Consider the following 57671-nt stretch of genomic DNA (forward strand, 5'->3'; position numbering starts at 1 on the left):
GGCGGCGGCGCGGCGGCTTTCGCTGGTGCTTCCCGCGGTGGGGGGCCTCATCGTGACGGTGCTCGTCGTGGCGTTCGGGCGGCTCCGGCCCGCCCTCATCATCTTCACCCACGTGCCCTTCGCGTGCGTGGGCGGCGTGCTCGCGCTGTCGCTGCGCGGCATGCCGGTGTCCATCTCCGCGGCCATCGGCTTCATCGCCCTGTCCGGCATCGCCGTGCTCAACGGCGTGGTGTGGGTGTCGCGGCTCCTGCAGCATGAGGCGGCGGGGATGTGGGTGCCGGAGGCGGTGCGGCTCACCGCCCGCGAGCGGCTCCGCCCGGTGCTGATGACGGCGCTGGTGGCGGCCCTGGGCTTCGTGCCCATGATGCTGGCGCGGGGCGTGGGGGCGGAGGTGCAGCGGCCCCTCGCCACGGTGGTGGTGGGCGGGTTGGTGACGTCCACGCTGCTCACCCTGGGCGTGCTGCCCTCGCTCTACCCCTGGCTGTCGCGGCGCCGGGTCCGGAGCGCGCTGCGGCTCGCCGCGCCGGAGGTCTCGACGTGAAGCTGCTGCTGGTGGAGGACGAGGAGCGCATGGCCCGGCTGCTGAGCCGCGGGCTGTCCGAGGCCGGCCACCACGTGGACGTGTGCGAGCGGGGCGAGGACGCGCTCCAGCAAGCGATGGACGTGGCGTACGACATCGTGCTGCTGGACTGGAACCTGCCGGACCTGGACGGGCTTGCGGTGTTGCGACGGTGGCGCGAGCGCGGGCTGCGCACGCCGGTGATGCTGCTCACCGCGCGCGGCACAGTGGGCGAGAAGGTGACGGGCCTGCGCGCTGGAGCGGACGACTACCTGGCCAAGCCCTTCGCCTTCGAGGAGCTGCTGGCCCGGCTGGAGGCGTTGCACCGCCGGGGGGACGCGGGCACGCCGCTGTGGCAGGTGGGGCCGCTGGTGCTGGACTCGCGCCGGCGGGTGCTGCGGCACGGCGACCAGGAGCAGCCGCTCACCGGGCGTGAGTTCGCGCTCTTCCTGGAGCTGGGTGGGCACGTGGGCGAGGTGCGGGCCCGCTCGGAGTTGCTGGCGAGCGTGTGGGGCGACACCTTCGACGGGCCGCCCAACATCGTGGACGTGTACGTGGGCTACCTGCGCGGAAAGCTGGAGCGGCTGGGGGCCTCGGGGGCGGTGTCCATCCAGGTGGTGCGCGGGGTGGGCTTCCGGCTGGTGGTGGGAGGCGGGAAGTGAAGCTGGCCACGCGGCTGTGGCTGCTGGGCGCGGCCGTGCCCGTGGTGGGCGTGGTGCTGGCGCTGGTGCTGGCGGGACAGCTCTACGAAATCTGGCTGGCGCGGGTGGTGGACCAGGCGCTGCTGTCACAGGCGGCGACGGAGGCCGTGAGCCTCTTCGACGGGCCCGGTGGTGAGCCGCACCTGCACCTGGAGCACTCGCCGCTGACGGACGTGGTGCGCGCCTTCGCCCCCGTGGCGGAGGTGTACGGCCCGGATGGGCGGCGCGTGCTGTCCTTTCCGTCTACGGAGTCCGCGGCCTTGGAGCGGCTCGTCCCACCGGCTGAAGACGCTCCGCCGCGCCTGGAGACGGTGCGCGAGGGGGATGTGCCGATGCGGCGGTTGACGGTGCGCGTGGTGTCGCCCGCGGGCGTGCCACACCTCCTGCGGCTGTCCACGTCGCTGGCCTGGCACGAGGCCGCGGTCCGCGCCTTCCAGGGCACCACCCTGGGGATGGCCGCGCTGCTGGGGCTCGTCTTCTTCGGACTGCAGACGTGGCAGGCGCGGTGGCTGGAGCGGCGGCTGAAGGAGCTGCGGGGCCTCATTGCCCGGCTGCGCGAGGGCGTGCTGTCCGGCGCGCCGTCGGAAGGCGCCACGCGGGACGAGGTGGCGGAGGTGGAGTCCGCGCTGCGCGAGGCCGCGGGCCGGCTGGGCGCCGCGCGCGAGGCCCAGGAGCAGCTCATCGCCAGGGCCGCGCACGAGCTGCGCACGCCGCTGGCCCTCATGCGCACGCACCTGGACCTGGCGCTGTGGAAGGAGCGCGACGCGGCCGAGCTGCGCGCGTCGCTGGAGGAGACGCGCCGCGAAGTGGAGCGCCTGTCCACGCTGGCGGGCAACCTGCTGGACCTGGCCTCCTTCGGCCGGGGGACGTGGGAAGTCGCGCGGGGAGACCTGGGCGTGGTGCTGGAGGACGCCTCGGCGGCGGCGCGCGCGCAGGCGGAGGAGCAGGGCGTCTGGGTGACGGTGGCGGCCCCGCGGCCCGCCATGTGCGCGTTCCATGTCAGCTCGGTGCGACAGGCGCTGGACAACCTGCTGGCCAACGCGCTGCGCTTCGCCCCGCGCGGCACCGAAATCACCCTGCGCGCCGAGCGGCGGGAGTCCCTCTGGCGCGTGTCCGTCAGGGACGTGGGGCCCGGCATCCCCGCCGCTCACCGCGAGAAGGTCTTCACCCCCTTCTATCGCCTCGAGTCCTCGGGCCCGGGCACTGGCCTGGGCCTGGCCGTGGTGGAGGAGGTGGCCCGACGCCACGGGGGCCGCGCCTACGTGGCGGAGACGCAGGGCCCCGGCGCCGAGCTGGTGATGGAGCTGCCCGACGCGGGGCCGGCGGCTGTCTCCCTCCACCATCCCTGAGCGCTGAAGCACCTCCGGGAGTTCGTCCCGCGCCGCCCCGGGTTCGTCCCTCGCCCGGGCACCTTCGTCACATTCCGCGCAGGCGGCTGACCCCTGTTGGTACTGAACACGCGTCATTCGCGTTTCAGAGGGGGTTCACCAAATGAAAGCCGTTACATCCATCCGGGGTGCCTTCGTTTCCGGCACCCTGCTCCTGGCCTCCTTGTCCGGATGCCAGGGAGAAGAAGTGTCTGTCCCCGAGTCGCGGCCGGAGAGTTCCCTGGCCACCACCACCCAAGCGCTCAACTGCGGTGCCAGCCTGGTGCCACTGATGACCAGCCCGTCACTGCCTTCCGGCAGCGTGACGCGCTCGGGAGTCCTGGGCTCGAGCTACGAGGCCTGGCTGGCCTTCGACAGCAACGACGCGGCGCCGTCCATGTGGCTCTCGCAGGTGGGGGTGACGCCCGCCTGGATTGGCTACGAGTGGGCGGATGGCGCGAAGCGCGTCACCCACTACGCCATCCGGTTCGTGAACGGCTCGCTCACCTCGCGCGCGCCCAGGACCTGGACGTTCCAGGGCTGGAATGGCTCTGCCTGGGTCGTCCTGGATACGCGCGGCAACGAGGCCGGCTGGGCCGCTGTCGAGCGACGTGAGTACACCGTGGCCACGCCGGGCACCTACTCCAAGTACCGCCTCCATGTGACGGACGACAACGACAGCCGCAGCACCGGCATCGAGACGGTCTCCATCGGCAAGCTCGAGCTCTTCCGGTGCCCCGAGGACACCCAGCCGCCCGCCCCCCCGGTGCTGACGGGCTTCGCGCCGGCCTCGCCGTCCAACAACACGCAGCCCGTACTGTCCGGCACCGCCGAGGCGGGCGCCACCGTGCACATCTTCGCGGGGGTGTCCTGCGGGGGCCCCCAGGTGGCCTCCTTGACGGCGAACGCGAGCGGGGCCTTTTCGTCGACCCGCTCCGTGACGCCCAACGCGACGACCACCTTCACGGCCATGGCGATCGACGCGGCGGGCAACGTGTCTGGCTGCTCGGCGGCGCTCAGCTACCTGCATGATGGGCTGGCGCCCTCCGCGCCGTCGCTGACGGGCTTCACTCCGGCCTCGCCCTCCAACAACACCCAGCCGGTGCTGGCCGGCACGGCGGAGGCGAACTCCACCGTGCGCATCTTCTCCGGCGGCGCCTGCGCGGGCACGGCGGTGGCGACGGTGACAGTCGCGGCCAACGGCAGCTTCTCGTCCACGCGCTCGGTGGCCCTGAACACCACGTCCACCTTCACCGCCACGTCCACGGATGCCGCGGGCAACGTGTCCGTGTGCTCGGCGGCGCTCGGCTACCTGCATGACAACGTCGCGCCCGCGGTGCCCTCGCTGACGGGCTTCACCCCGGCCTCGCCGTCCACCAGCACCCAGCCCGTTCTCGCGGGCACCGCCGAGGCGGGCGCCCGGGTGCGCATCTTCTCGGGCACGGCCTGTGGGGGCACGGCGCTGGTCACCGTGACGGCCTCGTCGGACGGCTCCTTCTCGACGACGCGCACGGTGACGGCCAACACCACGTCCACCTTCACCGCCAACGCGCTGGATGCCGCCGGCAATGCGTCCGCGTGCTCGGCGAGCATCAGCTACCGGCATGACTCCATTGCGCCCCCGGCACCGACGCTGACGGGCTTCACTCCGGCCTCGCCCGGGGTGTCCCTGACGCCGCAGTTGCGCGGCACCGCCGAGAAGAGCGCGTCCATCCAGGTCTTCCGTGGCAGCGGGTGCCCGGCGCCCGTGGTGACCACCACCACGGCGGACGCCTCGACGGGCGCTTTCACCGCCTCGCTGACCGTGACGGCCAACACGTCGACGGGCTTCTCCGCCCGTGCGGTGGACGCGGTGGGCAATGTCTCCAGCTGCTCCATCGTCGCCACCTACGTGCACGACACGGTGGCGCCGCTGCCGCCGACCTTCCTCTCGGGCTACATCCCGCTCGACGCGCCTCCCGTCGCCGGGCAGGTGCGTGCCCAGACGGAGCCGCGAGGGCAGGTGGCCGTGTTCACCGATGCGGCCTGCACCCTGGCGGCGTCTCCAGCCGGCGTGGCACCGGCGGACGGGAGTGGCTTCGCGCTGCTGTCCCTGTCGCAGCCGCAGCTCACGACGCCGATGTTCGCGGTGGCCGTCGACGGCGCGGGCAACCGCTCCACGTGCGTGTCCTTCCAGGCGGGCTGCCCCGTGGGCTTCGCGGACTGTGACGGCAACCCGGCCAACGGCTGCGAGGCCGACCTGATGACCGACGAGCTGAACTGCGGCGTGTGTGGAACGACGTGCGGCGGGGCGCCTTCCGCCAGCGCCGTGTGCGGCGCGGGCACCTGCGGCCTGGGCTGCGTGGTGGGCACTTTCGACTGCGACGGCCTGGAGGCCAATGGCTGCGAGTCCACCACCGCCTGCGGCCCGGCGGTCTGCCAGGTGGACCCGTTCGAGGAACTGCTCATCACCGACCTGTCCGTGGTGGAGGACCCGGTGCGCACCACCGGCTCCGGCGCGTGGACGTTTGGCGCGCTGATGCGGGCGATGAACGGCGGGAGGGACCCGTCCGAGCTGGTGCGCAACTGGCTGAAGACCTGGCAGCAGGACCAGTTCATCGGCGCCACCTTCGTGCCGGCCCGCCCCCAAATCGGGCCCGTGGTGCTGAACTCGTGGGAGGCGCTCAGTGGTGGCCCCACCGCGCCGCTGAACTTCAACTTCGCGCCGTTCCGGCTGCTGGCCATCGTCAACCGCATGGACCTGCGGCGCGAGGGTGAGCACGCGGGCGAGGGGCGCTTCGTGTTCGGCGTGACGGACCCGAGCGGCAACCCGATGCCCTTCACGGTCATCCTCGAATACACGCTGCCCGGTGGAAACCCCGAGGAGTTCCAGCGCTGGGCTCGTGACTGGCACGAGCTGGGCCGGCTCGGGCTGACCCATCCGAACTACAACGCGAAGCTCCAGGCGCTGACGGACCGCTTCACGAAGTCCTTCGTGGCGTCAGGACGCTTCATGGGCAGCGCCATCAGCCAGGTGCGCACCAACGAGAACACGCTGGACCCGGAGTGGGAGCTGCGCGAGTTCCACTTCGGGCCCGAGGGACTGGCCCCGGCGCACGTGGCACTCACGCCTCTCTTCTTCATGAACGGCTCGTCGCTGGTGGCGGACTACATCAACCAGAACCAGTCCTCCATCCTCACGGAGACGCACGTGGTGCCCGAGTTCTTCCAGGGGCAGCCCTTCCTCTGGGGCTCGGCGCTCACCCCGTTCAACTTCTTCTGGAACGCTCCCGGGGTGGACCCAGAGGCGCGACACAAGTTCTCGCTCAACACCTGCAATGGGTGCCACGCGGGAGAGACGCAGACCTTCTTCCTCCACGTCGGCTTCCGCCCCCAGGGCTCGCCCGCCTTCCTCTCGCCGTTCCTGGTTGCCAATGCACCCACGCCGGACCCCGTCACCGGGCAACCTCGCGTGTTCAACGACCTGGGCCGGCGTGGGCAGGACCTGAACGCCCTGGTGTGTGGCGTGCCCGCGTCCCTGACGGCGTCGAAGGACCAGGTCGGCGAGTCGCTCCTCGCACCCGCACGGTGGAACAGCGCCGCCGTTCCCGGCTTCCCGGTCCGCTCCAACCTGCCGGCCGGCCGCGTCCACTGACGGGGGACTGAGCGTGCGGCACGCCTGGAGCTTCGGGCGTGCCGCACCGGGCGTTCATGCGCATCCGTCCGGACGTGGACTGCGGCGTCATCCCGTCGGGCAGCCGATGCCCGGAGGAGGCTCCATCCGATATCCTCCAGCCGGTTGGACGTTGCAGTCGCACCCACCGAACGGAAGAGAGAGGCACCGCGGATGCGCCGAGCCCTGGTAGGTCTCATTTTTCTCCTGGCCGGCTGTGCGAGGAGTGCCCGTCCCTCCGAGGGTGTGGCCGCCGCACCCGTCGAGGAGCCCGAGCTGGAGGCGCCCCGCTTCGAGCACATCTTCATGATGCCCGTGGAGCGGGCCCTGGCCGAGGCCACGAAGCTGCTGGCCGAGAATGGCTGGGTGCTCAAGCCCATGGATGACCCGAAGTACCTGCTGACCGAGTGGAAGGCCGCGCAGCTTGCGACAACAGAGTCGTGGGGCTACCAGAGCGACGGCGACCACACCCGGTACCTGGTGGTTGGCGAGCCGCTCGCGGTGCGGCAGTCCGTCGTGCGCATCTTCCGCATGAAGCGGGTGGCCTTCGCCAACGACGCGGAGATTCGCTACGACGGCCACACGGGAGAGCTGGTCCCCAAGCACCTGGTGATGGAGCAGTTCGAGCAGAGCTTCCGGGCCAGGGGGGCTCCGGTGACGCTCGCCCAGCAGGAGCGCGACACCGCGCCGTGGGTGGAGCTGGACGGTGCCGTGAAGGGCACCCGGGACTTGAAGCTGGAGCGGGACCTCACCCTGCGGCTGGAGTCGCGCCCCTCGCTGGAGACGCTCACGGGCACGCTCCGCCTCACGCGGGATGACTCCTTCGCGAGAGACCCGTCCTTCTACCTCAAGCGCTGGCGACAGGAGACGCAGGAGCCCTGTGCGCGGAAGGTCGGCGGCTTCCAGTCGATGCTGCGCCCGGGGCTGATGGTGCTCATCGGCGAGCAGCTCGGCACGCGCGAGGTGCCCGCCACCGTGGGAGACCTGGCGTGCGAGGCCGCCCAGGCGGGGCTCGGCGTCACCGTGGGGCTCGCCATTCCGTCAAAGGAGCAGGAGCGCATCGACACGTACCTGGCGAGCCCGGGAGGCCCCTCGGACCAGGATGCGCTGCTGAGTGGGAACTTCTGGCGCAAGCTTCAGCAGGACGGCCGCGGCAGCCGCGCGGTGATGGACCTCATCGACCGGGCCCGGGCCCTGCGCGCCGCCGGGCGCTCCGTCTCCGTGGTGGCCTTCGACACGGACACGGAACATGGAAGCGCGCGTGATGCGCGCATGGCGCGGGCGGTGCTCAACGCGCACAGCGCGCGTTCCAAGAACGTCTTCCTGGTGCTCGCCGGCAATGCGCACACGCGACTGGTGGCGGACGCGGCCTGGAACGAGGACTTCGTTCCCATGTCGAAGCACGTGGCCGAGGTCGTCCGGGACTTGAAGATTCTCGAGGTGGGCTACGCCCAGGGCCGGCGGTGGGGCTGCGACCTGGAGCCGGATGGGGAGATGGAGTGCAACGTCATGGGCATCACCCCGGGGCCTCGCGTGGAGATTCGCCCGGAGACGCCCGTGGGCATCCGGATGCTCCCGGAACTGGATGACGACGGGTTCCACGGCTTCCTGGACGTGGGGGCGCTGTCCGCCTCGCTTCCCGCGATTGCGCTGCGTGGGCACGAGCCGCCTGTGCCAGCCACGGAGCCCGCTCCTGCTCCCGCACCCGCGTCGGCACCCGCTCCCGCTCCCGCTCCATAGCCGCCGGGAGCCCCGGAACGGGCCGTGGTGGGGGCCCCACGTCCGGCGCCGGCCCCGGCCCGAGGACGCCGGCTCAGGTTCCGACGGCTCCCGCCGGAGCGCGAGGCTCGCCCTGCTGCGAGGGCACGTGGCTCTCGGCCGCGTCCGCCTGGGCGATGCGCTCGTCCAGCTCCGCGGTGAGCCGCTCGAAGGCCTCCTTGCCAATGGTGGCCGACTGGTAGGCCTTGAGGAGCGACTCCTTCTCCACGATGAGCATGCGGCGGACCGCCTCCTGGTGCTCCTCCTCGTGGAAGCGCATCGACTGTTGCTTCAGCGCCACCAGCTCCTTCTCCGCGACGCCCTCCTTCGCCTGATACTCCCGCTCCAACTGCTCCAGCACGTCCGCGGGGACCTCCCGGTTGCGGCGCATGCCCTCCAGCGCGGCCAGGGCGGCATGGACGGCGCCCAGGCGGCCCCGCGCCAGCTCGTACTGCTCCTGGTAGGCGTCCTTCAGGCCGGTGATGCCCAGCCGCCGCAACAGCGGCGCCATCGTGAGGCCCTGGATGATGATGGAGAGCAGCACCACGCCGAAGGTCATGTTCACCAGCAGCTCGCGGTGGAGGAAGTCCGGCGGCAGGCCGAGCACCAGCACCATGGAGATGGCGCCCCGCAGCCCGCTCCAGGTGAGCACCGCGCTCCAGGCCCACGGCATGCGCTCCGACGTGAGGCGCAGCAGCGCGGACACGCCGTACACCACCACCGCGCGGCCGGCGACCACCGCCACATACGCCGCGAGGATGGGCTTCCAGGAGGCCAGCAGCGAGCCGAGCTCCACCTCCAGGCCGATGAGCAGGAACACCACCGAGTTGAGCGCGAAGGCCAGGTACTCCCAGAAGCTCTCCACGGCGACGCGCGTGGTGGGGCTCATGCCCTCATGCGCCGCCCAGTTGCCGCACAGCATGCCGGCCACCACCGTCGCGATGACGCCCGAGTAGTGGAAGTTCTCCGCCACCACGAATGAGCCATAGGCGGCGATGACCGTGAGGGTGATTTCCACCATCGCGTCGTCCACGCGCTTGATGACCTGCGCAACGACGAACCCCACTGCGCTGCCGATGAGCGCGCCCATCCCCGCGACCTTGATGAAGTCGAGGACCGCCCCTCCCACGGTGAAGTGGCCACCGGTGGCCACCGCCACGACGAGGGTGAAGAGCACGACGGCCGTGCCGTCATTCAGCAGGCTCTCTCCCTCCACGAGGATGAGCAGCCGCTTGGGCGCGCCCAGCGACTTGAAGAGGCCCACCACTGCGATGGGGTCCGTGGAGACGATGACCGCGGCGAACACCAGCGCCGGGAGCAGCCCGAAGCCGCTCACGAAGTCCATTCCGGCCATCACCGGAGAGAGGATGAGCGCCGTCAACCCCGCTGACGCGGCCACGCCGGGGATGGCCATTGCGTGGATGGCCAGCTTGTTCTTCCAGAACTTGCGGAACTCCACGTGGAAGGCCGCCTCGAACAGCAGTCCGGGAAGGATGATGGCGAAGAGCAGCTCCTTCGTGAGATGCGGCGGCTCGAAGGCGTGCACCGCGCCCAGCGACAGCCCCGCCACCACCAGCGCCACCGTGTAGGGGAACTTGAAGTGGCGCGCGACGATGGCCACCGCGGTCGCGATGGCGAAGATGAGGACGAAGGCCAGCTCGAAGTGCATGTTCCGCTATCCCGTTTGAGTTCAAACCTTCGTGCAGCATAACTCAAACGGGTGCGGGCCCGGGCATGTCCGCCCGGGCCCTGCGGGGGGCGCGTCTACGGGTAGCAGGCAGCCTGGCGCAGGGCCGTGTCCTCGGGCAGGCCGAGGGCCACGTTGAAGTTCTGCACGGCCTGGCCGGCCATGCCCTTCACCAGGTTGTCCAGCGCGGCCATGACGGCGACGGAGCGGCCCTTGGTGGCCACGGAGATGTCGCAGAAGTTGCTGCCCGTCACCGCGGCCACGCGCGGCGTGCCCTCGACGATGCGGACGAACTTCGAGCCCTCGTAGTAGCGGCGGAACTTGTCCGTCAGCGATTGCGTCACCACCGCGCCGCCGTGCTCCGGCCACTCGAACTGCACGGTGGCGAAGATGCCGCGCACCATGGGCGCCGAGTGCGGCACGAAGGCCAGCCGGTGCCGCTGCGCGCCGTGCGCCACCAGCATGACCTCCACCTCCGCCTCGTGCTGGTGCTCCAGCGGCTTGTACGCGCGGAAGTCATGCGCGCGCGTCGGGTGGTGCGTGCCCTCGCCCGGCAGCGAGCCGGAGCCGGACGAGCCCGTCACGCCCGAGACGGCCAGGAGCCCCAGCCCCGGCGTGGACGCAATCGGCAGCAGCGCGAGCTGCACCGCCGTGGCGAAGCAGCCCGGGTTGGCGATGCGCTTCGCCGTCTTGATTTCGTCGCGCTTCCACTCGGTGAGGCCGTAGGTGAAGGTGCCCAGCAAATCCGGGGAGGGGTGGGGTCGGCCATAGGCGCCCGCGTAGCGGCCCGGGTGGTCCAGCCGGAAGTCGGAGGACAGGTCCACCAGCAGCACGCGCTCGGCGATGCCGGCGTCGGCCCACTGCTTCTCGATGTTGGTGAACTGCTTCGCCAGCTCGCCGTGCCCCAGCGCGCTGAACACCACCGGCTGCTGCGAGTCCGACAGCCAGCGCCAGTCCGGCTCCGCCTCGAAGCGGCCGTCCACCAGCCCGCGCAGGTGCGGGTGCACCTTGTGGATGAGCTCGCCCGCATGGTGCCGCGACACCACGCGGATGCCCGCCACCGCCGGGTGTCCGGAGAGGATTCGCAGCAGCTCGCCCCCGCCGAAACCGGAGGCCCCCAGGATGTAGATGTTCGCCCGCGTCATGACTTCCTCCCCGCGCCCAGCTTGGGCGCGAGCTTCTCCAGGATGAGCCCACCCAGCGCCGCCGCATTCGCCCGGGCGTTGCGGGCGGGAATCCCCACCACCTGCTCCACGAAGCGCACGCCCACCGCGTTGTCCGTGGCGGGTCCGGCCACCATGTCCACGTCGATGCCGTACGTCTCGCGCAGGTGCCGCACGCCGCCGGCCGCGCCCACCGGGTCGTTCGCGCACAGCACCCACGCGCCCGCCAGGCTCCGCAGCTCCGCGTCCGCGAGGATGCCCTGCACGCCGTACTCACCCATGATGCCGTCGCCCGTCTCCGCGACGATGACGTCCACGTTCTCCGCCGCCAGCTCGGAGAAGAGCACCCGCGCCACGCGCGCCCCCGTGCGGGGGCCCGTGCACACGACGCCCGCGTCGGTGAAGTCCATGACCACGTCCGCGCCGGAGTCCTGCATGCTCAGCGTGTCGCGCATCAGCGACACACCCGTCAGCTTCGCCCCGCCCACGCGGTAGCCCGCCTGGGCCAGCGTGCGCACCATGGCGCTGGCCGCGTACGTCTTGCCCGCGTTCATGCAGGTGCCGACGACGAAGACCACCGGGCACTTCACCGGGGTGGACGTGCCCTTGAGCGCGCCCGAGGTGACGTGCGCCGGCTGCCCGGTGCGCGACATCAGCTCCGGGAACTCCAGCACCTGGCCCAGCACTTCCGCCTCGAAGGGCGTGCCCACGCCGGGGTTGTGCGAGGTGCACTTGCCGATGACGCCGCCCATGTTGAGCACGTGCAGGCGCTGGCCCACGGTGACGGACTCGGGCACCACGCCCTCGTAGCCGTGCAGCGCGTTGCGGTGCCCCAGGGCGCCCACGACGATGTCACCCGCGTGCAGGGTGACGAGGCGCCCGTGCGGGTCCTCGAGCTGGTTGTAGACGCTCTTCTCTCCGTGGATGCGCACGGCGACCACCGCGCCCTCCTCGGCCTTCACTTCCGGAGCCAGGTGCACCGTGCGGCCCAGGCCCAGGTTCCGGGTGACGCTGCCCACCTTGTCGACGAAGACCTTCATTTCAACCTCCCTTGGCCCGGTGAGAGAGCATCTGCGCGACGCCGTACAGCTTGGCGAATCCAGCGGCTTCAGAACCCGTCCACAGCACGTTTGCTTCCCCGTACGTCGCCACCTTCGCGTCCATCAGCGAGTGCGGCGACTTCACGCCCTCCACCACCAGCGTCCTGGGGTGCAGCACCAGCCGCACCTCGCCCGTCACCCGGTCCTGCGAGGAGGTGAGGAACGCCTCCAGGTCCTTCACCAGCGGGTCGAAGAAGTGCCCCTCGTGCAGCAGCGAGCCGTAGAGGTTGCCCATCGACTCCTTCCAGAAGAGCTGCTTGCCGGAGAGCACCAGCTTCTCCAGCTCGCGGTGCGCGGTGATGAGCATGTGCGCCGCCGGGGCCTCGAAGCCCACGCGGCCCTTGATGCCCAGAATGGTGTCACCCAGGTGCACGCCGCGGCCGATGCCGTACGTGCGCCCCAGCGCGTTGAGCGCCTCCACCAGCTTCACGGGCGACAGCTTCTCGCCGTCGAGCGCGGAAGGGACGCCCTGCTCGAAGGAGAGGGTGAGCGTGCGGGGCTTCAAGTCCGTGGGAATCACCCCGCCGGGGAAGGCCGCCTCGGGCAGCGCGCTCCACGAGTCGAGCGTCTCGCGGCCGCCCACGGACGTGCCCCACATGCCCTCGTTGACGGAGTAGGAGCCCAGCTTCGGCGGCATGTGGATGCCGCGCTCGGCGAGGAAGGACAGCTCCTGCTGCCGGCTCAGGCCCAGCGTGCGGATGGGCGTGAGCAGCTCCAGCTCCGGCGCCAGCGAGCGGAAGGCCACGTCGAAGCGCACCTGGTCGTTGCCGGCGCCGGTGCTGCCGTGCGCAATCGACTGCGCGCCCAGCTCGCGCGCCATGCGCACGGCTTCCACTGCCTGGCAGGCGCGCTCCGCGGAGACGCTCAGCGGGTAGACCTGGCCGCGCAGCACGTTGCCGGCGATGAGGTAGCGCAGGTAGCCCTGGAAGAGGGTGTCGCGCGCGTCCACCGTGTGGTGCGCCACCGCGCCGAGCTTCGCGGACAGCGCCGCGATGCTGGCGAGCTGCTCGGGCGGGAAGCCGCCCGTGTCCACGGTGACGGTCGTCACGGAGTAGCCCTGCTCGCGCAGGTAGACGGTGCAGAAAGCGGTATCGAGTCCGCCGGAGAAGGCCAGCACCACGTTCTTCTTGCTCATGTCGTCACTCCTCACGGGGAAGGGGTTCACAGCGCCCACACGCGCGCGGTGGCGGAGGCCACGGCGCGGTGGGTGTCGTCGAGCCAGGCGCGCGCGGCGGCCAGCTCCTCACGGGCCTGCGGCAGGCCCAGGTTTCCAGCACCGCCCAGGTGGGTCGCCGTCAGCGCCCCGCGGTCCGGATGGAACGTTCCGTCCGCGATTTCTCGTCCCACCTGGCGGTAGGCGTCGCGGAAGGGCAGGCCCCGGGCCACCAGCGCGTAGGCATGGTGCGCCGCGTACAGCGAGTCATCACTGGCGCGAGCGGCCGCCTCGGCCTTCACCTGGAGCACGGGCACCAGCCGGGCGAGCACGTCCAGCAGGTCCTTCATGGACGTCAGCGCCGCCAGGGTGGGCGACTTCAGCAACTGGAAGTCGCGGTGGTAGCTGGACGGCAGGCCGCCGGCCACCGCCTCCACCTGGTGCGCGATTCCACGCAGCTCGCGGCAGCGGGCGCGCGCCAGCTCCACCACGTCCGGGTTCTTCTTCTGCGGCATGATGGACGAGCCCGTGGTGAACGCGTCCGGCAGCGCCAGGAAGCCGAACTCGTCCATGCTGTAGAGCTGCACGTCCCACAGCCACTTCTCCAGCGTGCCAGCCACCGAGCAGGCCCACCCCAGCACCGCCGCCTCGTGCCGGCCCCGGCCGTTCTGCACGTCGATGGGGCTGCGCTGCACGCGGCTGAAGCCGAGCAGCGAGGCCACGTACTCCCGGTCGATGGGCAGCGGCACGCCGAAGCCCGCCGCCGCGCCCAGCGGGCAGCGGTCCAGCCGGGCCCACACTCCGCGCAGCGCCTCCAGCTCCTCCAGCAGCCCTTCGGCGAAGGCCATGCCCCACAGCCCGAAGGTGGACGGCATGGCGCGGCGCAGGTGCGTGTAGCCGGGCAGGGCCACGGCCGCGTGCGCCTGGGCGAAGTCCAGGAACGTCCCGGCCAGCTCCACGGCGCGCGCGCCCAGGGCGAGCACCTCCTCGCGCAGCAGCAGGCGCATGGCGAGCTGCACCTGGTCGTTGCGCGAGCGCCCCAGGTGGATGCGCTTGCCGGGCTCGCCCGCGCGCTCCACGAGCGCCGCCTCCAGCGCGGTGTGGCCATCCTCCTGCTCCGGGCGGATGACGAACGCACCGGCGCGCGCCTCGTCGTGCAGCACCTTCAGCGCCGCCACCAGCGTCTTCGCCTCGTCGTCGCGCAGCAGGCCCACGTGCGCCAGCATCCGCGCATGCGCGGCGCTGCCGAGCGCGTCGTGAGGCGCCAGCGCCAGGTCCGTCACCGGGTCATTGCCCACGGTGAAGCGGTGGATGGCCGCGTCCAGCGGCGTGCCCTTTCCCCACAGCGTGTCAGCCACGGGCCACCTCCTCGAAGTAGCCGCGCACCAGGCGCGTGTAGAAGGCGGCGCCCGCTTCGAGCTCCGCCCGGGTGAGGTACTCGTCCGCCTGGTGGCTGCGCAGGGTGTCGCCCGGGCCCACCTTCACCGCCGGAAGGTCGCCCAGGAAGGCCCAGTCGGACGTGGTGCTGGAGCCCACCGGCTCCGCGCCCGACGCCGCCACCGCGGCACGGACGATGGGCTGCTGCGCCCCCGTCGCCTTCGGCAGGTAGCGCGCCGAGTGCACCTGCACCTCGCTCTTCAGCGCGCCGGCCACCTGCTGCGCCACCGCCGCGTGGTCCATGGCCGGCGTGGTGCGCAGGTCCACGAAGAACTCGCACTTGTCCGGCACCTGGTTGCGCGCCAGTCCGCCACTGATTTGCGTCACCTGCGCGCGGGCCTCGCCCAGCAGCGGGTGCGAGGGGAAGCGCAGCTCCGACAGGACGGAGATGTCCCCCGCCGCCAGGTGGATGGCGTTGAGGGCCGGAGTGCTGTGCGCGTGCGCCACGTGGCCGCTCCGGCCGTGCGCCGTGCAGCGCAACAGGAGCATCCCGCGCTGCGCGGTGCAGGGCTTCAGCCCCGTGGGCTCGCCGACAATCGCCGCGTCCAGCGGCCCCAGCTCGGACAGCATCGTTCCCAGTCCCTGGCCTCCTGTCTCTTCCTCGGCGGTGAAGGCGAAGACGACTTCGCCTCCGGTGGGTGCTCCTTCGGTCAACAGGGCGCGGGCGGTGAGGAGCATCCCCGCCACGCAGCCCTTGGCGTCATTGCTGCCCAGGCCGTACAGCCGGTCCTCGCGCCACTCGGGCGCGTGCGGCGCGTACGTCCACCCGGCGCACGGCTTCACCGTGTCCAGGTGCGAGTTGACGAGCAGCCGGCGCGGCCCGCTCCCGACGGAGAACCACACGTTGTGGCCCTTCCGCTGGACGCGCGCGCCCCAGCCCTCGGCCCACGCGGACACGGTGTCCGCGATGCGGCCCTCGTCACCCGACACGCTGGGGATGGCCACCAGCGCCTGGAGCAGCTCCGCCGCCTTCATCCCACGGCCCCGGCCGGCTTCGGCGCGGACTCGCGCACCACCATGGTGCCGCTGCCCTCGTTGGTGAAGACCTCCTCCAGGAGCGCGTTGGGCAGCACCCCGCTGACGAGGTGCACGCTGCCCACGCCGCCGACGAGCGCGTGCCGGATGGCGTGCGCCTTGGGCCGCATGCCGCCGGAGATGGCGCCCGTGTTCTCCATGGTGGCCAGGTCCGTGAGGTTGGCCAGCGTGACGAGCGACGTCGGGTCGTTCAGGTCCTTGAGCAGGCCCGGCACCTGGACGAGGAAGAAGAGCTTCTCCGCCGACAGCGCCACCGAGAGCGCCGCGGCCACCGTGTCCGCGTTGGTGTTGTAGACGGCGCCGTCGGAGCCGCCCGACAGGGGCGCCACCACCGGGACGTAGTCCGCCGAGCGCAGGTGCTCCACCACGCGCGTGTCCACAGACTCGATGTCACCGACGAGGCCGTAGTCGACGAGCCGCCCCTCGGTGGCGCCGGGCTCGGTCACCATGACGGGAGGACGCTTGCGCGCCTTGATGAGGCCCGCGTCCACGCCGCTCAGGCCCACCGCGGGCACGCCCGCCGCCTGGAGGTCCGCCAGCAGGTCCGTGTGCAGCTTGCCCGCGAGCACCATCTTCGCCGCGTCCAGCACGGGCGCGGAGGTGACGCGGCGGCCCGCCACCTTCTCGATGGGCAGGTGGAGGGCGTCACACAGCGTGTCCAGCTCCGGACCGCCGCCGTGCACGACGACGGGGCGGATGGAGAAGGTCCACAGCAGGGCAATCTGCTCGCACGCGGAGCGGCGCAGCTTCGGGTCGCTCAGCATGGCGCCGCCGAGCTTCACGACGAACGTCTTGCGGCGGAATTGCTGCACGTAGCGCGCGGCGTGACGGAGCGCGGAGTACGGGTCGGGCGACAGGGGCACGGGGCACCTCTAGAAAAAATGGAAGGAAGGAGAGGGGGGCGAGGGCGCGCTAGCGCGACTGCGTGCGCATCCAGTGAAGGAGGGCGCGCTGGACGTGGTAGCGGTTGCCCGCCTCGTCCACGACGCGGCTGCTCGGGTGGTCCAGCACCTCGTCGGCCACCTCCACGTTGCGGCGCACCGGCAGGCAGTGGAGGAAGGCCGCGTCCTTCGCGGCGCGGGACATGGTGCCCAGCGTGGGCATCCACCCGGAGTAGGACGCGAGCAGCGCGGTGACGTCGTTGGGCGAGTACGCCGCCGCCGCCGACGGGCCCCACGACTTGGCGTACACCGCGCGGCTGCCGGCGAGCGCCTCGTCCTGGTCATGGGTGTAGGTGATGCTGCCGCCGGTGGCCTTCGCGTACGCCTCCGCCTCCGCGCGCACGGCGGGGTGCAATTCGAAGCCGGGAGGATGCGCCACGCGCACCTCGCAGCCCGCGGCCGCGGCGCTCAGGAGGAAGGAGTTGGGGACGGCCTTGGGCAGCGGCTTGATGTGCGGCGCCCAGGTGAGCGTCACCGGCAGCTTCTTCGTGCTGCCGAACTTCTCGCGCAGGGTGAGCACGTCCGCCAGGCCCTGACAGGGGTGCTCGCGCGCGGACTCCATGCTCACCACCGGCACGGTGGCCCACTTGCGGAAGGCGCCGATGATGGGGTCCACCTCGTCCTCCTCGTCGCCGCCACCCTGCGAGAAGGTCCGCACGCCGAGCATGTCCACGAAGCGCGACAGGACGGGAGCGGCCTCCTTGAGGTGCTCGGCCCGGTCCGCGTTCATCACCGCGCCCTCGCGGTGCTCGAGCTTCCACACGCCCGAGCCCACGTCGAGGATGATGGCGTTGCCACCCCCGCGCAGCATGACGGCCTCGAACGAGGTGCGCGTGCGCAGCGACGGGTTGAAGAACACCATGCCGAGGATGGCGCCGGGGAACAGGGGCTGCTCCGGTCCCTTCAGCTTCCAAGCGGCGGCCTGCGCGAGCACCGCCTCGACGCCCGCGGGCCCGAGGTCCTGGATGTGGGTGACGTGCTTCATGGGCCTGTGCTCCAACCGGCTGCTGGCCGGATGCATGGGTGGGTGGATATGCACGAAAATGCGTGCATCCTCTTTGGGAGGCGCGGATATTATGCAAGAAGACGCAGCGCGCAAGCCTCTTGTTCCCAAATTTTTCATGCAGGCCCTTGCATGAATATTCACGCAAATGCATGGTGGGTGAATGAACCTGGACGAGACCATCCTGCGGCTCATCTCCGAGCGGGAGATCAGCGATCAGGCGGTACTGCAGGAACTGCTGGAGGCGGAGGGTGAGGCGCCGAGCCAGTCCACGCTGTCGAGGCGGTTGAAGAAGCTGGGCGTGCAGAAGGTGGCGGGGCGCTACCAGCGCGTGGAGGCCCCGCCGGTGCCAGCGCCGGTGCGGCCGTGGCTGAGGATCATCGAGGCGCCGCCGAGCCTGCTGGTGCTGAAGACGGCGCCTGGCTACGCGCAGGTGTTCGCGCTGGCGTTGGACCGGGAGCCGGACGTGCCGGGGCTCGCCGGCACGGTGGCGGGGGACGACACCATCTTCGTCGCGGTGACGGAGCCCTCAAGGCTCCGTGAAGTGCGCGAGGTGGTGGAGGAGTTGATGACGCGGGGGACGTGAGGGCCGAGGCCTTGCGCTCGGCGCTTTTCGGGGACAACCTGTAGGGGAGGGTGCAGAGGTGCCGCCCTCACACGTCAGACCCTGGTGCTATCTCCGCACGCATGGAACTGGAGACGGGCGTTGGGGAACATGGGCGGGGTATGGAATCGAAACGGGCGACCTACGCGGACCTGGAGGCGCTTCCCGACACTGTGATCGGGGAGATTGTCGGCGGAGTGCTGTACGCCAGCCCGCGGCCGGCGGGGGCGCATTCCGTGGCGGGCGCCCGATTGGTGGGCGCGTTGAGCGGCCCATTCGATTGGGGAATAGGCGGACCGGGAGGACGGGTCGTGCTCTACGAGCCCGAGCTTCACCTGGGAGAAGATGTTCTGGTGCCGGATCTAGCTGCATGGCGCAGCGAGCGGATGCCACGACCCACGAGTCATGTGGCCTATTCGGTCGCGCCGGACTGGGTCTGCGAGTTGCTCTCTCCTTCCACGAAGAGCCTGGACCGGAAGGAGAAGCTCCCCATCTACGCGCGTGAGGGCGTGCGGAACGTGTGGCTGGTGGACGCCAAGGCCCGAACGGTGGAGGTGTTCCGGCTGGAGGACTCAGGCTACAGGCTGCTTGCGATGCACGAAGGGAGTGCCCCCATCCGGGCCGAGCCTTTCGATGCCATCGAGCTGCGGGTGGCCTACCTCTGGGACGAGCGGTAGTCGCTGATTCAGGGCGCCCGATTCGGGGAGGCCTTGCGCTCCGCTCTTTTCGGGGACAACCTGTGGAGGTGGGCTCGGCGTTGACGCCCTCACACGTCAGACCCCGATGTTACCTCCGCACGTATGGAACTGGAGACGGGCGGCGGGGAACATGGGCGGAGCATGGAACGGAAACCAGCCACCTACGCGGACCTGGAGGCACTCCCCGACAATGTGATTGGGGAGCTCATCGGCGGGGTGCTGTACGCCAGCCCCCGTCCGGCAGGGCCGCACATGACGGCGTTCTCCCACCTGGGGGCCGAGCTGGTGGGGCCATTCACGCGGGGCAGGGGCGGACCTGGAGGATGGTTCATCTTCGATGAGCCAGAGCTGCACCTCTCGGATGACGTGCTGATTCCGGATATCGCGGGCTGGCGCCGCGAGCGGATGCCTGAGCCACCTCGCGGTGTGGCGACCACGCTGGCGCCCGACTGGGCCTGCGAAATCCTGTCGCCTTCCACGAGGGGCCTCGACCGCAAGGAGAAGCTTCCGGTGTATGCGCGAGAGGGCGTCCGGCACGTGTGGCTGGTGGACCCCAAGACGCGCACGCTGGAGGTGTTCCGGTGGGAGACGACGGGCTACGCACTGCTCGCCACGTATGAAGGCAAGGGCCCGGTTCGGGCGGAGCCCTTCGAGGCCATCGAGCTGGAGCTGGCCTTCCTCTGGGACGACCGGTAGCCACAGGCCCCCGGTTACAAGCCGGTTACACCCCTTTGGGTCGTCCATTCGTACTGTCCTCAGCGTGCCCGGACAGGCACCGCCGTACGAAAGGACGCACGATGAAACCGGCCCTCAAGCTCCCCATCATCCTTGGCTCCGCCGCGGTGCTCGCGGTCTCCGCCCTCCTGCTGGGCACGCCGGCGCCCGGCACGCCTTCCCCGCGCCCGGTGCCGCCGTCCGCCGTGCCGGTGCCGCCGTCCACCGTGCTCGCGCCGCTGCCGAAGCCGGATGTGGCTCCCATCACGTCGGCGCCGCAGAACCAGCCCGTCATCCAGATTGCCGTGCTCCTCGACACCAGCGGCAGCATGGACGGCCTGCTCGACCAGGCGCGCACGCAGCTGTGGAACATCGTCAACCGCTTCTCCCACGCGAAGCGCAACGGCGTGGCCCCGCAGCTCCAGCTGGCCCTGTACGCCTACGGCAACACGGACCCGGGGGCCAACCGGGACGAAATCCGCCAGGTGGTGCCCTTCACCACCGACCTGGACCTCATCTCCGAGCACCTCTTCTCGCTGCGCACCTCCGGCGGCTCCGAGCACTGCGGCGAGGTCATCCGCGACGCCACCACACAGCTCGCCTGGAGCAAGGACCCGGACGCCATGCGCCTCATCTTCGTCGCCGGCAACGAGCCCTTCACCCAGGGCCCCGTGGACTTCCATGACGCCGTGAAGTCGGCCAAGGAGCGGGGCATCACCGTGAATACCCTCCACTGCGGCGGTTACGAGGAGGGCATCTCCGGTGGCTGGAAGGACGCCGCGGTGCTCGCGGACGGCAGCTACCTCAACATCGACCAGAACCAGCGGGTGGTGGAAATCGCCGCGCCGCAGGACTCGGAGATTGCCCGGCTGGGCGGGGAGCTGAACAAGACGTACGTGGCCTACGGCGCGGGCGGCGAGCAGGCCCAGGCGCGTCAGGCGGCGCAGGACAGCAACTCGCGCGGCGTGTCCATCTCCAACATGGTGTCGCGCTCCCTCGCCAAGTCCTCGAGCAACTACTCCAACGAGAGCTGGGACCTGGTGGACGCGGTGAAGAAGAACCAGGTGGACGTGGCCAGCGTCCGCGCCGAGGACCTGCCGGAGCCCATGCGCGGGCTCGACGGCGAGGGCCGCAAGGCGTGGCTCGCGGCCCGCGAGAAGGAGCGCGCGGACATCCAGCAGCGCATCCAGACGCTCAACGCCGAGCGCCAGAAGTTCCTCGCCGAGGCGCGCAAGCAGCAGGCCACCAAGGGCGACGACACGCTGGAGGGCGCCATCGGCCAGGTCGTCCAGCGCGAGGCGCAGAAGCGCCAGCTCACCCTGGAGTAGAGTGCCGCCATGGCCGCGCGCCGAGTGCTCGTCGTGGAGGATGACCCCGCCATCCGGCGCGGAATCGTGGATGCCCTGCGCTTCGAGGGCTACGAAGTCCTCGAAGCCGGGGCGCGCGAGGAGGGACAGCGGCTGGCCGAGCGCACCCCGGTGGACCTCGTGCTGCTGGACCTGGTCCTCCCCGACGGTGACGGGCTGGACCTCCTGAGGGCGGTGCGCAGGAGCCGCCCCACGCTGCCCGTCATCATCCTCACCGCCCGGGGCCAGGAGGAGGACCGCGTCAACGGCCTGAAGCTCGGCGCGGATGACTACGTGGTGAAGCCCTTCTCCGTCCGGGAGTTGCTGGCCCGGGCGGGGGCGGTGCTGCGCCGCTCGGCGGAGCGGCCCGCGGGCGTGGTGCGCATCGACTTCCCGGGCGGCCACTTCGAGGTGGAGCGACGCGAGCTGAGCTTCACGGACGGCTCGCGGGTGGACCTCTCCGAGCGCGAGGCGGACGCGCTGCGCTACCTCGGCGACAACGCCGGGCGCGCCATCTCCCGCGAGGAATTGCTCGAGCGCGTGTGGCACCTGCCCGCGCGCGGCGTGCAGACCCGCACGGTGGATATGACGATGGCGCGCCTGCGGGAGAAGCTGCGCGACGACTCGGAGGAGCCGCGCGTCATCCTCACGGTGCGGGGCAAGGGCTACATGTTCGCCGCGCGGGAGGCCTCGCCGTGATTCGCTCCTGGCGCATCTGGATTGCGGTGAGCGCGTGCCTGTGCCTGGCGCTGGCGGGCGTGGTGTGGCTCTCCGCCTTCGCGCTCCGCCTGGACCGCGCGGACCGGCAGGCCCGCGAGAGCGCGGCGCGAGAGGAGAACGCGCGGCTGGCGCTGTGGCGGCTGGACTCGGACCTGCTGCCGCTGGTGGCGCGCGAGAGCGCGGTGGCGGCGGAGGCGTACGGGCCCGTCTCCCCCGCGCGAGGCGTGCTCGACGAGCAGCGGCGGCCCATGCCCGCGGGCACCGCCTTCCTCTCTTCGCCGCTGTTGGCCCCGTTGCCGGAGCACGTGCTGCTCCACTTCCAGCTCGCCCCGGACGGCACGGTGTCCTCGCCCCAGGTGGTGGAGCCCGGGCTGCGCGAAGCGCTGGGCGCGCCGCTGCCCGCGTCCGAGGTTACGGTGCTGGAGGGCCGTCTGCGTGACTTGACAGCGCTGCTGCGGGAGACGGACCTGCGGCGGGCCCTGGCGGAGCCGCCCCTCCAGGCCCGCCGCGCGCAGGTCCGCGTCGAGCCCACCAGCACCCTGGCCGACATCTCCCAGGTGGCGAAGAACGCGAGCGAGTACAGCGCCCGCTCCCGGAGCGCGAACCAGGCCGTGCGCCAGAGCCAGAACCTCTCCAATGCCTTCCTGGAGGAGCCTCCGCAGGCCGAGGCGGACGTGGCGATGCGCGCCGTCTGGGTGGGGGACTCGCTGCTGCTGGGGCGGCGCGTGCGCCTGGAGGGCCGCGACTACGTGCAGGGCTGCTGGTTGGACTGGCCCGGGCTGCGCACGTGGTTGCTCGGGCAGGTGGGAGATTTGCTGCCCTCCGCGGTGCTGGAGCCGGTGAGAAGCCGCGAGTCGCAGGGGGATGGCCGGATGCTGGCGGCGCTGCCGGTGCGGCTGGTGCCGGGGCCGGCGGCGGCGGACGGGTATGCGTCGGGGACGCTCTCCACGCTGCCCGTGGTGCTGATGGTGGCGTGGAGCGGCGTGCTGCTGGCTGTCGTGGCGGTGGTGGCGCTGCTGGTGGGCGTGGTGGCGCTCAGCGAGCGGCGGGGCGCCTTCGTCTCCGCGGTGACGCACGAGCTGCGCACGCCGCTGACCACCTTCCGCATGTACACGGAGATGCTGGCCGCGGGCATGGTGCCGGACGAGGGCCGGCGGCGGGAGTACTTCGACATCCTCCACCGCGAGGCGGAGCGGCTCAGCCACCTGGTTGAGAACGTGCTGGCCTACGCCCGGATTGAACGGGGCCGCGCCCCGGCACGCCTGGAGCGGGTGGCCGTGGACGCCATGCTGGAGCGCATGACGGAGCGGCTGGCGCAGCGGGCGGCGCAGGCGGGCATGGAAGTGTGCGTGGCCGTGCCCGGGGACGTGGCCGTGCTGACGGACCCGTCCGCCGTGGAGCAGGTGCTCTTCAACCTGGTGGACAACGCGTCCAAGTACGCGGCCTCGGCGGTGGACCGGCGCATCCACGTGGAATGCGAGACGCGGCGGGGGCGGGTGGGGCTTTCGGTGAGGGACCACGGGCCCGGGGTGGATGCCGCGACGGCGAGGCGGCTCTTCGAGCCCTTCTCCAAGTCCGTTCAGACGGCGGCGAAGACGGCCCCCGGTGTCGGGCTGGGGCTGGCGCTGTGCCGGCGGCTCGCGCGGAGCATGCGCGCGGACCTTCGCCATGAGCGCGTGCCCGGAGGCGGGGCGCGCTTCGTGCTGTGGCTGCCGTCCGCCTGATGCCCCGGGCTGGCGGAGGTCCGCAACGGCTGCGCGCGGGCCCCGTGTACCCGCGGGCCGGGGGTCGTTACCTGTCCGACACCCACACCCCCGAGGGCCCCCGCCCAACCGCCTGGGATGTGCGTGACTGTGGGAACCCAGACCGTGGGGCGAGGAGATGTTTTCCCGATGAGGGAGAATTGCTCCTCCTATCTCAAGAATTTCCGGCGAAGCCGTAGGTCAGGGGAGGGCGCTGGATTTTCCGGGTCGGCGGCGCCCGCATGCCCTGGAGGGCACCATGAGTACGTCGGAGCTGACGGTGCTGCTGGACGGCGCGCGCAAGGGAGACACGGACGCGCGCGATGCGCTGATGGCGGTGGCCTACCAGGAGCTTCGTCAGCTGGCGCACGCGGCCCCGCGCGTCTCGCCCACGGCGCTGGTGAACGAGGCGTGGACGCGCCTGTCCAGCGGCGGCGTGGCCTTCGAGAACCGGCGTCACTTCTTCGGCGCGGCGGCCCGGGCGATGCGGCGGGTGCTGGTGGACCGGGCGCGCGTGCGCAGGGCGCAGATGCGCGACGCGGCCCAGGAGCGGCTGTGCCTCCGCGACGCGGAGGTGGAGGGCCCCGCCGGCATGGACATCGAGGTGCTGGAGTTGGAGCGGGCGCTGGCGGAGCTGGAGACCTTCCAGCCGCGCCTGGCCCGCATGCTGGAGCTGCGCTACTTCGCGGGGCTGGGGCTGATGGAGACGGCCGCGTCGCTGGCCGTGTCGCCCGCCACCGTCCGGCGCGACTGGGCCTACGCGCGCGTCTGGCTGGTGGAGCGTCTGAGCAACTGACGCGGGGCGGGCGGGGCGGCGCCGCGGAGGGTCAGCGCATCAGCAGCCGGCGCACGAGCGGCAGGGGCAGGCTGCCCTGGGCCACGAAGGCGTCGTGGAACTGCTTGAGGCTGGCGCCCTTCGCCGCCATGTACTCGCGGGCGAGCTGCTGAATCTCCAGCTTGCCGTACGTGTAATAGAGGTACGTGGGGTTGTACGCGCCGCGGCGGGCCTCCTCGTAGGCGTTGGCCGGCTGCTGGAAGCAGCGCTCGCGGAACAGCTTCGCGCCCTCCTCCACCGTCCAGCCCGCGGTGTGGAGCTTGATGCCGGTGACGTAGCGGCAGTCGCGCAGCAGGGCCTCGGAGAGCTGGGCCAGGCGCAGCTTCGGGTCGCCGTTGCCGTAGCCCTGGTCGAGCATCATCTGCTCCGCGTAGTGGGCCCAGCCCTCCGCGTTGCTGCTCACGCTCACCAGCTTGCGCACCTTGGTGGGGAAGCGCGGCGCGTAGAGGAACTGGAGGTAGTGGCCGGGCCAGACCTCGTGGATGTTGATGAGGTCCACCACGGGCTTGTTGTACAGGCGCAGGTGCTCCTCCTTGTGCTGCGCCGTCCACTCCGGCTCCACCGGCGTGACGTAGTAGAAGGCCTCGGTGGCCTTCGTCTCGTACGGCCCGGGCGTGTCCATGGACGCGAAGCTTCCCGAGCGCGCATAGGGCGGCGTCTCCTCCACGTGCGGGCGCACCTCGGAAGGAATGGTGACCAGGTCCTTCTCCACCAGGAACCTACGCACGCCCTCCACCGAGCGGCGCACCGAGGGAATCAGGTCCTCCGCGGTGGGGTGGTCCTTCTCCAGCGAGGCCATCACCTGCGCGGGCGTGAGCTTCGGGTTGATGCGCTTCGCGGTGGCGACGAACTCCGCGTAATCCTTCTCCAGATTGGCCTCGCCGCGCGCGAGCAGTTGCGGCAGCGGCACGTCAATCATCTCCTCCAGGCGCAGCTTGGTGAGGAAGCGCTCCTCGCCCAGCGCGTAGCTGCCAGTGGAGCGGGGCAGCAAATCGGTCTCCAGCCACCGCGCGAAGTCCTTCACCGCCGCCACGGCCTGGGCGTTGGCTTGCTGGAACTCGGCCAGCAGCGCGGCGTCGCCGCCGGCGGCGTCCGTCGCCCACTGCGTCACCGAGCCCTCGAAGAAGCCCACCGAGCCCTTCGTCATGCGAATGGCCAGGTCGGTGAATTCGCGGGGCGGGGACTGCACGTTGGCCTTGCCCGCGGCAAACACGGCGGGCACCTGCTTCAGGCGGGCAATCACCGAGCGCAGCCGCTCCGCCTTCGGCGCGAAGTCGCGCTTCATCAGCCCGTCCACCGCGCCGCCCGGCAGCCCGGCGTAGGTCATGGGGTTCTTCTCCCAGCCGCGCACCACGCTCAAGTCGTAGTGCTCGGCGCGGAGGGCCTGCAGGAGCGCATCCGCGTCGATGGCCTCGTCGAAGGAGAGCGCGCCACGGTCCAGTGCGTGCACGCGGGAAATCAGCGACTCCAGCTCGCGGATGCGGGCCTCGATGCGCGGCCGGCTCAGGTCCTCCAGCCGGGCGTCGTACTCATGCATCCCGTACGAGGTGGCGTTCGAGGGCGCATAGGCGAAGGACGCGGCGAAGACGGCGTCCACCAACTCGGGGAACCGGTCCCCCTTCGCGGCGGTGGCCGGGGGCGCCTCGGTGGGCGGAGCGGCGGTGGGGCCCGGCCCCTGACGGGCACAGGCAGCGAGCAGGCCACAGCAGGCGACGAGCAGCAGACGGCGGAGGCAGGGGAGGGCGGGGGAGGCTCCGGGCATGCCCATGTTCTAGCAATGAAGGGAGGCGGAGGTCGGCGCGGAAGGAGGGAGGCGTTCACCAGCAGCAGGAGACGCTGGCCTCCCATCATCGTCCTCCTCCGCGCGCCGGCATGAGGCGCGGGAAAAACGAAGGCGCCCCGTCACCCTCGGGAGGGTGGCGGGGCGCCCGCGTCACGACGTGTGGGCTACTTCTTCCGGCGAACGCGCCGCATCAGCGCGAGCGCGGCGAGCCCCAGCGCATTGAAGCCCGCGGCGCCCGAGCCGCTGCAGCCGCAGCTGTCCGACGCGTCGTCGGGCATCGGCGCGGGAGTGGCCGCCGCATCGACGTGCACCGACACGGCCAGCTCCGCGCTCTGGCCCGCGGAGTCCGTCACCTTCATCGTCACGGCGAAGTCGCCCGTGGCGGCGGGCGTGCCGGAGAAGACGTAGGCGTCTCCCCGCTGCGCGCCCGTCACGCCCTCGGGCAGTGAGCCGGTGTGGCTCCATGCGAAGGGCGCGCGTCCTCCCTGGGCGACGAAGGCCGCCTCGTAGGCGCTGCCCTGCGTCGCGTTCGGCGGCTCGGCGGCCGCGATGCCCAGCGGCGGGACGACCTCCAGGTTGTAGGCGTGCGACGTCTGGGTGCCACGCACGTCCCGGGCCTTCACGGTGAGGTCCGCGGTGCCGGCCGCGGTCGGCGTGCCGGAGATGGCGCCGGCCGTGAAGCCCAGCCCCGCCGGCAGCGTGCCTTCCAGCGAGAGCACCGTGCCTCCGCCACCGCCGCTCGTCTCCACGGACGCGCTGTAGGCCTTGCCCACCACCGCGTAGGGCAGCGACTCGGTGGTGAACGCGGGGCCTGCCCAGGCCCGGCGGGTGGCCATCATCGAGAGGCTCGTGCTCACCGCCACCACCGTGCGCTCGCCGGTGGCGAAGGAGGTGGACGAGAAGCCGCCCGCGGCCCCCGTGACGTACGACGTCCAGGCCCGGCCATCCGCCGACGCGCGCAGCTCCAGTTGCGGCAGCGTGGTCAGCGTCGCCAGCTCGAGCTTCGACGTGGTGACCACGAACGTGTCATCCACGAAGGCCACCACGGGCTCCTGCGGCAGCTCGGTGCCCGACGGCAGCACGCCCTGGACCTGCTGCCACGTCGTCCCGCGGTCCTCGGACATGAAGAGGATTCCGGCCGGCTCCGTCGGAGGCGGCACGCCACCGTCCGAGGTCTCCGTCTCGGGCGGGGTCTTCCACGTGAAGGCAATGAAGCGGCCGTTGCCGTAGACGACGTCGCGCACCTCACGGCCCGCCAGCGCCTCCACCTGCAGCGTGTCCCAGCCGGAGCCGTCCGCCCGGGAGCGCAGCACGAGGCTGCCGGCGGAGAGGTCCCCATTCTCCGGCTGACCCGTCGCGAAGAAGGTGTCCTGCCCGGCGACCACCTTCACCAGGACGTTCTCCGTGTTGGCGCTCTGGTCCGTCCACGTGGTGCCGTCGCTGGAGACGGCGATGAGCCCCTTCGCGCCCGTGGCCACCAGGCGGGTGCCATTCGAGGCCAGGGCCACGAAGTTGCGGCCGACCTCCGCGCCCTCGGGCACGGGGTCGCTGTACGCCACGGCCCAGGTCTTCGCATCATCGGAGGACACGACGACCTTTCCGCCCGACAGCGCGAACCACCTGCCCTGGACGAAGACCGGCCCCCGCACGACGATGGCCGTCTCCACGTCGCCCTGCATCGTCGGAGAGAAGGCCGTCCACTCGGCGCCGTCCGTGGAGCTGAGCAGGCCCGTCTCGGAGGTCGCGGCCAGGAAGTGGCCGTTGCCGTAGGTCGCGCTCGACGCCTGGGCCGCGGGGCCCGTGGGACCGAAGGACGTGGCCTTCCAGTGGTCGAACGTGGTGGCCGGCGCCACATTCACGTGGAGCAGGCGCTCCAGCCGCCCCGAGAAGTCGGTGGCCTGGTAGGTGGCGGGTGTCTCGCCCGCGTCCGCGTCCGCGGCGAGGGCGAGCTCGGGCGTGGGCTCACCGCCATCGGTCTCCGGCGGCTTCACGCGGCGGAAGCCCGTGAGGTACGCCACGCGGTAGGCCCCCTGGGCGACCTGCGGCACCGGCAACTGGAGGTGCGCGAAGGCGCGCGTCTCGTTCGCTCCGTCGACGGTGACACGCTCGGAGGTGAGGCAGTGCCAGGTGGAGCCCGCGATGGCGAAGGCCGTCTGGGCCTCGGCCGTCACTTCCGCGTCCGCCACGCCGCGGACTCCGTCCTGCGCCTGGTACGTATAGGTCCCTTCCGGCGCGGCCCAGCCCTCGGGCAGGCCAACGCAAGCCACCAGCTTCCCGTCGGCCGTCGAGCCTCCGCCCGCGGCGAAGGCCACCTGCAGGTCCAGCGGGACGGACGTCCCACTGCTGACCTTCTCTTCATGACCGACAAAGGAATACGACTGACAGCCACCCACCAGCCACAGCGTCGCCCCCACCAGGGCACGCCGGGCACCGATACGCTTGAACACTTGAAGAAAGTCCTCTCGGAGAGCTGCCGGGAGAACTGTCTAGATCTTGAGGATCCCAGTCAAATCCAGTGCGGTTGGAGCCGCTTCCCTGCCTGCCGCTTCACGCCTGCGCGGCGGGGCGCGCCTCGGAGAAGGCCAGGGGCGGGAGCGCATCCGGCCGGTCCCACAGGGGAAAGTGGCTGCAGCCCTCCAGCGGCACCACCTGCAGTCGGGGCCCGGCGCGCTGGGCGCTCTCCTTCATGGAGTGGGTGTCGAGGACGCGGTCCTTCCCGGGGACGAGCACCGTGCCGCGCTGCACGTACTGGTAGAGCGAGGCGTCGCGCTCGTGCATCCAGTCATCAATCCCTTGCAGGTTGGAGACCATGGTGGCGACGCGCTTGGGATTGAAGGGGAAGGCCATGATGAGCTCGCGCTTGCGAGCATTCTCCAGCGGGCCCCACGCGCCGCGGTTGCGCTGGGAGATGGGCTCCCGGCGCCACAGCGGTACGAAGAAGGACAAAAGCCAGAGCTGCACGGCCGTGCTGCTCGTGTAGGGGCGGGCCTGGGGAAGGACAGGGGCCTCCAGCACCACCTCCACGCGAGCGAACAATTCCGGTCGCATCCGGGCAGCCTCCAGGACGACGGCGCCACCGCGCGAGTGCCCATGGACGCGGATGCTGTCCGTGCGGGGCAGGTGCTCCAGGGCCTGCACCAGGACGGCGGCGTCGTAGGGGATGGAGCCCTCGGGCTCCGTGGGCACCTTCACCCACGGGGCGGACCGGAAGCGCGGGCCGGTAATCGGCACGTGGTAGTCGCAGCTCGTCAGCAGGATGAGCTGGAGGCTCGGGTCGCTGTAGTAGTCCGTGAAGTAGCGCATGTCGGCGACGAAGCCGTGCATGCAGATGACGGTGGCGCGCGGGCTGTCGCTCCGGCGCTCGGCGATGGCCGCCTTGCCCACCCGGTAGACGTCCCCGTCGAAGGGCTCGCTCTTGCTCGGGGCGCACTCGCGGTGCAGCAGCCACTGCCGCGTCACGAGCACGAGCGCGACGAAGACAGCGAAGAGTCCAAGGGCCAGGTACATGGTTTCTCCCGGGGAGGCTCAGGCCACCTCGCGCATCATGTTGCGCGCGATGACGAGCTGCTGAATCTGACTGGTGCCTTCGTAGAGGCGGAACAGGCGCACGTCGCGGTAGAAGCGCTCGATGCCGTAGTCGGCGATGTAGCCGGCCCCGCCGAAAATCTGCACCGCGCGGTCCGCCACGCGTCCCACCATCTCACTGGAGAACAGCTTGCAGCAGGAGGCCTCGGTGCTGACGTTCTGCCCGTCGTCGCGCCTGCGGGCCGCGTCCAGCACCATGCAGCGGGCGGCATAGGCCTCGGTGCGGCTGTCGGCCAGCATGGCCTGGATGAGCTGGAACTCGGCAATCGGCTTGCCGAACTGCTGCCGCTCCATGGCGTAGCGCAGGCTCTCGCGGATGAGGCGCTCGGCGACGCCGACGCAGACGGCCGCGATGTGGAGCCGGCCGCGGTCCAGCACCTTCATCGCCGTCTTGAAGCCCTGGCCCTCGCGGCCGCCCAGCAACTGGGTGGCGGGCACGCGGCAGTCCTCGAACAGGACGTCCGCGGTGTGCGTGCCCTTCTGGCCCATCTTCCTGTCGTGCGGGCCGATGTGCAGGCCCGGCGTGCCCCCCTCCACGAGGAAGGCGGAGATGCCGCCCGCGCCCTTGTCCTCGGCGTTGGTGCGCGCCATCACCGTGAACAACCCGGCCTCGGGCGCGTTGGTGATGAAGCGCTTGGTGCCGTTGAGCACGTAGACATCGCCGTCGAGGCGCGCGCTGGTGCTCAGCGCGGACGCATCCGAGCCGGCGTTGGGCTCGGTGAGCGCGAAGGCGCCGACAATCTCTCCCGAGGCCAGTCGGGGCAGGTACTTCTTCTTCTGCTCCTCGGTGCCGTCCAGGACGATGCCCTGCGAGCCGATGCCATTGTTGGTGCCGATGAGCGAGCGGAACGCGGGCGACGTCTGGCCAAGCACGAAGGCCACCTGCACCTCCTGGCTCATGTTCAGTCCGATGCCGCCGTACTCCACCGGCGTGGAGAGGCCGAACAGGCCCAGCCCGCGCATCTCCTCCACCAATTCCGGGGGGATGGCGTCCTCGTCCGCGACGCGGTGCTCGTTGGGCACCAGTCGCTCCTTGACGAAGCGGTCCAGCGTGGAGAGGAGCTGGGCCAGGGTGTCTTCATCACAGGCCATGAAGGGAGTACCTCTTCAGCGGCGCAGCATGGCCGCTTCGACGTTGCGAACCAGGTTGACGAGGCGAGGCCCCAAATCCAGCAGCAGCCGTTGGCGCGGCATCAGGAACGAAGGGCCTCCACAGTTGAAGGCGAGGATTCCGCCGCCGTCCGGGACGATGAAGGGCACGCCCACCGCGTTGACGTCGCGGTCCCAGTCTCCGGTGGAGAGCGTGAAGCCGTGCGTCTGGTAGTCCGCGAGGGCCTGCTCGATGCCCTCGCGCATGCGGGGCCACCTGTCACCCTCGCGCTTGGACATGTGGTCCATGAAGTAGTTGCGCTCCGGCGCGGGCAGCGCGGCGAGCAGCGCCCGCCCCATGGCCGTGGTGGCCAATGGCAGCCGTGAGCCGATGTCCAGCCGCAGCGTCACCGCGGCCGTGGAGCGGCAGTGCTCGACATAGACGACGTTGAGCCTGTCGCGGCTGCCCAGCGACACCGGGACGTTGGCGTAGTCCGCCAGCTCCTGCATCAGTGGCCGCGCCACGTCGCGCACGCCCATGTTGGACAGCGCCGCGAAGCCGAGCGCCAGCACTCGTGTGCCGAGCTGGTACTTCCCCATCCGCTCCGAATACGTGAGGTAGCCCAGCCGCGTCAGCGTGTGCGTCAGCCGGGAGATGGTCGGCTTGGGCAGGCCCGTGCTCGCCGCCAGCTCCTGGTTGCCCAGCATCGGCCGCTGCGGCGTGAAGGCGCGCAGGATTTCCAGCCCGCGCGCCAGCGCCGTCACGAACTGCCTGTCTTTGGCCTCCTCCTCGCCGCTGTCGCCGAGCAGCTCCAGCGACTCCATGGAGGTGATGCCGGTGTCATTCGTGGGCGCGGAATGGCCAGGGGAACGAGACATGGCGGTCCTGGAAAGAGTGGGATTGCAAGGACGATAAACAGTCTGTAGATAGGGGTCAAGGTTTTGCGAAACTCAATTTCGCTGTGCGAAATTAGGGAAAACGCGACAGAGCTTGGGTCGCGAAAGCCCACGGGGAGGGACGCTGACAATGCTGGACGTCAATCAGCCCGGGCTCGTGCTCGGAGTCGTGGGCACGGGCACCATGGGTCGGGGCATTGCCCAGCTCGCGGCGCAGGCGGGCGTCACCGTGCGCCTGTTTGACACCCGTCCCCAGGCCGCGGAAGAGGCGCGCGCCAACGTCGGGGCAATGCTGGACTCGCTGGCGGCGAAGGAGCGCATCTCCGTGGAAGAGGCCCGCGCCGCGACGCTGCGACTCCAGCCCCTTCGCGCCGAGGCAGAGCTGGCCGGCTGCCACGTGGTGGTGGAAGCCATTGTCGAGGAGCTCCAGGCGAAGCAGGGCCTCTTCACGCGCCTGGAGAAGATTGTCGGGCCGGACTGCCTGCTGGCCACCAACACCTCGTCGCTGTCGGTGACAGCGATTGCCGCCGCATGTGAGCGCCCCGGCCGCGTCGGCGGGTTCCACTTCTTCAACCCCGTGCCGCTGATGAAGGTGGTGGAGGTCATCGACGGCGCGCGCACGGAGCCGTGGGTGTCTGCCGCGCTCGTCGCGCTCGCGAAGCGCATGGGCCACCGCCCGGTGCGCGCGGCGGACACCCCGGGCTTCATCGTCAACCACGCGGGCCGGGGCTTCGGCACGGAGGCGCTGCGCATCCTCCAGGAGGGCATCGCCTCCTTCGACGAGGTGGACCGCATCCTCCGCGAGGCCGCGGGCTTCCGCATGGGCCCCTTCGAGCTGCTCGACCTCACCGGGCTGGACGTGTCGCATCCGGTGATGGAGTCCGTCTACGAGCAGTTCTACCAGGAGCCCCGCTTCCGCCCGTCGTACCTGCTGCGGCAGCGGCTGGCCGCGGGACTGCTCGGGCGCAAGTCGGGGCAGGGCTTCTACTCGCACGAGGGCGGCAGGCAGCACCCCGTGCAGACCCCCGTGGTGCCTGCGGGAGCGCGCCGCCCGGTGTGGATTGACGCCGACGAGCCGGCCTGGCGAGACGCGCTGCGGAACGTGGTGACGGCCGCGGGCTGGATATGGGACGAGGGGCAGCGCCCGGCCCCCGAGTCGCTCTGCCTCGTGGCGCCACTGGGCCGCGACGCCACCACCACGGCGCTGGCGCTGGGCGTGGACCCGGAGCGCACGGTGGCGGTGGACCTGCTCTTCGGCCCGGAGCGCCGCCGCACGGCGATGACGACGCCGGTGACACGGCCCGCGTTCCTGGACTCGGCGCTGGCGCTGCTCGCGGCGGACGGCACGGCGGTGTCGCGCATCCACGACAGCCCGGGGTTCGTCGCCCAGCGGGTGCTGGCCACCATCGTCAACATCGCCTGTGACATCGCGCAGCAGCGCATCGCCAGTCCGGAGGACATCGACGCCGCCGTCACGCTCGGGCTCGGCTACCCACGAGGGCCGCTGGCCTGGGGCGACGCGCTGGGCCCGGGCCGTGTGCTGAAGGCGCTGGAGGCCCTGCACTCCGCCACGGGAGACCCGCGCTACCGCGCCAGTCCATGGCTCTCCCGCCGGGCGCGCCTCGGCGTGTCGCTGCTCACTCCGGAGGGATGAATCGCATGAGCGCCTATCTCTACGACGGACTGCGCACCCCGTTCGGCCGGCACGCCGGCACGCTGGCCCCGGTGCGTCCCGATGACCTGCTCGCCGGCGTCATCCGGGCATTGCTCGCCCGTGGCCCCTTCGAGGCGCACGAGGTGGAGGACGTCATCGCCGGCTGCACCAATCAGGCGGGCGAGGACAGCCGCAACGTGGCCCGGCACGCCGCGCTGCTCGCGGGACTTCCCATGGAAGTGGCGGGCCTCACCGTCAACCGCCTGTGCGGCAGCGGCCTGGCCGCGGTGCTCGACGCGGCGCGCGCCGCCACGGCGGGGCAGGGAGAATTGTTCGTCGCGGGCGGCGTGGAGAGCATGAGCCGAGCGCCCTTCGCCCTGGCCAAGGCAGAGTCCGCCTACAGCCGCGACGCGCGCATCTACGACACGACGATGGGCGCGCGCTTCCCCAACCCGCGCCTCGTGGCGGGCTTCGGCGACGACACCATGCCGGAGACGGCGGACAACATCGCGAGCGAGCTGGGCCTGGGCCGCGAGTCGAGTGACCGCTTCGCGCTGGCCTCCCAGCAGAAGTACGCCGCCGCGCTGAAGGCGGGCTTCTTCTCCGGGGAGCTGATGCCCGTGGAGCTTCCGGGCCGCAAGGGCGCCGTCACCACGGTGGCGGTGGATGAGCACCCGCGTCCGGACACCACGCTCGACAAGCTGGCCGTGCTGAAGCCGCTCGCGCCGGAGGGCGTCGTCACCGCGGGCAATGCCTCGGGCATCAACGACGGGGCCGCTGCGCTGCTGGTGGGCACGTTGGGCGTGGGCGAGCGGGCCGGGTGCAAGCCGTTGGCACGTATTGTCTCGGCGGCCGTGGCCGGGGTGCCGCCGCGCACCATGGGCCTGGGGCCGGTGCCCGCCTCGCGCAAGGCGCTGGAGCGGGCTGGGCTGTCGCTCGCGGACCTGGACGTCATCGAAATCAACGAAGCCTTCGCCGTGCAGGTGCTGGGCTGCCTCAAGCTGCTGGAATTGGCTGAGGATGACAGCCGCGTGAATCCGAACGGCGGCGCCATCGCTGTCGGCCATCCGCTGGGGGCCTCGGGCGCGCGCCTGGCGCTGACGGCGGCGCGGCAGCTTCAGCTCGGTGGAGGGCGCTACGCGCTCGTCAGCATGTGCATCGGCGTGGGGCAGGGCATCGCCGCCATCCTGGAGAGGGTTTGATACTCATGAGTCAGCGCACGCCGTTCCGGTGGGAAGACCCGTTCCTCCTCGAAGAGGAGCTGAAGGAAGAGGAGCGGCTGCTGCGCGACACCGCGCACAACTACTGCCAGCGGCAGCTCATGCCGCGCGTCCTCGAGGCCAACCGCCACGAGGTGTTCCACCGCGAAATCATGAACGAGCTGGGCGGCCTTGGCCTGCTGGGCTCAACGCTCCCGCCTGAGTACGGCGGGGCCGGAGTCTCCTATGTGGCCTACGGCCTGCTCGCGCGCGAGGTGGAGCGCGTGGACTCCGGCTACCGCTCCGCGATGAGCGTGCAGTCGTCACTGGTGATGTATCCGATTCATGCCTACGGATCGGAAGACCAGCGTCGCAAGTACCTGCCGGGGCTGGCGAAGGGCGAGCTCGTCGGCTGCTTCGGGTTGACGGAGCCGGACGCTGGCTCCGACCCGGGCTCCATGCGCAGCCGGGCCCGTCGGGCACCGGGGGGCTACCTCCTCTCCGGCACCAAGCAGTGGATTACCAACTCACCCATCGCGGACGTCTTCGTCGTCTGGGCGAAGGACGAGCAGGACGAGATTCGCGGCTTCGTGCTGGAGAAGGGCATGAAGGGGCTCACCGCGCCGAAGATCGAGGGCAAGTTCTCATTGCGGGCCTCGGTGACGGGCGGCATCGCCATGGACGACGTCTTCGTCCCCGAGGAGAACCTGCTGGCTGGAGTGAAGGGCTTGAAGGGCCCGTTCGGCTGCCTCAACAACGCGCGCTACGGCATCTCCTGGGGGGCCATGGGTGCGGCGGAGTTCTGCTGGCACACGGCGCGCGCGTACACGCTGGAGCGGCAGATGTTCGGCCGGCCCCTGGCCGCCACGCAGCTCATCCAGAAGAAGCTGGCGGACATGCAGACGGAAATCACGCTGGGGCTGACGGCGGCGCTCCGTCTGGGGCGGCTGAAGGACGCGGAGAAGGCCGCGCCGGAGGCCATCTCGCTGCTCAAGCGGAACAACTGCGGCAAGGCGCTGGATATCGCGCGCGTTGCCCGCGACATGCTCGGCGGCAACGGAATCGCGGACGAGTACCACGTCATCCGGCACGTGATGAACCTGGAAGCGGTGAACACCTACGAGGGCACCCACGATGTCCACGCGCTCATCCTCGGGCGTGCGCAGACGGGCATCCAGGCCTTCAGCTGACCTGTGGGAGACAGCCATGCACGGCTTCGAAAAGCTGTACATCAATGGTGAGTGGTCGCCCTCGCGGGGCAGGGGCCACATCGACGTGCTCAGCGCCTCCACCGAGGAGGTGATGGGCCGCATCCCCGAGGGCACCGCGGAGGACGTGGACCTCGCGGTGCGCGCCGCACGCGCCGCCTTCGAGGCGTGGTCCACCCGCCCCGCCGCCGAGCGTGCCCAGGTGCTTCAGCGGATTCACGACGGCCTGACGGCGCGGCAGGACGACCTGGCGAAGACGATTACCGGCGAGGTGGGCATGCCCCTGGGGCTGGCGAAGCCCATCCAGGTGGGCACGCCCATCACCGTGACGGGCAGCTACGTGAAGCTGCTCCAGGAGTTCGCCTTCGAGGAGCAGGTGGGCAACTCGCTGGTGGTGCGCGAGCCGGTGGGCGTGGTGGCCTGCATCACCCCCTGGAACTATCCGCTCCATCAAATCATCGCCAAGGTCGCCCCGGCGCTGGCCGCGGGCTGCACGGTGGTGCTCAAGCCCAGCGAGGTGGCGCCCCTCAACGCCTTCCTCCTCGCGGAAGTCATCCACGAGGCGGGCGTCCCGGCCGGCGTCTTCAACCTCGTGTCGGGCACGGGCACCGTTGTTGGCGAGGCGCTCGTCCGGCATCCCGACGTGGACATGGTGTCCTTCACGGGCTCCACGCGCGCGGGGCGGCGCATCTCCGAAGTGGCCTCCGCCACCATCAAGCGCGTGGCCCTGGAGCTGGGCGGCAAGTCGGCGGCCCTCGTCCTCGATGACGCCAACCTCAAGAATGTCGTGAAGCGGGTGGTGGGCAACTGCTTCCTCAACTCCGGGCAGACGTGCTCGGCGCACACGCGCCTGCTCGTGCCGCGCGCCCTGCATGAAGAAGCGGCGCGCCTCGCGGCCGAGGTGGCCGCGAGCTTCACCGTCGGAGACCCGTTCAAGGGCGAGGCGAAGCTGGGCCCGCTCATCTCCAACGCGCAGCGCACGCGCGTCCGCGAGTACATCCAGCAGGGCGTCCGCGAGGGCGCCCAGCTCGTCGCGGGTGGCGCCGAGCCGCCCGAGGGGCTTGCGAAGGGCTACTACGTGAAGCCCACCGTCTTCGCGGGCGTCACGCCGGAGATGACCATCGCCCAGGAGGAAATCTTCGGGCCCGTCCTCGTCATCATGCCGTACGAGGACGAGGACGATGCCCTCCGCATCGCCAACGGCACCATCTACGGCCTGTCCGGCGCCGTCTGGTCCAACGACGTCGAGCGGGCGAAGCGCGTCGCCCGGCGGATGCGCACCGGACAGGTGGATATCAACGGCGGGCGCTTCAATCCGCTGGCACCCTTCGGTGGCTACAAGCAGTCCGGGCATGGCCGCGAGTTCGGCCGGTACGGGCTGGAGGAGTTCCTGGAGCACAAGGCCGTGCAGCTCTGAGCGCCCACCCGCTGTTCCTCCCTACACCCGGAGTCGCCACCATGAAGGCTGCTGTGTGTTTCGAGAAGGACAAGCTGACCATCGACGACGTCCGCCTCGACGCGCCGAGGGCCCAGGAAGTCCTCGTCCGCATGGTCGCGTGTGGCGTCTGTCACACGGACCTGTCGGTGCTGAACGGCACCGTGAAGATGAAGCTGCCATGCGTGCTGGGCCACGAGGGCGCGGGCATCGTCGAGGAAGTGGGCGAGGGCGTCACCCACGTGAAGAAGGGCGACAAGGTCGTCCTCTCGTGGGTGGCCCAGTGCGGTGAGTGCTACTACTGCCGCATCCAGCGCCCCAACCTGTGCGTGCTCGGGGAGAAGATCAACGCGAGCAACCGGATGCCGGACGGCAGCACCCGGCTGCGCAAGGGGGAGCAGGACCTGAACGTCTTCTCCGCGTTGGGGGCCCTGGCCGAGTACGCCGTCGTCCACGCGCGCGCGGCGGTACGGCTCCCCGCCGACGCTCCGCTGGACAAGGCGGCGCTGATTGGCTGCGCGGTGGCGACGGGCGTGGGGGCGGTGTTCAACACCGCCGAGATGCCGCCGGGCCAGACGGTGGCGGTGTTCGGCGCCGGTGGCGTGGGGCTGAACATCATCCAGGGCGCGGTGATTGCCGGGGCGGAGCGCATCATCGCGGTGGACGTCCACCCGAAGAAGCTCGAGCTGGCGAAGGTCTTCGGCGCGACGGACGTGGTCGACGCGAAGGCCGGGGACCCGGTCGCCGCCATCCGCGAGCTGACGCACGGCCGTGGCGCGGACTATGCCTACGAGGCCGTCGGCCGCAAGGAGACCATCGAGCAGGCCTATATGTGCACGCGCAAGGCGGGCACCTGTGTCGTCGTCGGCGTGGGCAGCGTGAAGGAGCAGATCAGCCTCAACGTCTTCGTGCTGCCCCTCTTCGAGAAGCGGCTGCTCGGCTCCTGGTTCGGCACGGCGGACGTGCACCGGGACATGCCGAAGCTGCTCGGCCTCTACACGCAGGGGAAGCTCAAGCTCGATGAGCTGGTGACGACCACCTACAAGCTCGACCAGCTCGACGCGGCCTTCGCTGACATGCAGAGCGGGGCGAATGCCCGCGGCGTCGTCCTCTTCTGAGCGGCGCGCCACGGGCGCCCTGAAGCCCGTGGCGTCCGGCTCCCGCTTCAGGGTTTGCCGAGCAGCTCCAGCGCGGCGGTGGTCAGCGTGGTGACACCGGTGCGCAGCGAGCGCTCGCGGTCCGGCGCATAGAGGGGCGAGTGCGCGGAGGGCAGCGCTTCTCCCGCGGCCTGGGCCTGGGCGAGGCGCTTGGGCTCGGTGATGCCGAGCCAGAGCATGACGGCGGGAATGCCCGTGCGGCCGTACTCGGCGAAGTCCTCGCCGCCCATGACGGGCTGCGTTTCACTCAGGTTCTGCGGGCCGAGTACGCGGCCCACCGCGCCCACCAGCCGCTTCGTCAACTCCGGGTCGTTGAAGTTCGCGGGCGTGCCCTCGGTGACGGCGATGTCGGGCGTGCGGGGCGCGTTGGCGGCCAGGGCCTCCGCCTTCGTCACGCGCTCGATGCCGGCCAGCAGGACCTTTCGCACCTCGGGCTTGTACGTGCGCAGCGTGAGCTGGAGCTTCACGTCGTCCGGGATGATGTTGTGCTTGGTGCCGCCGTGGATGGAGCCCACCGTCAGCACCGCGGGCTCCAGCGGGTGTTTCTCGCGGCTGATGAGCGTCTGCAGCGAGAGGATGGTGCGCGCCGCCATCACCACCGGGTCCACCGTGGTGTGCGGATACGCGCCGTGCCCGCCCTTGCCGTAGAGCGTGATGTCGATGGAGTCCACGCTCGCCATCGAATAGCCGGGGGTGAACTGCACCGTCCCCGACGCCGCGGTGCCCACGGTGTGCATGGCGACGGCGAAGTCCGGCTTGGGGAAGCGCTTGAAGAGGCCGTCCGCCAGCATGGCCCGGGCGCCCGCGCCAAGCTCCTCGGCTGGCTGCCCCACCAGCATCACCGTGCCGCGCCACTTGTCCTTCGACTTCGCGAGCAGCGTGGCCGTCCCCAGCCACGACGTCATGTGCACGTCATGTCCGCACGCGTGCATCACCGACACCGTGCTTCCCGACGCGTCCTTCACCTTCACCTGGCTGGCGTAGGGCAGCCCCGTCTTCTCCTCCACCGGCAGCGCATCCAGGTCCGTGCGCAGCATCACGGTGGGGCCCTTGCCGTTGCGGAGCAGCGCGACGATGCCGTGGCCGCCCACCTTCGGCGTCACCTCGTAGCCCAGCTTGCGCAGGCGCTCCGCGAGCTTCGCCGCCGTCTTCTCTTCCTGTTGCGACAGCTCGGGCGACTGGTGCAGGTCGCGGTAGAGCGCATCCAGGTCGGGATAGATGGCGTCGATGCCGCCGAGGACGGGGGAGGGCGGCTCCGCCGCGAGGGCACCACCGCCGGGCACGGCGGCGCAGGCGAAGAGGGCGGCAAGCAGGGGGAGCGATTTCACCGGGCGGTCTCCTGTCCGAGGGGCTGTAGGGCAGGCAATAGAGCACACCTTGCCGCGGAGCGTTGAGGCGGGCCAACCGGGGCCAACGCTCTACGAGTGGCGCAAGGGACGGCCCCCTGCACAGGAGCGCGCCCCCTCCCCGGAGGAGCGGGGAGGGGGCGCGCACGGGGGGCAGGGCCGAAGCCGGACTGAGGGCGCCGGCCTGCCTGCAGAGCCGGGTCAGAGTGAGAGGAATCGCTGCCACGGCTGCGAGGCGTTGCGGGTCGCGTCGAGAAGCCGCGGGCGAACGCTGCGGGACCAGCCGTAGCGCTCGGTGAAGCCGTTCGGAGCCGGGTCGAAGGTGATGAAGGGAACCGCGCCTGCCGCCGATGACCGAACCGAGCCGCCCCAGCTGGAGCCCGTCGTACCTTTCACACAGTACAAGTCGCTTCGCCCGTCCGCGTCGGCGTCCATGATGGAGAGTTTGTCGCCGGCTTTGCACGCATCAGAGGGAATGCCCGGGCTCTCGCCGACATAGATGTGAGAGTCGATATTGGTGAACGGGAACCCACTCGCGGCCGCGAAATCAACCTGGAGATCTCCGTTGCTTCGAGTCACACAGAGGAGGTCGGTGCGACGGTCACCATTGAAGTCGCCGAGGTAGAGCTTCGCGCCGGCATGTGTGCAGTACACCGTGTACAGATACTCGTCCGAGTACGTGACGAAGTCGAACGTTCCATCCGCCGCTGCGTAGTCGATCCAGATCCGGTCCGGATCCTTGCAGAGCAGGTCGGTGCGCCCATCCCCGTTGAAGTCACCGGTGTAGAGCTGGGCGTTCGCGTGCGTGCAGTAGACGACGTCGTTTCGGATCCAACCGCCGGAGTACGTCCCGTCCGTCTGGCCGAACAGCACCTGGAAGCCCTGCACCGAAGGACGCCGGCACGCGATGTCGGAGCGGTCGTCGTTGTTGAAGTCTCCGACGTAGACCTCGCTGTCCGAGGAAGCGCAGTGCGTACTCGCGACGGTGCCGCTCGCGACGACTCGCCGATTCGTGTTTCGCGCGAAGCGCACCACCCCGGCAGCAGGGTCGGCGCAGATGGCATCGAGATCGCCGTCGCCGTCGGGGTCCGCCCAGTACAACTGGGCCGCGCTCGGGCACCACGTGCTCGAGAACGAGATGTCGCTCGTCGTCGTGCCCCACGTCGCCATGATGTTCTGGATTTGCGTGCGGACCTGCACGACGTTGCCGAAGATGTCACCCACTCCGCTGTTGACACCCCATATCGCTCCGCCCGAGCTCGCGGTGCCGAGCCGCGCAGGTCCGCCCGAATCGCCCCTGCAGAGCGCCTGCGTGCTGCCGAACGCACCCTGGAAGAAGCGCATCGTCCCGCTACCGGCACCGGTGTCCCAGTTGGTGCAGCCCTTGCCCCAGATCGTCACGGTCGCGCCCGTCGCCGGCATCGCGGTCGCGAGCGTCGGGAACGTGCTGATGAAGGTCGACGGGACCGAGGTCGCCAGTCGCGCCAGCACGACGTCCGGAGCTCCGAGGAGCGTATCCGAGCTGAAGTCGAAGATGCGGTCGACGACGAAGACGGCGCCGCCCATCGTGCCCCAGTTGACGCCGTCGGTCGAAGTCCTGACGACGAACCCGGTGTCACGGTTCAACGGGTCGTTGATGGCTTCTTGATGATTCCAACAGTGCGCAGCGGCGAGAACCCAGTTGGGTCCGATGAGCGTGCCAGTGCATCCGCCCAGAAAATCCACCAGCTCAGGCCGGTGGCCCGCCGTCCCTCCAATCAGCGGTTCGCTCGCGCTCCCGACGGATTCGTCGCCGTCGAACGCGTCGTCAGCGAGCTCGGCCTCCTGGCCCGCGCCGAGCATACAGCCCGAGGTCAATGCGGCTGCGAGCGCGAGGCCATGCGTCCACGACAGTCGTGGGCGTGAGGATGCTTGTCCTTCGTAACTTCCGTGCTTGAACATGATGTCTCCAGAGAAGGCGCACTTCGTGCGCCGGGAACGACGCGCGAGTGGATCAGTTGCAGGTCTTGCCGCAGACGCTGGAGACCGCGTTCTTGCAGGTGTTGTCCCAGGCGTTGTTGCAGCAGTACGGGTCGGCCGCGCAGATGCGCGACACGCAGCTCGGTGAGAGCGTCGGGGCGTCGCAGTTGGAGGTCAGCGGGCCGCCGGTCGTGCACAGCGTATGCGAGCAGCTGTTTCTCACACACGCCATGCTGTTGCCCACCGAGAAGACCTTGTTCACGCAGAGGGAGTCCCACGAGTTGTTGCAGCAGAACGGGTCGGCGGCGCAGACCGCCGACACGGCGCTGCCGCAGAGCGGATGCAGCTTCGTGCCCGTGGCGCACTTGTCGTGCGCGCCGCAGATCTCACTGAGGGGCGACGCGTCGACCTGGACGTGGCACGTGCCATTGGCGTAGCCGCCGGAGCGATTGATGCGCACGCGGACACGGCAATCCCTGGCGTCGGGCGAGGCCCAGTCGATGGCAGAGCAGCTGCCATTCCCGACGTTCCACACGTTGAAGAAGTTGCGCACGTAGTCCCCCCCACAGGCCGTGCCCATGAGGATTTCGTACTCCCCGGGGAACAGGTCGCCACCATGGTTGTGGGTGCCGTAGAAGACCGTGAGGGCCTGCTCCGTCGTGGTCACCTCTTCTGGAACGTCGGTCCCCCGGCCAGACTCCTCCAGGTCCGGAGTCGTGGCGTCGTCGACGCCGCCGCACCCCATGGCGAGCGCAAGGGTCAGGGCGAGCATGCTTCCAAGGCCGGAACGACAACTGCGTGTCCTCATGTGTTCTCCTCGTGGGTGGACGGCCCCGCTCAGGGGGGGCCGTCGAGTCGATCCGCGGTGGATCTCCCTCGGGAAGAGCAACCCTCGTGCCGTGGTTGGAGGGCGCGAGCCGCGGTCCATGGGCCGCTCCGCAGCCGGTGCTCGTGCCAGCCTTGCATTGCTTTGCAACACTTGCCGTCCCGCTCCGGCGGGCCTGTGCAACAGTTGCACAGGCCCGTCGGCACGAGCGGGGCATGTCGTCGCCGGTCCGGCGTGGGGTAACGTGGGGCCATGCCGGCTTCTGGCAAGGGTGAACGGCCTCGGGGCCCGACCGCGGCGGATGGCTCGCGCCGCGAGATCCTGCCGACCGTCTCCGTTGCCGCGGAGAAGGGCTCCCAGGAGGCGGAGACTCCGGCAACCCCACCCGCCCCGGACGCGGACGAGGCGCTCCCCCTCTCCAACTGGGAGCGGTATGAGCTCCTCGGGCGGCTCGGCCGCGGAGGCATGGGAGACGTCTACAAGGCCCGTGACAGGCGCCTGGGCCGGCTCGTCGCGCTCAAGTTCATCCGTGGGGATGACCCTCGCAGGGCCAGGCGCTTGCTCCAGGAAGCCCGCGCGCTGGCGCGCATCGACCACCCCAACGTGTGCAGGGTCCTGGAGACCGGCGAGGTGGGCGAGAAGGCCTATATCGCCATGCAGCTCGTCGACGGGCAGCGGCTTGACCATGCCTCCGCCGGGATGTCCCCGCACGAAAAGGTGCAGGTGATGCGGGAGGTGGCCGCGGCGGTCCACGAGGCACACCGGCTGGGCCTCATCCACCGGGACCTGAAGCCCGCCAACATCATGGTCACCCGGGAGGACGACGGGCGCTGCGTCCCCATGGTGATGGACTTCGGCCTGGCGCACGAGCTCAGCCAGGAGCACGGCCTCACCGAAAGTGGCGCGTTGCTCGGCACGCCCGCGTACATGGCGCCGGAGCAGGCCCGGGGCGACGTGCCGGCCATCGACCGCCGCTCGGATGTCTACAGCCTGGGCGCCACGCTCTACGAGCTGCTCGGGGGCATGCCGCCCTTCGTCGGCGCCACGGTGGCCGGCACGCTGGCGAAGGTGCTCCACGAGGAGCCGCCGCCCCTGCGCGCGCGCGTGCCCTCGCTCGCGGTGGAGCTGGAGACCATCACCCTCAAGTGCCTGAGCAAGGACCCGGGCCAGCGCTACCCGTCCGCCCGGGCGCTCGCGGAGGACCTGGGGCGGTACATCGACGGCGAGCCCATCCTGGGGCAGCGGCCGGGCCTGCTCTACCGGTTGCGGCAGCGCGCCCGGAAGCACCGCTCGCTCGTGGCCGTCTCGGCGGTGTCGCTGGCGAGCATCCTGGTGCTGGCCATCGTCGGCGTGCGCTCGGGGCTCAGGGCCCGGCACGCCGAGCAGCAGTCCGCCAGCCGCGCGCTGCTGGCTGGCCAGCTGGGGCAGCAGATGAAGGAGATCGAATGGTTCCTGCGCGCGGCCTACATGATGCCGCTGCATGACTCCCAGCGCGAGCAGCAGCTCGTCCGCGAGCGCATGGCGCAGATCTCCGCGCTCCCGCACGAGCTGGGCGCCCAGGGCGAGGGCGCGGTGCACTACGCGCTGGGACGCGGCCACCTGGCGATGCACGAGCTGGAGCAGGCCCTCCAGGAGCTGACGCGGGCGCAGGAGCAGGGCATGGACTCGCGCGAGCTGCACTACGCGCGAGGCCGTGTGCTCGGCGAGCTGTACCACCAGGCCCTGGAGGATGCGCGGCGCAAGGGGGGCGGGGAGTGGGTGGCCGAGCGGCAGCGGGTGCTCGAGCGGCGGTTCCTCGTGCCGGCGCTGGAGTCGCTCGAGCGCAGCCGGGGGCTCCAGCTGGAGTCGCCTCGCTACCTCGAGGGGCTCATCGCCCTCTACCGCCGGCAATATGACGCGGCAGCGCGGGCGGCGGCCCTGGCCTCGGAGGAGGCGCCGTGGATGTACGAGGCCCGGAAGCTCGCCGGGGATGTGGCCCATGCCCAGGCGATGGAGCAGCTGGAGCGGGGCGAGTACGACGCGGCGCGCGCCACCTTCCAGCGCGCCCTGGGCCTGTACGAGCAGGCGCTCGCCCAGGGGCGGAGCGACGTGCGCAACTACGAAGCGCTCGCGGAGGTGTGGCTGCAACTGGCGGAGCTGGACAAGCGGCAGGGGCGCTCGCGGAAGGAGGCGCTGGAGAAGGCCCTGGCGCTGGGGGACCAGGTCCTCCAGGCGGCTCCCCGGCGCGCGCGGGGGTACACCAAGAAGGCCTGGCTGCTGATGCACTGGTACCGGCTGATGAACTTCCAGGAAGGCGGCCAGGACCCGAAGCCCATCCTCGCCGACTGGATTGCGACCGCCGCCCAGGCCGCGAAGCTGGACCCCGGCGATGTCCAGGCCTACGACACCCTGGGCTATGGCCACTTCATGCGCGGGCTCCAGGACGCGCGCGAGGGCAGAGAGCCGAATCCCGCCTGGGACGAGGCCATCACCTGGCTGACGCGCGCGCTCGAGCTCGAGCCCGACTATCCGTGGGGGCTCAATGACCTCGCGCTCGTCTTCCGCTGGAGGGGCAACCATCAGCGGGAGCACGGCCAGGACCCGCGTGAGGCCTACGCGCAGGCCGCGCGCCATCTCGAGCAGGCGGTGCGCAGCGACCCGAAGTACCTCTTCGCGCACTCGAACCTCGCGGACCTGTCCACCGCGGCCGCCGCGTACCTCCTCTCACGCGGGCTCGACCCGGGGGCGGAGCTCCAGAAGGCGCGCGAGGCCGGCGCGCGGGCGCTCGCCCTGGACGGCAACTTCTACTCGGCGCTGAACCATGTCGCGCTCGCGGAGCTCCTCCACGCGCGGCATCTCCTCGCCGTGGGCGCCGACCCGCGCGAGGTGCTGGAGCGGGCGTCCCATCACCTCGCTCGCTCGAAGAGCATCAACCCGGCCTTTGGACGGACGTACCTCTACCTCGCCATGGGGCACGAGCTGGAGGCGGTCCATGCGCTGATGGAGCGCGGAGAGCCCGGCTCCGAGCTCGCGGCGGGGCGGCAGGCCTTGCAGGAGGCCTACCGGTATGACTCGCGCTGCGCCGACTGCCACATCGCCGGCGCCCGGCTGGGACTGGTCGAGGCCACCTGGGCGGCGCGGCGGGGAAGGAGTCCCGTGCCGGTCCTCCAGCAGGCGCTCACCGAGGCCCGCCGGGCCGTGGCGCTGTACCCCTACTTCGAGGCGCACCAGGAGCTGGCGCGGGTCTGCTGGCGGCTGTCCGAAGCGCAGCCGGCGGCCCAGGCGCTCCCGGCCATCACCGAGGGGCTGGCGCAGGTGGACCTCGCGCTCCGGCTCGCTCCGGACCTGGCGGAGGCCCACGCCGTTCGCGGGGGGCTGCTGCTGGGCCGCGCACGGACGCTGCCTGGAGCGGCGGAGCGCCTCGAGCTCATCCGCCAGGCCCGCGCGGCGCTCGCGCGGGCCTTCGAGCTCAACCCGCTCCTCCGGCGGGAGTACGAGGCGCTGGTGCGCGACACGCAGGCGCTGGCCTCCGGGCCCTGAGGCCCGCGGCGGGCGCGCTAGGGCGTTGCCGGGCCCGTGGCGAGCTTTCCCCGCCGGCTCCACTCCAGGGGCGTGCAGGGCCTCAGGCCGTGGGTATTGGCGGCGGCGCCGAGCTCCGGCCTGCGGAGGTTCTCCGGGTTGAGGCACACCGCGCCCTGGGGGCTCCAGATGGCCTCGGGACGCGCGAGCCGATCCCGGTTGATTCCGAGCTGGTCCCGCTTGTCGATGAGGGTGCCGCTCCGGGTGTAGCTCCGGAGATCGCCCTGCCCGACGAAGTAGGCGGCGCGCTTGGCCTGGATGCAGGAGCGGAAGAGGTAGTCGCGCGTCGGGTCGTCCCGGCCCGTGGAGGGATTCCAGGGGAGATAGCCCCATGCCAGGCAGGTGGCGACGGCGCCCGACTCGCAGCTCAGGGTCGTCAGACTCAGGCTGTCATGGTTGAGGACGACCGACGCCCGCAGGCCGTCGACCTGCCTTCCTCCCAGGAAGGTGACCGGCTCACCATCACAGTGGGGCTGCCACGCGGTGGTGGTGGCATAGGAGAGCTTGTAGCGGGAGGGGCCCTTCGCGGCGGTGCCTTCGCGCGGGACGGCCTCCACTCGCAGGTCGTAGGGCTGCGGAATGTCTCCGATGTCGGGGTCATCAACGGAGAACGTGAGCTCCAGGCCGGACAGGTCGGCGCCCCTCGCGGCGACCACCTGCCTGTCGCGCGTGCGGTAGCGGATGACGAGCTCGGTGCCCTCGCTGCTGACGCTGAGCAGCTCCAGCGCATCGGCACTGCTGCCCGGGGTCCCGGAGCGCCGGCGGATGCCGACCCGGGTGTCGACGAGCCGGGTGGGGTTGCTCAGGTATCGGACCTTGAGCACGACCCCTGCGGGGCTATTGGCAAAGGCCTCGGGACAGTAGGCCAGGCTCCCCATGTAGCGGAGGCAGTAGCCCCAGCCCCCCGCGATGAAGATGCCCTGGCCGTTGGCGTCCGGGTCGCATTGGCCGGTAGGGCAGTGGTCGGGGAGTGCGAGCGCGCTCCGGTCCACCTCACAGTCATCGCCACGGCAGGTTCCCACTGGCAGGGGCTCGGAGGAGTCCTTCGGTGGCGGCTGCGAAGGGCCGGGGTCCTGCCTGCGCGCTTCGGACGAGAAGCACCCGCTGCTCCCAGCGGCCATCAGCACCGTCATCACCCAGCCGAGCCATTTCCTCTTCTCCATTGCCGAACCTTCCTGAACGATGGCGAGGACTCGAGCAGCCCCGCCGTGTCGCGGGTGCCGCCGCCTTCACCGGTGGTGGCTCATCAGCCAGAACCATGCCAGCGGTGGAGCAGGTGCCGGCCACCCGTCACGGAGCCGTGCCTCCACCGCGGGAGGAAATCCTGTACCGCTTGAGCTTGAAGGCGAAGGTCCTCAGCGGCATGCCGATGAGCTGTGCGGCGCGCGTCTGTACTCCGCCCGTGGTCTCCAGCGCCTCCAGGATGCGCTGGCGCTCGAGCTCGTGGACCTCCTCGGCCAGGGGACGGAAGGTGCGGCGGGGGGGCCCTGGGGGCGTGTCCGCGGCAGCGTCCTGTCGTGGCTGGGGAGGCTCGGGCGCCGGGGACGCGGCCGGGGCACGGTAGAGGGGCTCGGGAAGGTGCGAGGGCTCGACGATGGGGCCAGGGCAGGTGGCGGCCACGTTCTCCATGGCGTTCTTCAGCTCGCGCACGTTGCCGGGCCAGCCGAAGGCGCCGAGCGCTCCCATGGCGGCGGCGGAGAGGTGCGGTGGAGGGCGGCCCGCGCGCTGGCAGGCCTGCGCCAGGAAGGCGTTGGCCAGCAGCGGCAGCTCGCGGGGCCGGTCCCGGAGAGGAGGCAGCATCACCCGCGCCGCCGAGAGGCGGTAGTACAGGTCCTGGCGGAAGCGGCCGGCCTGCACCTCCTCGGTCAGCACCCGGTGGGTGGCCGCCACCACGCGGACGTCGACCTCACGCTCTCGCGAGCCTCCCAGGCGGGTGATGCGCTGCTGCTCCAGTGCCCGTAGCAGCTTGGCCTGGATCTCCAGGGACAGCTCCGCCACCTCGTCCAGGAAGAGGGTGCCGCCGCTGGCCTGCTCGAACACGCCCTCACGGGCCCGGTCCGCGCCGGTGAAGGCGCCCCGCTCATGGCCGAACAGCTCGCTCTCCGCGAGCTCCCTGGACAGCGTGGCGCAGTTGCGCACCACGAAGGGGCCACCCGCCCGGGGAGACCAGTGATGGACGGCCCAGGCCGCGTTCTCCTTTCCGGCCCCCGTCTCCCCGTGGATGAGGATGTTGATGTGACTGGCCGCGAGACGGCGGAGCTGGTTGAAGAGCTCCACCATGACGGAGTCCGCCACCAGCACGGAGTGGGTGCCCAGCCGGAGCCAGTGGAGGCCCGGTCCGCTGACGCACAGGTGGCCCGGCTGCGCCTTCAGTGCCGCGGCCTGGGCGGCGGCCAGGAGCGCCTCGGGGTTCAAGCCGTCCTGGGGAGCGGTGACCAGCCCCGCGCGGACCTGGGACACCCGCGGCGAGAGCACCTCGAGGAGTCCCCGGGCCACCTCCTCGGCCTCCTCTCCCTCGAGCTCGGGGAGGACGACCATCAGCGAGGTCCCCACCTGGGCGACGAGGTCCATGGGCCGCAGCGCATCGCTGGCCGCGCGCACCAGCTCCGCGGGCGGAACGCTGGAGACTCCGAGCTCCAGCGCGCAGACGCTCACCGTGCGCTCGTAGCTGCGTACGCGGTCCAGCTCCTCGGCCAGCCGGACGCGCAGGGCCGCGGCATCCAGCGCGGGCCGGGCGTGCTGCTCCTCCTTTCTGTAGGGAAAGACGAGGATGACGTTGCCAAGCGCCACCACGGCGCCACTCTGGAGGAGCTGCGGACCCCTCACGCTCCGGCCGTTGACCTGGATGCCATTGTGGCTGTCGAGGTCGGCGATCCAGGTCTCCCCCTCCTTCACCGTGATGCGTGCATGCTCGCGGCTGACGGAGAGGTCCTCGACGCGGATGTCCGCGCTCGAAGAGCGGCCGATGAGGAGCGTGCCGCTGCGTGGCAGCAGGCGGAACTCCGAGGAGTCACCCTCCAGGACGAGCAGGGACCCGTGCTCGTCCGGAGCTGCCCTTGACCGGGCATCCTGGGTCTCGATGGAGTCGGAGGACGCCATGGGCGGGCACATTGCCCGCGGACCGCTCAGCTGGCAAGGCGTAGGGCAGGCAGCAGGGCACACCTTGCCCCGGAGCGTTGAGGCTGGCCACCCGGGTGCGCACCCATGGGTGATGCCTCCCGAAAACCTGCTCCCCGAGCCCGCCTGGGTACACGACGCCGACTTCATGCACGTGTACCCGCTGGGGGCCTGCGGAGCTCCCGCCACGAATGACTTCCAGAGCGTGCCCGCCGCGAGGCTGGACCGGCTGCTGCCGTGGCTGGACGCGTGGGCCGCGCTGGGTGTCAACGCCGTCTACCTGGGCCCCGTCTTCGAGTCGTCCACGCACGGCTACGACACGGCGGACTACTTCAGCGTGGACCGGCGTCTGGGCGATGACGCGGCGCTCGCCCGCCTGGTGGACGGGCTGCACACGCGAGGGATGAAGGTGGTGGTGGATGCCGTCTTCCACCACGTGGGGCGGGCCTTCTGGGCGTTCCGGGACGTGCGCGAGAAGGGCGAGGCGTCGCAATACCGGAACTGGTTCGCGGGCCTGCGCTTCGGCGCGCGCAACCGCTTTGGCGATCCGTTCGTGTACCAGGGATGGAATGGCGTGGAGGAGCTGGTGAAGCTGGACCTGCGCCAGGACGCGGTCCGCCGGCACCTCTTCGACGCCGTGTCCCATTGGGTGGCGCGCTTCGGCATCGACGGCCTGCGGCTGGACGCAGCGGACTCCATCGACCTGGACTTCTTCGACGGGCTGCATGCCTTCTGCGCCGGGCTGGAGCGGAAGCTCTGGCTGATGGGCGAGGTCATCCACGGCGACTACCGCAATTGGGTCCGGCCCGGGCGGCTGCACTCCACGACGGACTACGCGCTGTGGAAGGCGCTCTGGTCCAGCCACAACGACAGGAACTACTTCGAGCTGGCCCACACGCTGAAGCGCCAGTACGCCGCGGGCGAGGGGATGTACGAGGCGCTCACGCTCTACACCTTCGCGGACAACCACGACGTGAATCGGGCCGCGATCCTCCTCAAGGAGCCCCGCCATCTTCCGCTGCTCTACCTGCTGCTCTTCACGCTGCCGGGAATCCCGTCCCTCTATTACGGCAGTGAGTGGGGCCAGCAGGGACGCAAGGAGGGCGGTGATGACAGGCCGCTGCGTCCGCCACTTCCCGAGCCGCCAGGACCTCCGGACCAGCCGCCCGGGTTGCGCGCGGCGATTGCTCGCTACGCCGAACTCCGGCACCAGCACGAGGTGCTCAGGCGCGGGAGCTATCGGGAACTTCTCGTGCGCTCCGAGCAGCTCGCCTACGCACGGGAGCTGGGGACCGAGAGCGTGGTCGTGGCGGTGAATGCATCGGACAAGCCCTCGGACCTCGTGGAGCTGGCGATGCCGGGGGTCGTGGAAGGGGAGTGGTTCGACCTGCTGGAGCCGACGCGGCGGTTCTCGCTGCGAGGAGGACGGTTGTCGTTGGGAGTCCTGCCGCCCACGACGGGCCGGGTGCTACGCCGGGCTTGAAGTCGCGGCCGCGTCACCGCCCGGGGCGGCAGGGGATACCGCGGGTCAACGAAGGGTCGTCTGCGGTGGCGCCTGGGGAGAAGGCGGCTCTACCGGGGCGATGCTGACGGACTGCACGCGGAGCACATCGCCAGTCCGGGTGATGACGAACGTGGCGCGGGACTTCCGCACGTTCTCATCCCGGTGCTGGATGAGGACGAACACCCCGGGGGCAACAGCGCGAACGGCCTCGAGGTCCGTCCGCATGGCGAACATCTCCGGGCGCCCCTTTTCCACGAGCCACTGGAGCTGCTGCTGGAGGGCGGCCCTGCCCCGGAACCAGGTGCCCGCGCGGTTCACGAAGTCGGCGTCCTCGGAGAAGTGCGCGAGGTACGCGGGCAGGTCTCGCTGATGCCAGCGCTGGTCCAGCTCGGTCATGAGGGCCCGGAGGGCCTGTTCATCCTGCGGAGACAGTGTGAGCGACGGCTGGGACATGGCGGGAGTCCTGGGCACCGCGCATGCCTGGGCGGAGACGACTCCCAGGAGCAGCGGCCCGAGAAGGAGGAAGGGCTTCGCGTTCAGGTTCATGCACAGCCTACGCGGCCCTTCCGGGGCGCATTGCTGCCGCGGGTGTGAAGAAAGGTGAAGGCCTGACCGCCGCACCGGCCGGGAGCACTCGTCGCGCTCTGGAGCAACTGGCTATGGACTGTCGTCTCGCTTGGCGGGGTCCGAGGTGGAAGGGCGTTGCCGAATCATGACGGGGATGTAGCACGCGCCTCGGTACTCAACGCCGCCCCAATAATCATCACAGTCCTTCACGTCCGCAGGCAGCTTCGTCCAACAACCGCCGTTGATGGCGAGCTGCACCTTGCTGGGACAGCGGCCATTGCCGTCCGGGCGCCGTTGCCCTGAGAAGGGCTTCGGTGGCACGTCGACCGTGATGGATGACCACGCGGAGGGGGCTCGCTCGAGCGCCACCGGCGCCGTCAGTGCCGAGTCCCCCACTGCCACGGTGCCGGCATCCCTTGCCTCGTCCTGCTCCGCAAGCTGGGGCGTCGCGGGCTCCTCGGAGCCACTCACGCTCATCAGTCCCCCAGCGCTCAGCGCCAGTGCGCCTCCGAGGCAGGTGGCCGCGAACCAGGGCCGCGTCCGCACGCGAGGATGCGGACGCACCACCGTGACGCGCTGAGGAATGGGAAAGAGGCCCGCGGGCCTCGGTTCTTCTCCCGTGAAGAGCGGCACGTCCGCTTCGCGCCCCGCACTGCGCGCAGCCCGTTCGAGTGCTTCCGCCACCTCCCGCGCGCTCCCTCGCGCCTCGGGGCGCTCCGAGAGCATCCAAGACACCAGCGCGCTCAGTTCCGCACTGCAGCGGGGGTTGATGACTCGCGCCGCCCAGGCCGCCAGCTCCTCGGGGCGCCAGAGCCACACATCCTCTTCCCACGGATGCGCCGAAGGTGGGTACTTCCCAGTCACCAGTCGATAGGCAGTGACACCCAGCGCGAAGACGTCATCCGAGGGCCCCGGGGGATACGCGACCGCGGGAGGCTTGCGACGAGTCTTGCGGGAGCCGAGGACGAAGCGCCACGCCTCGGGCGCGCGGTAGAACGAGGTGCCAGGCGCAAAGGGCTGCCACGTCAGCGTAGCGGCCCCCAGGTGGTGTCCGGAGCCGAAGTCCAGGAGGACGGCCAGGTCGTCTGCCCGCCGGACGCGGATGTTGTCACCCTTCACATCCCGGTGGAGACCTCCGGCCGAATGAGTGGCGTCCAGGGCTCGCGCCAGCCGGGCAAGCAGCTCGAGCACCTGCCTCGAAGACGGGCGCTGGGCCTGAGCCCACTCATAGAGCGGCAGGCCCTCCACCCACTCCATGACGAGCCAGGGATGGGACACGCCGTTTCGGGGCTGCCAGTGGCCATGGTCTATCAGGCTGGGGACGGCGGGGTGGTGGATGCGGGAGAGCAGCTCGGCCTCACGCGCGAAGCGCGCATCCCCGGGGTACAGGGCCAGCTTGAGGGCCACGGCATCCGCGGCCTGCGACTCGGCGGGCACGGCGCGGTAGACGACGCCGTAGGCGCCGTGGCCGCGCTGGTCCACCAGACGCCACGGGCCGATTTGCGTCCCCGGGGGCAGGCTCAACGGATTGAGGTCGACAGACTCCATGAGGTCCCTCGTGAGGCGGTCCGCACCGCACATGCGGAGACTACCGGTGAGGTAGTCGAACTCCAACGTCATCCGGCAGGTGGACGCCGGCTTTCCGCACAGGACGGACGTGGGAATCCCGGAGGGCCACGGGGCAAAGCGCGGGCTTCACCGCCGCCGCGGGGTGCGCAGCAGCCGAGGAGGGAGCTCCAGGCCTCCGGATGGCCGCTGAGCCCAGGTGCTACTGCGCGGCCCAGCGCACCTCGGCGGCCGTGTGCGGCCCCACCGCGAGCTCATCCAGGCTGTTGGGCAGCCGGCCCGCTGCGGCCTCCAGCGGCACTTCGCCCACCATCACCTCCGCCTGCTGTTGCGGCAACACAGGCGCGAGCTCGGGGGCCACCAGTCCCTGGGGCAGCATCGCGTGGCCCTGGGCATCGTACTTGTCCGTGGCCCCCAGGCAGTGCAGCAGCTCGTGCGCGAGCGCGGTCAGGGCCAGCGTCGCGTCCTCCCCCTGCACCCGCGCCCGAACGAGACCCAGCTCGCCACCGGTGGCACCTACGCCTTCCGCGAAGGTGCCGGACGTGCCCGACTCCACGACAACATACAGCCGCGCGTCGTAGGCACGCGGCTCCAGGTCCACCGTGGCGTCCAGTGGCGCGAGTGCCCCCTGCAGCGTGCGCGCGTAGCTCAGCCGGGCAAGCCAGCCGGAGGAGGAGTCCTCGGGCCAGGGCAGCGGCGCCTCAGGGCGGACGGGGCCGAACACCTGGAATTGCACCGGCTGCTTCAGGCCCTCGGGCCGGTAGCGCAGGTGCTCGCGCGCGAACCAGGCCTCCAGGCGGGGCATGCCGTCACGCAGCACCTGGGCCGCCGGGTCATCCTCCCCGAGAAGCACCACCGCCACTCGCAGTGGCCGCGTCCATGTGGTGCGCGCATCGCGCTGTCGCTGCACGGAGAAGCCCCAGATGAGCGCCACGCACAAGCCCGTCAGCAGCACCGCCACCCGGAGGCGCTGGAAGCGGCGCGAGCGCGCCAGGCGTCCCTCACAGGTGCCGCAGCGGCGAGCCCCACGCGCAAGCACACACACCGCACAGATGCGCGCCCCGCATATCTCGCAGGGGCCTTCGTCCTCGAGCGACGGATGCTCGGCGCACCGGCTCCCGGATGCCGGAGCCTCCAGCACGCTCCCGTCCGCTCCCGCCGCGCGCAGCGTCTCCAGAAGGCGCTGCGCCGCGTCCAGAGGCAGGCCCCGCGGGAGCACGCGAGGCGCGGCGGACAGCAGCAGGGCCGCGTCCGCGCGAGGGATGCCGAGCGCACGGGCCAGAGCGAGTGCCGCGGTCCCCGAACGAGGCCCGGCTTCCGGAGCGCGAAGCAGCTGCACGCGGTGCGTGGAGGAGGACATGCGCCACCCATTCTGCCCCGGCGTCCAGGGCGCCGCACGCTGCCTGTCGGAGCAACCTGCTCCTACTCCCCGCTCATTTCCAGCCGCCGTACGGGACGGTGATGGCCTCCATGTAGTGGCCGGATGGGTCCTGGAAGTAGACCCCTCGGCCTCCGTCGTGGGTGTTGATTTCCCCAGGGTGGTGGCCGCGCGGGTCGGCCCAGTGCTGGATTCCCCGGGCTCGAATCCTGGCGATCAGCGCGTCGAACACGTCCTCTGAAACGAGGAAGGCGTAGTGCTGGCCCGGGAAGTCATCCGGGGTCTGGACGTAGTCGAGCGTTGCTCCATCCGACAGCTGGACGGCCAGGAAGTGCCCGAAGGGTTGTGGCTCGGGGAGCCCGAGAAGCTCGGCGAGAAAATGCGCGGAGCGCACCTTGTCCTTCGCGGCGACGATGGTGTGATTGAAACGGACGGTCATGGGCGGGCCTCGTCAGTGTACCGCCGCCATCAGCTCACAGGCTCCATGCGGAACCACCGGTAGCCATAGCCCTCCAGCGTCAAGCGGTGCCTGCTGCCCTTGAGAGGCTGCGAGTGCGCATCCGACAGCGCATGGACGAGCCGCGCCGGAGGCCCGCCGGGATTGAAGCTCACCTCGCACGCCTTGCCGGACAGGTTGTGCAGCGTCACCAGTGTCTCGTCCTTCCAGTCGTACCGCAGCGCGAGCACGTTCCCCGGCTTCACGCGCAGGAGCTTCCACGCACCCCAGCCCAGCTCGGGACACTCCTTGCGCATGCGCACCATGCGCTCCATCCAGTTGAGCATCGACGCAGGGTCTCTCCGCTGCGTCTCCACATTCACGCGTGGGTAGCCGAAGGCACCCTCCGCCACCACGGACCGGAAGGGCTCGGCCGCGCGGGTGAAGCCGGCGTGTGGCTCATTGGCCCACTGCATCGGCATGCGCACGCTCGCGCGCTCGTGCTGCGACAAATCTTCGCCCATGCCCAGCTCGTCGCCGTACCAGAGCACCGGCGTGCCCGGCAGGGACAGCATCAGGCTGAAGGCCAGCTCCAGTCGGCGCCGGTCTCCGGACAGCATCGGCGCCAGCCGCCGTCGCAGCCCGCGGCCATAGAGCTGCATCTTCGGCTCCGGGCCCAGCTCCGCGAACACGCGCTTGCGCCCGGTGGCCGGCAGGCGGCCCAGGTCCAGCTCGTCGTGGTTGCGCAGGAAGTTGGCCCACTGCGCCGTCTGCGGCAGGCGCGGCGCGGAAGCCAGCGCCTCCGCCAGCGGCATGGCGTCCTCCGTCACCAGTGAGAGGAAGAGGTTCTGGTTGGCGGCGAAGTTGAAGACCATCTGCATGCGGTCTCCGTCCGCGCCGAAGAAGTTCATCACCTCGTCCATGGTGACGTTCGCCTCGGCCAGGAGGATGGCGTCCCCGGTGCGCCACGAGAGGAACTCGCGCATCTCGCTGAGCAGTTGGTACGGGTCCTTGATGCCGTGGTTCTTGAGCCCCTTGAGCTCGATGAGGAAGGGCACCGCGTCCACCCGGAAGCCGGACACGCCCAGCTCCAGCCAGTAGCCCATCACCTTGAGCAACTCCTCACGCACGGTGGGGTTGGCGACGTTCAGCTCGGGCTGGAAGGGGAAGAAGCGGTGGAAGTACCAGGCCTTCGCGTCCCGGTCATACGTCCACGTGCTCTCCTGCGAGCCCGGGAACACCATGCCCTTGTTCGCGCCCTTCGGCTTCTTGTCGGACCAGACGTAGAAGTCGCGGAAGCGGCTGGCCGGGTCCTTCCGCGCGGCCTGGAACCAGGGGTGCTTGTCGCTGGTGTGGTTGACGACCAGGTCGATGATGACGCGCATGCCGCGCTGCTTCGCGTGGTGGGTGAATTCCACGAAGTCCCCCAGCGAGCCCAGCCGCGGGTCCACTCCGTAGTGGTCGGTGATGTCGTAGCCGTTGTCGCGGTTGGGCGAGGGGTGGAAGGGCATCAACCACAGGCAGGTGATGCCCAGGCCCGCCAGGTAGTCCAGTCGCCGCTGGAGCCCGATGAAGTCGCCCACGCCGTCGCCGTTGCCATCCATGAACGTCTCGACGTCCAGGCAATAGACGACGGCGTTCTTGTACCAGAGGTCCTGAATCATCCTGTCTCCCGGGACGGGAGGGTGGGGCGTCTGCCCGGAATGCGGCAGCACGACGTGCGCGGTGCGTGTGCCAGCGCACAGCCCGTGGGCGGGGGCTTCCATCAGCGGACACTCGCGAGGACGGCACGGTCGCGGCAGCGCGAGGGCGGCTCCAACCTGCGCCGGGACATGCTCACCCTCGGCTATCACGCATCACACGAGCAGTTCCCCCCGAGCGAGCTGCTGCGCCTCGTGCGCCAGGCGGACGCGGCGGGCTTCATGGCGGCGCTCAACTCGGACCACTTCCACCCGTGGAGCGAGGCGCAGGGACAGAGCGGCTTCGCCTGGAGCTGGATGGGAGCGGCGCTGGCCACCACGAAGCTGGCGAGCGTGGGCGTGGTGAACGCGCCGGGGCAGCGCTACCACCCGGCCATCATCGCGCAGGCGCTGGGCACGCTCGCGGAGATGTTCCCCGGACGCGCCTGGGCGGCGCTGGGCAGCGGGCAGCTCGTCAACGAGGGCATCACCGGCGAGCCCTGGCCCGCGAAGGACCAGCGCAACGCGCGACTGAAGGAGTGCGTGGAGGTGATGCGCGCGCTCTTCCGAGGCGAGCGGGTGACACACCGGGGGCTCGTCACGGTGGAGGAGGCGAAGCTCTACTCGCGCCCCGCGAAGCCGCCGCTGCTGGTGGGCGCGGCGATTACGCTCGAGACGGCGGAGTGGGTGGGAAGCTGGGCGGACGGTCTCATCACGGTGAGCAAGCCACCGGCTGAACTGCGGAAGATGCGGGATGCCTTCTGGCGCGGCGGCGGCGAGGGCAAGCCGATGTTCCTCAAGGTCCAGCTTTCGTGGGCCCGCGAAGAAGCGGCGGCGCTCCAGGGCGCGATGGAGCAGTGGGCGCCAAACATCTTCGCCAGCTCCGTGCTCACGGACCTGCGACGGCCCGAGCAGTTCCAGGAACTCGCGAAGACCGTGCAGCCCAGGGACCTGGAGGCCCACGTGCGGATCTCCTCCAGCCTTCAGCGCCACGTGGACTGGCTGGCGGAGGACGTGCGACTCGGCTTCAGCCACCTGTACCTGCACAACGTCAACCGCGGGCAGGACGCGTTCATCCAGGCTTTCGCGGAGAAGGTGCTTCCGGCGCTGCGCTCGGCGTGAGTGCCGCGACGCCGTGCGGCATGTGCGTCCCGCACACGGAGTCGCGGACGCGGTGCTCGAAGTGTGTTGGTTGACGCTTTCGGTTCGCGGGCGTCTTCTTGGAGCCATGTCCGAGCTCACTTCTCCCGCGGCGCCTGCCGGGAGCACCTCCGAGGCCCGCCCGGTGGCTGCCTCCGAGCGGGTCACCCTGCTGGACGCGCTGCGCGGCTTCGCGCTGTTCGGGGTCTTCCTCTCCAATGCCATCACCTGGTTCAGCGGCCGGACGCTGCTGCCCCGCGAGCAGGCGCAGGCGCAGGCAGCGCCGCTGCTCGAGGTCATCGTCAACTCCGTCTACCAGACGCTGGTGAACCAGAAGTTCATCACCATCTTCTCGTTCCTCTTCGGGCTGGGC

44 protein-coding genes (2 of these 44 running past the window's edge) are annotated in these 57671 nt (G+C 70.6%); 21 read left to right on the forward strand and 23 right to left on the reverse strand.

The genetic code is table 11. The annotated features are described in order from the left end of the window. The 5 genes from OV427_RS36940 to OV427_RS36960 form a co-directional block, all read left to right on the forward strand. Window positions 1-541, forward strand: partial view of an efflux RND transporter permease subunit gene (locus tag OV427_RS36940; protein WP_267860926.1) — the final stretch only. 2573 nt of this gene lie to the left of the window's left edge; the window shows 541 of its 3114 coding nt (coding positions 2574-3114); the start codon falls outside the window, past its left edge; the stop codon is at window positions 539-541. Continuing rightward, window positions 538-1221, forward strand: coding sequence for a response regulator transcription factor (locus OV427_RS36945; RefSeq protein WP_267860927.1), 684 nt, complete (start codon window positions 538-540; stop codon window positions 1219-1221). Before OV427_RS36940 ends, OV427_RS36945 begins: the two co-directional genes overlap by 4 nt. Beyond that, a complete protein-coding gene (locus tag OV427_RS36950) occupies window positions 1218-2609 on the forward strand; it encodes a sensor histidine kinase (RefSeq protein WP_267860928.1) in 1392 nt (463 codons plus the stop codon). The genes OV427_RS36945 and OV427_RS36950 overlap by 4 nt, the downstream gene beginning before the upstream one ends. A gap of 226 nt (window positions 2610-2835) precedes the next feature. Further along, window positions 2836-6261: an Ig-like domain-containing protein gene (locus OV427_RS36955; protein WP_267860929.1), complete on the forward strand. Its 3426-nt coding sequence runs from the start codon at window positions 2836-2838 to the stop codon at window positions 6259-6261. 264 nt (window positions 6262-6525) lie between these two features. Continuing rightward, window positions 6526-8019, forward strand: a complete 1494-nt coding sequence (locus tag OV427_RS36960) for a hypothetical protein (protein ID WP_267860930.1) — start codon at window positions 6526-6528, stop codon at window positions 8017-8019. Between the two features lie 73 nt (window positions 8020-8092). Here the strand turns inward: OV427_RS36960 and OV427_RS36965 are convergent, their stop codons facing one another. The 8 genes from OV427_RS36965 to OV427_RS37000 form a co-directional block, all read right to left on the reverse strand. Continuing rightward, a complete protein-coding gene (locus tag OV427_RS36965; RefSeq protein WP_267860931.1) occupies window positions 8093-9706 on the reverse strand; it encodes a Na+/H+ antiporter in 1614 nt (537 codons plus the stop codon). Window positions 9707-9801: 95 nt separating this feature from the next. Next, window positions 9802-10869 carry an N-acetyl-gamma-glutamyl-phosphate reductase gene (gene argC / locus OV427_RS36970; RefSeq protein ID WP_267860932.1) on the reverse strand — a complete coding sequence of 356 codons (1068 nt, stop codon included), beginning with the start codon at window positions 10867-10869 and terminating at the stop codon, window positions 9802-9804. Further along, window positions 10866-11927: a DUF1611 domain-containing protein gene (locus OV427_RS36975; RefSeq protein WP_267860933.1), complete on the reverse strand. Its 1062-nt coding sequence runs from the start codon at window positions 11925-11927 to the stop codon at window positions 10866-10868. The genes argC and OV427_RS36975 overlap by 4 nt, the downstream gene beginning before the upstream one ends. 1 nt (window position 11928) lies before the next feature. Beyond that, the gene (gene argG, locus OV427_RS36980) at window positions 11929-13122 is read right to left on the reverse strand and encodes an argininosuccinate synthase (RefSeq protein ID WP_267860934.1); all 1194 of its coding nucleotides are present in this window, start codon (window positions 13120-13122) and stop codon (window positions 11929-11931) included. A gap of 26 nt (window positions 13123-13148) precedes the next feature. Continuing rightward, window positions 13149-14498: an argininosuccinate lyase gene (gene argH, locus OV427_RS36985; RefSeq protein WP_267860935.1), complete on the reverse strand. Its 1350-nt coding sequence runs from the start codon at window positions 14496-14498 to the stop codon at window positions 13149-13151. Beyond that, window positions 14491-15552 carry a M20/M25/M40 family metallo-hydrolase gene (locus tag OV427_RS36990; RefSeq protein WP_267860936.1) on the reverse strand — a complete coding sequence of 354 codons (1062 nt, stop codon included), beginning with the start codon at window positions 15550-15552 and terminating at the stop codon, window positions 14491-14493. Before OV427_RS36990 ends, argH begins: the two co-directional genes overlap by 8 nt. Next, on the reverse strand, window positions 15549-16475 hold the full coding sequence (gene argB, locus OV427_RS36995) for an acetylglutamate kinase (RefSeq protein ID WP_267860937.1): 927 nt from the start codon (window positions 16473-16475) through the stop codon (window positions 15549-15551). The genes OV427_RS36990 and argB overlap by 4 nt, the downstream gene beginning before the upstream one ends. A gap of 49 nt (window positions 16476-16524) precedes the next feature. Next, complete coding sequence (locus OV427_RS37000; RefSeq protein WP_267860938.1) at window positions 16525-17538, reverse strand: N-acetylornithine carbamoyltransferase; 1014 nt, start codon at window positions 17536-17538, stop codon at window positions 16525-16527. Between the two features lie 181 nt (window positions 17539-17719). Here OV427_RS37000 and OV427_RS37005 point away from each other — a divergent pair, with 181 nt between their 5' ends. The 7 genes from OV427_RS37005 to OV427_RS37035 all read left to right on the forward strand — a co-directional run bounded on the left by OV427_RS37005 (window position 17720) and on the right by OV427_RS37035 (window position 24176). Beyond that, window positions 17720-18142, forward strand: a complete 423-nt coding sequence (locus OV427_RS37005; RefSeq protein WP_267860939.1) for an arginine repressor — start codon at window positions 17720-17722, stop codon at window positions 18140-18142. Window positions 18143-18282: 140 nt separating this feature from the next. Further along, the gene (locus OV427_RS37010) at window positions 18283-18837 is read left to right on the forward strand and encodes a Uma2 family endonuclease (protein ID WP_267863529.1); all 555 of its coding nucleotides are present in this window, start codon (window positions 18283-18285) and stop codon (window positions 18835-18837) included. A gap of 162 nt (window positions 18838-18999) precedes the next feature. Continuing rightward, complete coding sequence (locus OV427_RS37015; RefSeq protein WP_267860940.1) at window positions 19000-19554, forward strand: Uma2 family endonuclease; 555 nt, start codon at window positions 19000-19002, stop codon at window positions 19552-19554. A 101-nt stretch (window positions 19555-19655) separates the two neighbouring features. Next, complete coding sequence (locus OV427_RS37020; protein WP_267860941.1) at window positions 19656-20900, forward strand: vWA domain-containing protein; 1245 nt, start codon at window positions 19656-19658, stop codon at window positions 20898-20900. A gap of 9 nt (window positions 20901-20909) precedes the next feature. Beyond that, the gene (locus OV427_RS37025; protein ID WP_267860942.1) at window positions 20910-21617 is read left to right on the forward strand and encodes a response regulator transcription factor; all 708 of its coding nucleotides are present in this window, start codon (window positions 20910-20912) and stop codon (window positions 21615-21617) included. Beyond that, complete coding sequence (locus tag OV427_RS37030) at window positions 21614-23362, forward strand: sensor histidine kinase (RefSeq protein WP_267860943.1); 1749 nt, start codon at window positions 21614-21616, stop codon at window positions 23360-23362. Before OV427_RS37025 ends, OV427_RS37030 begins: the two co-directional genes overlap by 4 nt. Before the next feature lie 277 nt (window positions 23363-23639). Then, entirely contained in the window at window positions 23640-24176 is a 537-nt protein-coding gene (locus tag OV427_RS37035; protein WP_267860944.1) for an ECF-type sigma factor, read from the forward strand. 31 nt (window positions 24177-24207) lie between these two features. On the opposite strand, the gene OV427_RS37040 is transcribed toward OV427_RS37035, so the two are convergent. The 5 genes from OV427_RS37040 to OV427_RS37060 form a co-directional block, all read right to left on the reverse strand. Continuing rightward, window positions 24208-25977 carry a DUF885 domain-containing protein gene (locus OV427_RS37040; protein WP_267860945.1) on the reverse strand — a complete coding sequence of 590 codons (1770 nt, stop codon included), beginning with the start codon at window positions 25975-25977 and terminating at the stop codon, window positions 24208-24210. A 185-nt stretch (window positions 25978-26162) separates the two neighbouring features. Beyond that, complete coding sequence (locus OV427_RS37045) at window positions 26163-28445, reverse strand: Ig domain-containing protein (RefSeq protein ID WP_267860946.1); 2283 nt, start codon at window positions 28443-28445, stop codon at window positions 26163-26165. A 100-nt stretch (window positions 28446-28545) separates the two neighbouring features. Further along, a complete protein-coding gene (locus OV427_RS37050) occupies window positions 28546-29505 on the reverse strand; it encodes an alpha/beta fold hydrolase (protein WP_267860947.1) in 960 nt (319 codons plus the stop codon). An 18-nt stretch (window positions 29506-29523) separates the two neighbouring features. Further along, window positions 29524-30675 (reverse strand): acyl-CoA dehydrogenase family protein, encoded by a 1152-nt coding sequence (locus OV427_RS37055; protein WP_267860948.1) that lies wholly within the window; start codon window positions 30673-30675, stop codon window positions 29524-29526. Between the two features lie 15 nt (window positions 30676-30690). Then, window positions 30691-31551 (reverse strand): IclR family transcriptional regulator, encoded by an 861-nt coding sequence (locus tag OV427_RS37060; RefSeq protein ID WP_267860949.1) that lies wholly within the window; start codon window positions 31549-31551, stop codon window positions 30691-30693. A gap of 148 nt (window positions 31552-31699) precedes the next feature. Here OV427_RS37060 and OV427_RS37065 point away from each other — a divergent pair, with 148 nt between their 5' ends. From OV427_RS37065 to OV427_RS37085, 5 genes are read left to right on the forward strand one after another with little or no spacing between them, the layout of a single operon-like run. Beyond that, on the forward strand, window positions 31700-33223 hold the full coding sequence (locus OV427_RS37065; RefSeq protein ID WP_267860950.1) for a 3-hydroxyacyl-CoA dehydrogenase: 1524 nt from the start codon (window positions 31700-31702) through the stop codon (window positions 33221-33223). Window positions 33224-33228: 5 nt separating this feature from the next. Beyond that, window positions 33229-34425: a 3-oxoadipyl-CoA thiolase gene (locus OV427_RS37070; RefSeq protein WP_267860951.1), complete on the forward strand. Its 1197-nt coding sequence runs from the start codon at window positions 33229-33231 to the stop codon at window positions 34423-34425. A gap of 5 nt (window positions 34426-34430) precedes the next feature. After that, the gene (locus OV427_RS37075) at window positions 34431-35612 is read left to right on the forward strand and encodes an acyl-CoA dehydrogenase (RefSeq protein ID WP_267860952.1); all 1182 of its coding nucleotides are present in this window, start codon (window positions 34431-34433) and stop codon (window positions 35610-35612) included. 16 nt (window positions 35613-35628) lie between these two features. Next, on the forward strand, window positions 35629-37047 hold the full coding sequence (locus OV427_RS37080; protein ID WP_267860953.1) for an aldehyde dehydrogenase family protein: 1419 nt from the start codon (window positions 35629-35631) through the stop codon (window positions 37045-37047). 41 nt (window positions 37048-37088) lie between these two features. After that, on the forward strand, window positions 37089-38183 hold the full coding sequence (locus OV427_RS37085; protein ID WP_267860954.1) for a Zn-dependent alcohol dehydrogenase: 1095 nt from the start codon (window positions 37089-37091) through the stop codon (window positions 38181-38183). Window positions 38184-38230: 47 nt separating this feature from the next. Here OV427_RS37085 and OV427_RS37090 read toward each other — a convergent pair whose 3' ends face one another. From OV427_RS37090 to OV427_RS37100, 3 genes are all read right to left on the reverse strand, one after another. After that, window positions 38231-39550, reverse strand: coding sequence for an amidohydrolase (locus tag OV427_RS37090; protein ID WP_267860955.1), 1320 nt, complete (start codon window positions 39548-39550; stop codon window positions 38231-38233). A gap of 219 nt (window positions 39551-39769) precedes the next feature. Next, entirely contained in the window at window positions 39770-41509 is a 1740-nt protein-coding gene (locus tag OV427_RS37095; protein ID WP_267860956.1) for an FG-GAP-like repeat-containing protein, read from the reverse strand. Between the two features lie 52 nt (window positions 41510-41561). Beyond that, the gene (locus tag OV427_RS37100) at window positions 41562-42299 is read right to left on the reverse strand and encodes a hypothetical protein (protein WP_267860957.1); all 738 of its coding nucleotides are present in this window, start codon (window positions 42297-42299) and stop codon (window positions 41562-41564) included. 306 nt (window positions 42300-42605) lie between these two features. On the opposite strand from OV427_RS37100, the gene OV427_RS37105 reads away from it, so the two are divergent. Beyond that, window positions 42606-45872 (forward strand): serine/threonine-protein kinase, encoded by a 3267-nt coding sequence (locus tag OV427_RS37105; RefSeq protein ID WP_267860958.1) that lies wholly within the window; start codon window positions 42606-42608, stop codon window positions 45870-45872. Window positions 45873-45889: 17 nt separating this feature from the next. Here the strand turns inward: OV427_RS37105 and OV427_RS37110 are convergent, their stop codons facing one another. After that, complete coding sequence (locus OV427_RS37110) at window positions 45890-47074, reverse strand: ADYC domain-containing protein (RefSeq protein WP_267860959.1); 1185 nt, start codon at window positions 47072-47074, stop codon at window positions 45890-45892. 127 nt (window positions 47075-47201) lie between these two features. Further along, window positions 47202-49010, reverse strand: a complete 1809-nt coding sequence (locus tag OV427_RS37115) for a sigma 54-interacting transcriptional regulator (RefSeq protein WP_267860960.1) — start codon at window positions 49008-49010, stop codon at window positions 47202-47204. 112 nt (window positions 49011-49122) lie between these two features. Between OV427_RS37115 and OV427_RS37120 the strand changes: the two genes are divergently transcribed. Further along, a complete protein-coding gene (locus OV427_RS37120; RefSeq protein WP_267863530.1) occupies window positions 49123-50511 on the forward strand; it encodes an alpha-amylase family glycosyl hydrolase in 1389 nt (462 codons plus the stop codon). A gap of 45 nt (window positions 50512-50556) precedes the next feature. On the opposite strand, the gene OV427_RS37125 is transcribed toward OV427_RS37120, so the two are convergent. The 5 genes from OV427_RS37125 to OV427_RS37145 form a co-directional block, all read right to left on the reverse strand. Beyond that, window positions 50557-51078, reverse strand: coding sequence for a YybH family protein (locus OV427_RS37125; RefSeq protein WP_267860961.1), 522 nt, complete (start codon window positions 51076-51078; stop codon window positions 50557-50559). 111 nt (window positions 51079-51189) lie between these two features. Continuing rightward, window positions 51190-52647, reverse strand: a complete 1458-nt coding sequence (locus tag OV427_RS37130; RefSeq protein ID WP_267860962.1) for a serine/threonine protein kinase — start codon at window positions 52645-52647, stop codon at window positions 51190-51192. 220 nt (window positions 52648-52867) lie between these two features. Further along, window positions 52868-54025, reverse strand: a complete 1158-nt coding sequence (locus OV427_RS37135; protein WP_267860963.1) for a hypothetical protein — start codon at window positions 54023-54025, stop codon at window positions 52868-52870. A 73-nt stretch (window positions 54026-54098) separates the two neighbouring features. Beyond that, the gene (locus OV427_RS37140; RefSeq protein ID WP_267860964.1) at window positions 54099-54482 is read right to left on the reverse strand and encodes a VOC family protein; all 384 of its coding nucleotides are present in this window, start codon (window positions 54480-54482) and stop codon (window positions 54099-54101) included. Window positions 54483-54511: 29 nt separating this feature from the next. After that, complete coding sequence (locus tag OV427_RS37145; protein ID WP_267860965.1) at window positions 54512-56143, reverse strand: alpha-amylase family protein; 1632 nt, start codon at window positions 56141-56143, stop codon at window positions 54512-54514. Between the two features lie 39 nt (window positions 56144-56182). On the opposite strand from OV427_RS37145, the gene OV427_RS37150 reads away from it, so the two are divergent. Continuing rightward, window positions 56183-57280: a TIGR03885 family FMN-dependent LLM class oxidoreductase gene (locus OV427_RS37150; RefSeq protein ID WP_267860966.1), complete on the forward strand. Its 1098-nt coding sequence runs from the start codon at window positions 56183-56185 to the stop codon at window positions 57278-57280. Between the two features lie 106 nt (window positions 57281-57386). Further along, on the forward strand, window positions 57387-57671 hold the 5' end (the start) of the coding sequence (locus OV427_RS37155) for a DUF418 domain-containing protein (RefSeq protein ID WP_267860967.1). It continues 1041 nt past the right edge of the window; only the first 285 of its 1326 coding nucleotides appear in the window; the start codon lies at window positions 57387-57389; its stop codon lies beyond the right edge, outside the window.

Origin of the sequence: Pyxidicoccus sp. MSG2 (assembly GCF_026626705.1) — a bacterium.
Classification (GTDB): Bacteria; Myxococcota; Myxococcia; order Myxococcales; family Myxococcaceae; genus Myxococcus.

Coding starts and splice junctions, on each gene's coding strand:
- OV427_RS36965 (WP_267860931.1), bottom strand. CDS start 9,706: ATGCACTTCGAGCTGGCCTTCGTCCTCATCTTCGCCATCGCGACCGCG.
- OV427_RS37050 (WP_267860947.1), bottom strand. CDS start 29,505: ATGTACCTGGCCCTTGGACTCTTCGCTGTCTTCGTCGCGCTCGTGCTC.
- OV427_RS36990 (WP_267860936.1), bottom strand. CDS start 15,552: ATGAAGGCGGCGGAGCTGCTCCAGGCGCTGGTGGCCATCCCCAGCGTG.
- OV427_RS37150 (WP_267860966.1), top strand. CDS start 56,183: ATGCGGCAGCACGACGTGCGCGGTGCGTGTGCCAGCGCACAGCCCGTG.
- OV427_RS37100 (WP_267860957.1), bottom strand. CDS start 42,299: ATGCTCGCCCTGACCCTTGCGCTCGCCATGGGGTGCGGCGGCGTCGAC.
- OV427_RS37065 (WP_267860950.1), top strand. CDS start 31,700: ATGCTGGACGTCAATCAGCCCGGGCTCGTGCTCGGAGTCGTGGGCACG.
- OV427_RS37125 (WP_267860961.1), bottom strand. CDS start 51,078: ATGAACCTGAACGCGAAGCCCTTCCTCCTTCTCGGGCCGCTGCTCCTG.
- OV427_RS37005 (WP_267860939.1), top strand. CDS start 17,720: ATGAACCTGGACGAGACCATCCTGCGGCTCATCTCCGAGCGGGAGATC.
- OV427_RS37110 (WP_267860959.1), bottom strand. CDS start 47,074: ATGGAGAAGAGGAAATGGCTCGGCTGGGTGATGACGGTGCTGATGGCC.
- OV427_RS37135 (WP_267860963.1), bottom strand. CDS start 54,025: ATGTCCTCCTCCACGCACCGCGTGCAGCTGCTTCGCGCTCCGGAAGCC.
- argC (WP_267860932.1), bottom strand. CDS start 10,869: ATGACGCGGGCGAACATCTACATCCTGGGGGCCTCCGGTTTCGGCGGG.
- OV427_RS36975 (WP_267860933.1), bottom strand. CDS start 11,927: ATGAAGGTCTTCGTCGACAAGGTGGGCAGCGTCACCCGGAACCTGGGC.
- OV427_RS37025 (WP_267860942.1), top strand. CDS start 20,910: ATGGCCGCGCGCCGAGTGCTCGTCGTGGAGGATGACCCCGCCATCCGG.
- OV427_RS37130 (WP_267860962.1), bottom strand. CDS start 52,647: ATGGAGTCTGTCGACCTCAATCCGTTGAGCCTGCCCCCGGGGACGCAA.
- OV427_RS37140 (WP_267860964.1), bottom strand. CDS start 54,482: ATGACCGTCCGTTTCAATCACACCATCGTCGCCGCGAAGGACAAGGTG.
- OV427_RS37070 (WP_267860951.1), top strand. CDS start 33,229: ATGAGCGCCTATCTCTACGACGGACTGCGCACCCCGTTCGGCCGGCAC.
- OV427_RS37015 (WP_267860940.1), top strand. CDS start 19,000: ATGGAACGGAAACCAGCCACCTACGCGGACCTGGAGGCACTCCCCGAC.
- OV427_RS37035 (WP_267860944.1), top strand. CDS start 23,640: ATGAGTACGTCGGAGCTGACGGTGCTGCTGGACGGCGCGCGCAAGGGA.
- OV427_RS37010 (WP_267863529.1), top strand. CDS start 18,283: ATGGAATCGAAACGGGCGACCTACGCGGACCTGGAGGCGCTTCCCGAC.
- OV427_RS37020 (WP_267860941.1), top strand. CDS start 19,656: ATGAAACCGGCCCTCAAGCTCCCCATCATCCTTGGCTCCGCCGCGGTG.
- OV427_RS37060 (WP_267860949.1), bottom strand. CDS start 31,551: ATGTCTCGTTCCCCTGGCCATTCCGCGCCCACGAATGACACCGGCATC.
- OV427_RS37000 (WP_267860938.1), bottom strand. CDS start 17,538: ATGAAGCACGTCACCCACATCCAGGACCTCGGGCCCGCGGGCGTCGAG.
- OV427_RS37120 (WP_267863530.1), top strand. CDS start 49,123: ATGCCTCCCGAAAACCTGCTCCCCGAGCCCGCCTGGGTACACGACGCC.
- OV427_RS37075 (WP_267860952.1), top strand. CDS start 34,431: ATGAGTCAGCGCACGCCGTTCCGGTGGGAAGACCCGTTCCTCCTCGAA.
- OV427_RS37095 (WP_267860956.1), bottom strand. CDS start 41,509: ATGTTCAAGCACGGAAGTTACGAAGGACAAGCATCCTCACGCCCACGA.
- OV427_RS37055 (WP_267860948.1), bottom strand. CDS start 30,675: ATGGCCTGTGATGAAGACACCCTGGCCCAGCTCCTCTCCACGCTGGAC.
- OV427_RS37040 (WP_267860945.1), bottom strand. CDS start 25,977: ATGCCCGGAGCCTCCCCCGCCCTCCCCTGCCTCCGCCGTCTGCTGCTC.
- OV427_RS37085 (WP_267860954.1), top strand. CDS start 37,089: ATGAAGGCTGCTGTGTGTTTCGAGAAGGACAAGCTGACCATCGACGAC.
- OV427_RS37115 (WP_267860960.1), bottom strand. CDS start 49,010: ATGGCGTCCTCCGACTCCATCGAGACCCAGGATGCCCGGTCAAGGGCA.
- argG (WP_267860934.1), bottom strand. CDS start 13,122: ATGAGCAAGAAGAACGTGGTGCTGGCCTTCTCCGGCGGACTCGATACC.
- OV427_RS37080 (WP_267860953.1), top strand. CDS start 35,629: ATGCACGGCTTCGAAAAGCTGTACATCAATGGTGAGTGGTCGCCCTCG.
- OV427_RS37145 (WP_267860965.1), bottom strand. CDS start 56,143: ATGATTCAGGACCTCTGGTACAAGAACGCCGTCGTCTATTGCCTGGAC.
- OV427_RS37105 (WP_267860958.1), top strand. CDS start 42,606: ATGCCGGCTTCTGGCAAGGGTGAACGGCCTCGGGGCCCGACCGCGGCG.